This window comes from Streptomyces sp. NPDC005402 (assembly GCF_040606575.1).
In the GTDB taxonomy this organism is placed as follows: Bacteria; Actinomycetota; Actinomycetes; order Streptomycetales; family Streptomycetaceae; genus Streptomyces.
This window is the reverse complement of the sequence record NZ_JBEXFB010000012.1, coordinates 227,088-281,661: the sequence shown is the minus strand read 5'-3', so window position 1 is coordinate 281,661 and position 54,574 is coordinate 227,088. Positions and strand designations below refer to the sequence as shown.

Genomic DNA, 54,574 nt, shown 5'->3' with positions numbered 1-54,574 from the left:
ACGTGGGTGAAGCCCGGGGCGATCTCCTCGACGTGGTGGGTCACCATGAGCATCGAGGGGGCGATCGGGTCGCGGGCGAGGCGGCCGAGACGGCGGACCAGGTCCTCGCGGCCGCCGAGGTCGAGGCCGGCGGCGGGCTCGTCGAGGAGGAGGAGCTCGGGGTCGGTCATCAGGGCACGGGCGATGAGGGTGCGCTTGCGCTCGCCCTCCGAGAGGGTGCCGAACTTCCGGTCCAGGTAGTCGCTCATGCCGAGGCGGTCGAGGAAGGCGCGGGCGCGCTGCTCGTCGATCTCCTCGTACTCCTCCTGCCAGCCCGCGGTCATGCCGTACGCCGCCGTCAGCACGGTCTCCAGGACGGTCTGGCGCTTGGGGAGCTTGTCGGCCATCGCGATGCCGGCCATGCCGATGCGCGGGCGCAGTTCGAAGACGTCGGTGCCGGGCTTGCCGAGGGTCTCACCGAGGATGGTGGCGGTGCCCTTGCTGGGGTAGAGGTAGCTGGAGGCGAGGTTCAGGAGCGTGGTCTTGCCGGCGCCGTTGGGGCCGAGGATGACCCAGCGCTCGCCCTCCTTGACCGACCAGGAGACCTGGTCCACCAGAGCCCGGTCCTCACGGACCACGGATACGTCCTGAAGCTCCAGAACATCGCTCATGAGCGCGTTGTCTCCCCTTGCAGTGTGACCGGTGTCGGCGTCTCGGCTGGCGCGTGCGCGCTTGTGGGCGCAGCCCTCGGTGAAATCTACGCCACCGGTCGGCAGCTCCGGTCCAGCGGTCCGGTCCTTAGGCTGGGGGCATGCTCTCGGAACCGCGCTCTGGACGCCTTGCCGCTTGGGGAAACAGCCTTTTGGCCGGACTTGTCTCGCCGGACGACGCCGTGCTGGCGATCGTCGGTGACGATGCCGTGCACCGGGTCGAGGGGCTGCCGGGTGAGACGGCGGCCGTCGGTCTGACGCTGGCGCTGGGGCGGCTGCGTTCGCTCGGCGTGACGGGACTGCGGGTCGCGATGCCCGCGCCCGGGCATCCGCTGGGGCTGAGCGGGCCGCCGGAGTTCAACGCGCGGGCCTTGGAGGCGGAGGAGGCGGTGGTCTGTCACGGCGCCGCGCTGGGCCTGGTGCCGGAGGTGTACGAGGCAGGGCCCACGGGTGATGTGCATGTCGAGGCGGTGTGGCAGGTGCTGCCGGTGCGGGAGGCTCCGCCGGCGGACGTTCCCTCGCTGGGCGAGGCCGAGCGGGAGCTCGCGGAGGCCCTGCGGGAGGCGACGGAGGTGTTGTCTCGGCTGGACGTGGCCGCGTCGGGGCCGGTGGCGGAGGCGGCGCTCGGGGCGTACCGGGCTCGGGCCGAACGGGGGCGGGAGGTCCTGGCGCCGGGGTATCCGCCTCGGGCGGTGCGGGTGCTGGAGCTTGCCCAGCGGGTGGGGCTGTTGGTGTCGCTGGCCTATGAGAACGGGCACGGGGGTGCGGTGAGTTCCGCCGAGATGCGGGCTCGGGGGGAGGCGCTGCGGCCGGTGGAGCGGACGGGGCGGCGGGCGCAGGTGGCTGCTTACAACGCGTACGTGGAGGAGTTGGAGCGAGGGGCGCGGTGACCGGCGTGGGCCCGGCGGCGGTGGGTGCGCGGCCCCGGGCCAGGGCGCTGGGGCGTCGAGGGCTTCCCGAGTCGGCTCCCGGCGGCTTGACGATTCGGATCGTTCGCACGACAAACGGACCGGCCTCCCGGGTGCGTGACGCACCCGGGAGGCCGAAGTCACTGCCCGCTCGGCGAGGAAAGTCAGCTGTTGAGGCCGAGGTTGCCGAAGGCGGGGTTCAGCACGCCGATGACGTTGACGCTGTTGCCGACCGCGTTCACCGGGACGTGCACCGGGGCCTGGACGAGGTTGCCCGAGACGACGCCGGGCGAGCCCACGGCCTTGCCGTCGGCGTGCGACCCGTCGGTGGCGGAGGCCATACCGGCACCAGCGGCGATCAGCCCGCCGGCCACCATCGTCACGGCCGCTGCCTTCTTCAGGTTCTTCACTTCTAAGCCCTCCTAGCGATTGCCGCGGCAGTCGCCGCAGCACGCACTGGAGAACGGCGGACGCCCACGAAGGATGCGCCATTCGGGGGACATTCCCACGACGGTATGAATCTCACTCCGGAGCGGAACCCTCCGTATTGCCGTGCGTCGCGTGGATCAACCGGCCATTCCGTGACGAACCGCCCACAGCGCCGCCTGTGTCCGGTCCGCCAGGTCGAGTTTCATCAGGATGTTCGAGACGTGCGTCTTGACGGTCTTCTCGGAGAGGACCAGCGCGCGGGCGATCTCCCGGTTGGAGCGGCCGTCCGCGATCAGCCCGAGCACCTCGCGCTCCCGCTCGGTGAGCGAACCGCCTCTGCCGTGGCCGGAGTTGTTCTCCTCCTGGGACAACAGGGCGTCCGCGACCTCCGGCTGGAGCAGGATGTGCCCGGCGTGGACCGAGCGGATGGCGCCGGCGAGGGCGTCGGGGTCGACGTCCTTGTAGACGTAACCGGCGGCGCCCGCGCGCAGGGCCGGGACCACTGTGCGCTGTTCGGTGAAGCTGGTGACGATCAGCACGCGCGCGGGGTTGTTCAGCTCGCGGAGCTTGCGCAGGGCGTCGATGCCGTCCATGCCCGGCATCTTGACGTCCATGAGGACGATGTCGGGTTTCAGTTCCTCCGCGCGCGCGACGCCCTCGGCGCCGTCGGCGGCCTCGCCCACGACCTCTATGTCGTCCTGCACTTCGAGAAAGGTGCGCAGCCCCCGGCGGACGACCTGGTGGTCGTCGACGAGCAGGACCTTGATCGCGTCAGCCACCGGGGACCTCCATCTCGATCGTGGTGCCCTTGCCGGGCGCCGATTCGACGGTCAGCGTGCCGCCGACCCCGTTGGTGCGGTCCCGCATGGAGACCAGGCCGAGGTGGCGTCCCGCGCGGCGGATCGCCTTCGGTTCGAAGCCGCTGCCGTCGTCCGTGACGCGCAGGACCGCTCCGCTGCCGCGCCGGTCCAGGGTCACGTCCACGTGCTCGGCTCCCGAGTGCCGCAGCGCGTTGTGCAGGGCCTCCTGGGCGACGCGGAGCATGGCCTCCTCCTGGGCGGCGGGCAGCGCGCGGAAGCTGCGGGCGGCGAAGGTCACGCGCGCGGTGTGGGCGCGGTCCAGGACCTGGATGTGGGTGCGCAGGGTGGCGGTCAGACCGTCCTCGTCCAGGGCGGCGGGGCGCAACTCGACCACGGCGGCACGCAGTTCGTCGGCGGCCTCGGCGGCGAGCACGGCCACCTGGTGCAGTTCGCCCTTGGCGCGGGAGGGGTCGCGGTCGACGAGGGCGGCGGCGGCCTGGGCGGTCAGGCGCAGGGAGAAGAGCTTCTGGCTGACCGCGTCGTGCAGTTCGTGGGCCAGGCGGGAGCGCTCCTCGGCGATCGTGAGCTCGCGGCTGCGTTCGTAGAGGCGGGCGTTGGTGAGGGCGATCGCGGCGTGCTGGGCGAGGATCGAGAGGAGTTCCTCGTCGTCCTGCGTGAAGCCGCAGCTTCCTTCTGGTTTGGAACAGTTCTTGTTGGCGAGGAACAAGGCGCCGATGACCTCGTCGCCGTCGCGGATCGGCAGGCCCAGGAAGTCGACCAGGTCGGGGTGGGCGGACGGCCAGCCCTCGAAGCGGGGGTCCTTGCGGACGTCGGCGAGGCGCTCGGGCGTGGCCTCGTGGAGCATCGCGGCGAGGATGCCGTGCTGGCGCGGGAGGGGTCCGATGGCCTTCCACTGCGCGTCGCTGACTCCGTCGACCACGAACTGGGCGAAGCCGCCGTGGTCGTCGGGGACGCCGAGGGCGGCGTACTGCGCGTCGAGCAGCTCGCGGGCCGAGGCGACGATCGTCTTGAGGACGTCGCGCACCTCGAGGTGCCTGCTCATGGCCAGCAGCGCGGAACTCACCGCGGCGAGGCCGGACCGGGGGCCTTGACTCATGACCTCAGAGTACGGGCGGGGTGTGACAGCGCGGATCGGACCTGTGACCGCCCCCGACTAGGGCGGACGACCTAGGGCGAAGGGCCTCGCCGCTCTGCGGCCGGCGTCCGAGGCGGCCGTGAGCACCCCGTTCCTACGGTGGGAGCACGCCGATCAGGAGGCGTGGAGGACGAGGGGACGGGTGTCATGCCGATAGCGATCATCACGGGGGCCTCGAAGGGGCTGGGGCGGGCGCTCGCCGAGGCTCTGGCCGCGCGGGGCTGGGACCTGGTGCTCGACGCGCGGACGGTGGAGGTTCTGAAGGAGACGGCGACCGCGCTCGCCGGGCACGGAACCCGGGTGACGGCCGTGCCCGGGGACGTCACGGATCCGGCGCACCGCTCCGAGCTGGTGGCTGCGGCCTGGGGGCTCGGGGGCGTCGATCTGCTGGTGAACAACGCGAGCGCGCTGGGCGCCGAGCCGCTGGCACGGCTCGAAGGGCTGCCCCTGGAGGGGCTGCGCCGCGCGCTGGAGGTGAACGTCGTGGCCGCCCTGGGCCTGGTCCAGGAGGCGCTGCCGCTGTTGCGGGCGTCGGAGTCCGGCGCGGTGATCGCGGTCAGTTCGGACGCCGCCGCCGAGGCGTACGAGACGTGGGGCGGCTACGGGGCGTCGAAGGCCGCCCTGGACCACCTCGCGGCGGTGCTGGGCGAGGAGGAGCCGCGGCTGCGGGTGTGGGCTGTCGATCCCGGGGACATGGCGACGGACCTGTACGCGGCGGCCGTACCGGAGGACACGGACCCGCGGCCGGAGCCGGCGAGTGTGGTGCCGGCGTTCCTGCGGCTGTTGGACGAGCGGCCGGTGAGCGGGCGGTACGGGGCTCCGTCGCTGCTGGAGGGGCGATGACACTCGCCGTGCGGGTACCGGAGGAGCTGTCGGCGCGGGTGCCGGCCGAGCAGCGCGGGCCCGGGCTCGACCGGGACGCCGTACGGCTGCTGGTGTCGCGGGGCACCGAGGTGTCGCACCACTCCTTCCGTGAGCTTTCGCGGCTGCTGCGGGCCGGGGACCTGCTCGTCGTGAACACCTCCCCCACGCTGGCCGCGGCCGTCGACGGCCGGATCGGACCCGCGCGTGTGGTGGTGCACTTCTCCACGCGCGGGGACGACGGCCGGTGGGCGGTCGAGCTGCGGGATCCGGACGGGACGGGCACCACGCGTGCGCGTGCGGGCGGGCCCGCGGGGACGGAGGTGCGGCTGCCCGGGAACGGGCGGCTGGTCCTGGAGGAGGCGGTGAGCGGGCGGCTGTGGTGGGCGCGGGTGCACGGCGGGGAGGTCTCCGGGCTGCTGCGGGAGCACGGGCGGCCCATTCGGTACTCCTATACGGAGCGGGATCAGCCGTTGTCCGTCTACCAGACGGTGTTCGCGCTGCCGTCGCCGGACGGGTCGGGCAGCGCGGAGATGCCGAGCGCGGCCCGGCCCTTCACCGCTCGGCTGGTGGCGGAGCTGGTGAGCCGGGGGGTGCAGTTCGCGCCCGTCACGCTGCACACCGGGGTGGCCTCGGCGGAGGCGCACGAGCCGCCGTATCCCGAGCGGTTCTCGGTGCCGGAGGCCTCCGCGCGGCTGATCAACGCGGTGAAGGCCGGGGACGGCAGGGTCGTCGCCGTCGGGACGACGGCTGTGCGGGCCGTGGAGTCGGCTGTCGGCGCCGACGGGGTCGTACGCGCGCGTGAGGGATGGACGGATCTCGTCGTGACCCCCGAGCGCGGAGTGCGGGCGGTGGACGGGCTGCTGACCGGACTGCACGAGCCGGAGGCCTCACATCTGCTGATGCTGGAGGCGGTCGCGGGGCAGGCGGCGATCGACCGCGGTTACCAGGAGGCGCTGCGCCGGCGGTACCTGTGGCACGAGTTCGGGGACGTGCATCTCCTCCTGCCGAAGCAGGGACCTCACGCAGAGCATTGCGACCGCAACTGCTGGTGAGAACGCTGTGCGGCCGATGTGAGCCCGCACATAGGGCACAGATCACGTACGAAGCGAAATAGGAGACAAAGGGTTCCGCGATGAACGGGAAAGACGTTCTAGTCTGTCCCGATTTGCCCTCCCCCGGTCCACTACCCGGGATCGTACGTCACACCTTTGCCCGGATGTTTTGCGCCAGCTAAGAATGGCCAACGTCGCTCAGCGCCGCGGTTCCCCCCGCGGCGTTTGTGCAGGAAGCACCCGTGTCCCCCACCGGACAGCGAGCGACCTCCGCGCTATTCGAAGAGGTCCATCCCGCATGCCCAAGAACCCTTTCACCCGTGGTCATCGTCGCGCGCTGAGCAAGCGCCACAAGATCGCCGTTGCCGGTGTCGCCACCCTCGGCGCCGCCGCCGTCGCCTTCAGCGCGGTGCCCGGCAACGCGGACACCACCACCTCCGAGGCGGCCACCTACTCGGCCCCCGTGAAGTACTCCTCCGAGCAGCTCAAGGGCCTCCAGGCGGACGTCAGCGAGCAGCTCGCCGCCAAGGCCCTGCAGAGCAAGGCCGCCGAGGCGAAGGCGAAGGCAGAGGCTGCGGCGAAGGCCAAGGCCGCGACCGCCGCGAAGAAGAAGGCCGCCGCGGCCGCAGCCGCCAAGAAGGCCGCGCAGGCGCGCAAGGCCAAGGAGGCCGCGAGCCGGGCCGCGCACCGCGCCAAGCTCAAGGCCGCCGCGCCCAAGAAGAGCTACGCGAACAACCTGGACGGGTGGATCAAGGAGTCCCTGGCCATCATGAGGGCCAAGGGCATCCCGGGCAGCTACAACGGTCTGTACCGCAACATCATTCGGGAGTCCTCGGGCAACCCGAACGCGATCAACAACTGGGACATCAACGCCATCAACGGCATCCCGTCGAAGGGGCTGCTCCAGGTCATCCCGCCGACGTTCCAGGCGTACCACGTCGCGGGCACGTCCTGGAACATCTACGACCCGGTAGCCAACATCACCGCCGCCGCGAACTACGCGGCCGACAGGTACGGCTCGATGGACAACGTGAACAGCGCGTACTGAGGTCGCGCGGACCTCTCGTACGCACAAAGGGCGGCACCCTGTCGGGTGCCGCCCTTCACCGTCGTACGACAGTGATCACTTGCGCATGACCTCGGGCTCGTGGCGGCGCAGGAAGCGGGAGACGAGGAAGCCGCAGACGACGCCGATGGCGATGAGGGCGATCATGTTCAGGCCCCAGGTGCTGACCGCGTGGTCCCACAGCGGGTCGGTCGTGTCGCCCGGTTTGACGGGCGGGTTGACCTGGTTGAAGTCCAGCGTGGCGCCCGCGGCGGCGACCGCCCAGCGCGACGGCATCAGGTACGAGAGCTCGTTGACGCCGAGGGTGCCGTGCAGGGTGAACAGACAGCCGGTGAAGACGACCTGGACGATCGCGAACATGACCAGCAACGGCATGGTCTTCTCGGACGTCTTCACGAGCGCGGAGATGATCAGCCCGAACATCATCGAGGTGAACCCGAGCCCCATGATCGGCAGGCACAGCTCCGCAAGGGTGGCATGGCCGAGGACCAGTCCCTCCTTCGGCAGTCCCCGGCTGGCGAAGCCGATGAGGCCGACCATCAGTCCCTGCAGGATGGTGATCACGCCCAGTACGACCACCTTGGACATGAGGTACGCCGAGCGGGACAGGCCGGTGGCGCGCTCCCGCTCGTAGATCACCCGTTCCTTGATCAGCTCACGGACGGAGTTGGCGGCGCCGGCGAAACAGGCACCGACCGCGAGGATCAGCAGGACGGTGGTGGCCGTGCTGTTCGGCTCGGGCTGCTTGGTCCTGGGGTCGACCGGCTTGGGCAGCAGGTTGTCGCCGAAGTCGATGAGCAGACTCACCGAGCCGAGGACGAGCGGCAGGATCACCGTCAGGGCCAGGAAGCCCTTGTCGGACGCGATGACCGACACATAGCGGCGCACGAGCGTCCCGAACTGGCCCGTCCAGCGCTGTGGCTTCGGCGGCTTCATGCCCTGCATCGGAGGCCTGTGTACGGACTGCGGCGCAACGGCGTCTATGTCCGCGGCGTACATCTGGTAGTGCTGCGAGCCCTTCCAGCGACCGGCCCAGTCGTAGTCGCGGTAGTTCTCGAAGGCCGAGAAGACATCGGCCCAGGTGTCGTAGCCGAAGAAGTTCAGTGCCTCCTCGGGCGGCCCGAAGTAGGCGACCGCGCCGCCCGGGGCCATCACCAGGAGCTTGTCGCACAGGGCGAGCTCGGCCACGGAATGGGTGACCACGAGGACCGTACGGCCGTCGTCGGCGAGGCCGCGCAGCAGTTGCATGACATCGCGGTCCATACCCGGGTCGAGGCCGGAGGTCGGCTCGTCGAGGAAGATCAGGGACGGCTTGGTGAGCAGCTCCAGGGCCACCGAGACGCGCTTGCGCTGGCCGCCGGAGAGGGAGGTGACCTTCTTCTCCTTGTGGATGTCGAGCTTGAGCTCGCGCAGCACCTCGTCTATGCGCGCCTCGCGCTCGGCGCCGGTGGTGTCGGCCGGGAAGCGGAGTTTGGCCGCGTACGTGAGGGCCTTCTTGACGGTCAGCTCCTTGTGCAGGATGTCGTCCTGCGGGACCAGACCGATGCGCTGGCGCAGCTCGGCGAACTGCTTGTAGAGGTTGCGGTTGTCGTAGAGAACGTCGCCCTGGTTGGCGGGCCGGTAGCCGGTGAGTGCCTTGAGCAGGGTCGACTTGCCGGAACCGGACGGTCCGATGACCGCGATCAGGGACTTCTCCGGGACGCCGAAGGAGACGTCCTTGAGGATCTGCCTGCCGCCGTCGACCGTGACGGTCAGGTGGCGGGCGGAGAACGACACCTCACCGGTGTCGACGAACTCCTCGAGCCGGTCGCCGACGATCCGGAACGTGGAGTGGCCGACGCCGACGATGTCGGCCGCGCCGAGCAGGAGCGAGCCGCCCTTGGGGATCGGCTGGCCGTTGACGTACGTGCCGTTGTGCGAGCCGAGGTCGCGGATCTCCATGCGGCCGTCGGGCATCGAGTGGAACTCGGCGTGGTTGCGGGAGACCTGCAGGTCGGAGACGACCAGGTCGTTCTCCAGGGCACGGCCGATGCGCATGATGCGGCCGATGGTGAACTGGTGGAACGTGGTCGGGCTGCGGTCGCCGTAGACGGGTGGCGCGTCCGCGTCCGCGCCGGGGCCCGCGCCGGGGCCTTGCTGCTGCGGGATCTTCTGGGGCGGCTGGTGGGAGTACGGCTGCGCCTGTGACCGCGGCTGTTGCTGGGGCTGGGGCCAGCCGGACTGCGCTGCCTGGGGTGAAGCCTGCTGCGGTGTCTGCTGCGCCCAGCCGGGGTTCGCGCTCTGCGCGGCGTACGACTGCTGCCCCGGCTGAGGCTGTGCGGCCGGGGCCGCCGTGCCCGAGAGGTTCAGCAGCGGGCCGTCGCTCGCGTTGCCGAGGTGGACGGCCGTACCGGGGCCGATCTCCGTCTGGTGGATCCGCCGGCCCTGCACGAACGTGCCGTTGGTGCTGCTGTGGTCCTCGATGACCCAACTGCGCCCGCTCCAGCTGATCGTGGCGTGACGCCAGGACACCCTGGCGTCGTCGAACACGATGTCCCCCTGCGGATCGCGTCCAAGGCTGTACGGCCTGGACGGATCGAGCGTCCAGGTACGTCCGTTCGCTTCCAGTACGAGTTCCGGCACTCCAAGCCCCACTGAGTAGTCCCCCGCATTGCCCCCGTCACAGGGAGTGTAGGGATGTCGAACATCGTCGGGAACTATTTCAGGATCCCCCTCCTGACCGAAAGTCGAGCCCCGAGAACACCACGTTCGCGCGCTTCGGCCGGTTCCGTTGACGGGGTTGAAACCGACCCGGAGAGTGGGTAATCCACGCGAGGGGGACAAGCGCGGTCTCGGCCGCGCCGCGGATCGGGGGGTCTGCCATGAGTGCGTCCATGAGCGCAGGGACCACGCAGCACGGCGTGAGGCTGCCCTGGGGAGACATCCTGCTGTCCGCTGTCGCCGCCGTGAGCTGGGCGTTGATCGGGATGGCGGGTGCGGCCGCGCTCGGTCTGCATCTGCTGGAGGCCGATTCCGCGGCCTCGCTGGGTCCGATGACCGCGGCTGTCGTGGCCCTTGCGGCGGGTGGTTCGGTGACGCCCTCCGGTGACGTGTCCGCGTTCGGGCTGACGGGTGCGGAGGCGACGACGGCCATCGAGATCACGCCACTGGGCGTCAGCCTGGTCGGTGCGGTGCTTTTGTCATGGTTCTTCCTACGGTCCCTGCGGAGTGCCGGAGCAGTGATCGCGCCGTCGGAACTCCTCGCCCGCGCGGGCTCGGTGGTCGCGCTGTTCACGGCGATGATGGGCGGGCTGGCCTGGGCGGGGCACGACGTCATCACGATCGACGGAGGCGCGCTGGGGCTCGACAAGCTGCCCGGCGCGGGCGGGGGCGGCGGTCTCGACATCCCCGGGCTGGGGGACGTCGGGGACATCGGCGGACTGCTGCCCGACCGGATCGGCGGCCTCATCGACGCGAAGGCCGCGGTCGGCTTCACGGTGGACACCGCGCCGACACTGCTCGGCGGACTCGGCTGGTCGGCCGGGATCCTGCTGGTGGCGCTGCTGGCGTCCCGTCGTACCCCGCTGCCGCGCGGTTGGGAGGCGGTGCACCGGGTCGTACGGCCGGCCGTCTCCGCCCTTGTGACGGTGCTGCTGGTCGCGGTGGCCGCGGGGCTCTCGGCGGCGGTGTACGCGGCGATCGGCGACGACCACCCCAAGCGGATCGCGGGAGCCGCGCTGCTCGGGGCGCCGAACGGGGTGTGGCTGGGCATCCCCGTCGGCCTGTTCGTCCCCTTCGACGGCCGGGCGACGGGCGTACTGACGAACTTCCTCCCGGACCCCCTGGACCGGCTGCTCGCCTCGGACTCCGACCAGTCGATGACGCTGGGGCGCCTGGCGGAGCTGGACGGGCGGGTCTGGCTGCTGGGGGTGGCGGCGGCGCTGATGATGCTGCTGGCGGGGGTGCTCACCGCTGCGCGGACGCCGGTGGGGGTGGCCGTCGGGGCAGCCGCGGGCCGGGGTGTGGCCGGCCCGGGTCATGAGGTCGTACGGGATCCGGGGGCCCTTCGTTTCGCGGGGCGGTGTGCGCTGCGGCTGGGGGCCGCGACCGCGTTGGCGTTGCCGTTGCTGGCCTGGCTGACGGAGGTGTCGGTGGACGCCTCCCTGTCGGTGCTGGGGTTCGACGCGTTCGGCGCCGGGGTCGTGTTGCGGGGCCGGCTCGTCATGGCGGTCCTGCTCGGGGCGCTGTGGGGGGCGGGTGCGGGGGCCGCGGGGGCGTTGCTGGCGCGGGCGACGGGGGCGGCGGGGGCGCGGGCGGCGGGGTTGGCACTGCGTGACTCGGCGGGGGGTTTCGGTGCGGAGACGGGGACGGGTTCGGGGGCGGGAACGGGTTCAGCGGCGACGTCGGGAGCGGGTCGGGGGGCGACGTCGGGAGCGGTGGGGGTGCAGGGGGCTGGGCTTGCTGGGGATCAGTTGTATGCGGGTGGGGGCGGGCCGTATGAGCGAGGGGCCGGGCCTTATGGGGGTGGGGCTTATGGAGGTGGGGCTTATGGAGGTGGGGCTTATGGAGGTGGGGCTTATGGGGGCGCAGGTGAGGCCTCCGGGGGCGACCGGGGATACGGGGGCGGGTCCGATTCGTACGGCGAGAGTGCGTCGCGGTCGTACGAAGGCGGGGTGGGGTCGTATGACGGTGGGTCGCAGCCGTATGAGGGTGGGGCGGGGTCGCCTGGTGGTGAGGCGCGGGACTATCCCGGTGAGGCGGGGTGGCCCGGTGGCGAAGCGCGGTCACAGAGCGGTGAGGCCGGGGCCCCTCGCGGTGGAGCCGGTGCGCGCGGCGGTGAGGCGGAGTCGTGGAGCGCCGGGGCCGGAACCAGCCGCGGTGAGGCCGGGCCGTACGTGCCCGGTGCGCCTTATCGGCCGCCCAATCCGGCCACGAACCCGTACCTGCGGGTCCCGGACGAGTTGCGAGAGCCGGAGGATACGCGGCCCGGTGGTGAAGGTGGGCGAGCGCCGGGGGACGAGTGGCGTGGGTCGGGTCGTGAGGGGGGCGGGCGCGGGTCGCGCGGTGAGGATCGTTGGGGGGAGCAGGGGCCGGAGAGCGGCGGACGTGGGGGCCGCCGTGAGAGCCGTGGAGGGGATCCGGGGCCGGAGGGCTCCGGAGCGTCGGGCGGGGGGTGGCGTGGCGAGGGGCCGCCTGGGCAGAGGCCGCGATCGTCCGGCGGGTACGGGCAGGAGGAGGGGCCGGAGGGCAGCGGTCGGCCTCCTGAGGAGAGCGCGCCTGACGGTTCATGGCCGCCCGACAACGACAGCGTCTACGGCGCCCCGACGATGGCCCGCCCGATCGACCAGCCCCCTCGCTCACCGCAACGACCTCCCAGGCAGCGGCCCGGCGCCCGGCGCCCGCCCTCCGGGGACGAGGGGCGGCAATCGCCACCACCGCCTCCTCCTCCCCCGCCTCCCTCGCCACCCCCGCCGCCCGGGAAGCCGAAGGGGCGGCGCTGATCCGGCACGGGACGCAGGGCTCTGCCGGAGGGGCTGAGCCGATGCCGGCGTGGGTTCGAGGAGGACGGATGGTACGGACCGTACGGCGCCGCCGCCGGGCATGCGTGAGCCGATGCGACCCCGCCCCGGGCCCACCGCAGTGCACCCTTGTCCCGCCCGTAAGGATCTCGCCACCCTCTCGACACCGAGTGTTCCGTGTCCGTCAGACGGACCGCGGGAGCGGAAGGCACTGGGTGCCGGATACGGTGGGAACACCATGAGCGCTGAGCAGACCTCGTTCTCCGACGTCCCCACCCTTCTCGTCAAGATCTTCGGGAAGGACAGGCCGGGCATCACGGCCGGCCTCTTCGACACCCTCGCCGCCTACTCCGTCGACGTGGTCGACATCGAGCAGGTCGTCACGCGTGGCCGAATGGTGCTGTGCGCGCTCGTGACCGCGCCGCCGCGCGCGCTGGAGGGCGATCTGCGGGCGACCGTCCACAGCTGGGCCGAGTCGATCAAAATGCAGGCGGAGATCATCTCCGGCCTCGGCGACAACCGGCCGCGAGGACTGGGACGTTCCCTGGTCACCGTGCTCGGTCACCCGCTCACCGCGGAGGCCACCGCCGCGATCGCCGCCAAGATCGCCAAGGCGGGCGGCAACATCGACCGTATCTTCCGGCTGGCCAAGTACCCGGTCACGGCCGTCGAGTTCGCGGTGTCCGGCGTGGAGACGGAGCCACTGCGCACCGCCCTGGTGACGGACGCCGCCAAGCTCGGCGTGGACGTGGCCGTCGTCGCCGCCGGTCTGCATCGCAGGGCCCAGCGGCTCGTCGTCATGGATGTGGACTCCACGCTCATCCAGGACGAGGTGATCGAGCTCTTCGCCGCGCACGCCGGCTGCGAGGACGAGGTCGCCGAGGTGACCGCGGCCGCGATGCGGGGCGAGCTGGACTTCGAGCAGTCGCTGCACGCGCGCGTGGCGCTGCTGGAGGGGCTGGACGCCTCGGTCGTCGACAAGGTGCGTTCCGAAGTACGGCTGACGCCGGGCGCGCGCACCCTCATCCGTACGCTGAAGCGGCTCGGCTTCCAAGTCGGTGTCGTCTCGGGCGGATTCACCCAGGTCACCGATGACCTGCAGGACCGGCTGGGGCTGGACTTCGCCCAGGCGAACACCCTGGAGATCGTCGACGGGAAGCTGACGGGCCGGGTCACCGGGGAGATCGTGGACCGCGCGGGCAAGGCGCGGCTGCTGCGCCGGTTCGCCGCCGAGGCGGGGGTGCCGCTGTCCCAGACGGTGGCGATCGGCGACGGTGCCAACGACCTGGACATGCTGAACGCGGCCGGGCTCGGGGTCGCCTTCAACGCCAAGCCGGTGGTGCGGGAGGCCGCGCACACCGCGGTGAACGTGCCCTTCCTCGACACGGTGCTGTACCTGCTGGGCGTCACCCGCGAAGAGGTCGAGGCGGCGGACGCGCACGAGGAGGACTGACCCCGACGAGGGATCGGCAGGACGACGGCACGGCAGGGGCCCGGCACCACCACGGTGCCGGGCCCCTGCCGTGCCTCAGACACGTGGCGGTCGTCGTCAGTCGGTCGGCGCCCAGTAGTCGACGAGGGTGGCCACCCCGGGCTCCAGGGCCTTCCAGGGGCCGCTGAACGTCAGGACGGCGAAGGCTGCGGCGGGGAAGCCGCGGCCGCTCATCCGCTGGCGTGCGTCCCCTTCGGCGGCGCCCGCGAGGACGTCGGCGAGGCCCTGCACTCCTGGGTTGTGACCGATCAGGACGGCGTTGTGCACGTCGTCCGGTGTCTCGTTCAGCACCGCGATCAGCTCGCCGGGAGAGGCCTCATAGATCCTCTCCTCGTAGACCGTTTTCGGCCGGTGCGGGAACTCCTGCACGGCGAGCTTCCAGGTCTCACGGGTCCGGGTCGCGGTGGAGCAGAGGGCCAGGTCGAAGGGGATACCGGAGTCGACCAGCCGTAGCCCGGCTTCCGCCGCCTCTTTTCGGCCCCGGTCGGCGAGCGGCCGCTCATGGTCGGTCACCTGTGGCCAGTCGGCTTTCGCATGCCGGAAAAGGACAATCCTGCGGGGATCTGCGACGCTCATGGGATCCAGCTTCGCATGAAACAGGCCATGGGGCGCAGGGAGTTGGCGGGCGGCTTCGCGGGTCCTCAGCGCGTGATGAGTTGCTGCACGCGCTCCAGGAACTGGGTGACCACAGGGTCGCCGGAGGCCGCGTGCGCGTCGGAGGGGTTGAGGATGAGCGCCAGGAGGACGACGAAGGCGAGCGTCGGCAGTGCGAGCGCCCACCAGGGCAGCCTGATGTCGACGCCGCCCCGGGACGCCGGGTGGGGCGGGGTGTGCGTAGGGGCCGACATGAATGCCTCCGCGGGTCCTCGAGTCCTGCGTGCTCCGCTTCTCGCGGTCACATCTCGAAGTTACGGAACCGGGGGCCCTCAACCCATCCGGTGATCCACCCAGTTGACCCTGACACTCGCCCCCTAGGGGACAGGGGGTTAACCCCACCGTCGCACCGGGGAGCGGGTGGCCGGGTCAGGGCGAGGCGATCGTCGCGATGATCGCGATGATGACGAAGATGGCGAAGAACGAGCCGAAGACCAGCAGCATCTTCTTCTGGCCGTTCTGGGGGTTCGGGTCGAGCACTGGCATACGGCCAGTCTCGCACCCCGGCCTCTTACCAAGCCTGCCGGGGTGACGTCAGCGGGCCGCCTCTTCCTCCACCGTACGGTCGCGGCCCGCGAGCACACCGACCGCCATCTGCGGGATCATCAGGCCGATCATGAGGGCGATCGGCAGGCCCCAGCCGCCGCTGTGCTGGTAGAGCACGCCCACCAGGAGCGGTCCGGGGATGGAGATCAGATAGCCGGTGCTCTGCGCGAACGCGGACAGCTGGGCGACGCCCGCCCCGGTCCTGGCGCGCATCCCGACCATGGTGAGGGCCAGCGGGAAGGCGCAGTTGGAGATGCCCAGCAGGACGGCCCAGGCCCAGGCGCCGGCGGCGGGGGCGAGGTACAAGCCGGCGTATCCGGCGAGTCCGCAGACACCGAGCGCGATCACGATCGGGCCCTGGTGCGGCAGCCGGGTCGCCATGCGCGGGATGACGAAGGCCAGCGGGACGCCCATCACCATGGTGACGGCCAACAGCAGCCCGGCCGTGCTCGCGGGCACGCCCGCGTCCCGGAAGATCTGCGCCATCCAGCCCATGGTGATGTAGGCGGCGGTGGCCTGGAGCCCGAAGAAGACCGCGAGCGCCCACGCGGTCCGGCTCCGGGTGATCCGCAGCACGGGCGGCTCCACGCGTGCGTGCACGTGCCGGACGGGTCCAGCGCCCTCCACACGCGTGCGTACGCTCGACTCCGCCTTCGGCTGCGTCGACGCGGGCTCCCGGTCCCGTACGAGCGGAATCCACGGCAGTACGGCCGCCGCGGCCAGGCCCGCCCACACCGCGAGCCCGGACTGCCAGTTCCCGCCCAGCGCCTCGGTCACCGGAACGGTCACGGCGGCCGCCGACGCGGTGCCGAGGGCCAGGGCCATCGAGTACAGGCCGGTCATGGAGCCGACCCGGTCCGGGAACCAGCGCTTGACGATGACCGGCATCAGGACGTTGCTGACGGCGATGCCCATGAGGGTGAGGGCGCTGGCGGCCAGGAAGCCCGCGGTGGAGCCGGTGTACGGCCGTATGAGCAGGCCCGCGGTGATGGCGACCATGCCCGCGCACACCACCGCGCCCGCGCCGAAGCGGCGGGCCAGGCGGGGGGCCGTGACGCCGAAGACGGCGAAGCACAGCGGGGGTACCGAGGTGAGCAGGCCGGCCATGCTGCCGCTCATGCCGAGTCCGTCGCGCACCTCTTCGAGGAGGGCGCCGAGGCTGGTGATGGCGGGGCGGAGGTTGAGGGCGGACAGCACGATGCCGACGACGACCAGGCGCACCGCCCACGCGCGCGTGGCCGGCACCAGGGGTCCTTCTCCGGACGGGGTCGCGGAACCGCGTGCGCTCGGTGACTTCACTGTCCGGGTTTCCTCGCTCGCCATGCCCCCCATCATAGAATCATGGGATGATTGGTTGTCCATCCCCGGGTCGTCCGCTGCCGTCCCGCCCGTGCGAAGGTGTGCCATGCCCCTGAGCCATCCGCGTCGCTCGGCGCTGTCCGAGCAGGTCATCGCCGCGCTGCGTACCCAGATCACCTCGGGCGAGTGGCCGGTCGGCTCCCGGATCCCGACGGAGCCCGAGCTGGTCGAGCAGCTGGGGGTCGCCCGCAACACCGTCCGCGAGGCCGTCCGGGCGCTCGCGCACAACGGTCTGCTGGCCATCCGCCAGGGCTCCGGGACGTACGTCGTGGCGACCAGTGAGCTGGCGGGCGTGATGCACCGCAGGTTCGCCGACGCGGACCCCCGGCACATCGCCGAGCTGCGCTCCACGCTGGAGTCGTCCGCTGCGCGGCTGGCCGCCGAGCGGCGCACCGAGAAGGACCTCAAGCAGCTCGACGCGCTCCTGGTGCGGCGCGAGGAGGCCTGGGAGTCGGGCGACGCGGAGGCCTTCGTGACGGCGGACACCACCTTCCACCTGGCCGTGGTGGCCGCCTCGCACAACGACGTGATGACCGAGATGTACGCGGATCTCGGCGAGGTGCTGCGGGACTGGCTGCGCGAGGACGTCGGCGAGGAGCTGACCCCGGAGACGTACATGGACCACACCCGGCTCGTCGACGCGATCCGCGCCGGTGACGCGGCGACGGCCGGCGAGGAGGCGGCCGGCTACCCCTTCCTGTGCCGTCCGGGACGGTTCAGCGCGCCAGCTTCCGGTGGCTGACCCACACCGAGCGGACCTCTTTCCAGCACCGGCCGGTCAGCCGCACGGTCTGCGCGGGCCCCACCTCGACCTCGGCACCGTCGGTGTCGAGGTCCCACCAGCGGTCGCACTCGATGTGCAGGCGGACGCCGTCGGTGCGCGGATAGGGGTTGTGGCAGTAGGTGGTCACACGGGAGCCGGTGACCCGACTGCGGCAGGAGGCTCCGAACAGCTCCGAAGCCTTGGCTCCGGGCGCTTCCACGCGTGGGTGCGACATCGCTTCGTACGACAGGGACATCACGAGACAGACGGCTGCGGTCACTGAGGCCAGACTGCGGGACAGGCGCACAAGGGGACCTCCTCGGCCGTGCTGGGGAGGAATCGCGGGTAACGCGTAATCCAGGGTGCCCAGTTGTGGCTGGTGCGCGCCCGGCCTGGTGGGCCGAACGGGTGAGGGCCCGCACCTGTGACAGGTGCGGGCCCTCAGCAGAAGTGCCGCAGCGTTTTGTCAGGCGCCGATCGCGTGCAGGCCGCCGTCCACGTGGATGATCTCGCCCGTGGTCTTCGGGAACCAGTCGCTCAGCAGCGCGACGATGCCCTTGCCGGCCGGCTCCGGGTCCTTGAGGTCCCACTCCAGCGGGGAGCGGTTGTCCCACACGGCGGCCAGGTCGCTGAAGCCCGGGATGGACTTGGCGGCCATGGAGGCGAGCGGGCCGGCGGAGATGAGGTTGCAGCGGATGTTCTGCTTGCCCAGGTCACGGGCGACGTAGCGGCTGGTGGCCTCCAGGGCGGCCTTGGCCGGGCCCATCCAGTCGTACTGCGGCCAGGCGTACTGCGCGTCGAAGGTGAGGCCGACGACCGAGCCGCCGTTCTGCATCAGCGGCAGACAGGCCATGGTGAGCGACTTCAGGGAGTACGCCGAGACGTGCATGGCGGTGGCCACGGACTCGAACGGCGTGTTCAGGAAGTTGCCGCCGAGCGCGTCCTGGGGCGCGAAGCCGATGGAGTGCACGACGCCGTCGAGGCCGCCGAGCTCCTCGCCGACCAGGTCGGCCAGTCGGCCGAGGTGCTCGTCGTTGGTGACGTCGAGCTCGATGACCTTGGTGGGCTTGGGGAGCTTCCTGGCGATGCGCTCGGTCAGCGTGGGCCGCGGGAACGCGGTCAGGATGATCTCGGCGCCCTGCTCCTGGGCCAGCTTGGCGGCGTGGAAGGCGATGGAGGACTCCATCAGCACACCGGTGATCAGGACGCGCTTGCCCTCGAGAATTCCGCTCATGGTGTTCAGTGACCCATTCCCAGTCCGCCGTCAACGGGGATGACGGCTCCAGTGATGTACGAGGCGTCGTCCGAGGCCAGGAACCGCACCGTCGCGGCGACCTCCTCGGGCTGCGCGTAACGACCGAGCGGCACCTGCTTCACGATGCCCTCACGCTGCTCGTCGGTGAGCACCTTGGTCATGTCGGTGTCGACGAAGCCGGGCGCGACGACGTTGAAGGTGATGTTGCGCGAGCCCAGCTCACGGGCGAGCGAGCGCGCGAAGCCGACCAGGGCGGCCTTGGAGGCGGCGTAGTTGGACTGGCCGGGGCCGCCGTAGAGGCCGACGACCGAGGAGATCAGGACGACCCGGCCCTTCTTGGCGCGCAGCATGCCGCGGTTGGCGCGCTTGACCACGCGGAAGGTGCCGGTGAGGTTGGTGTCGACGACCGAGGTGAAGTCCTCCTCGGACATCCGCATCAGCAGCTGGTCCTTGGTGATGCCGGCGTTGGCGATCAGCACCTCGACCGGGCCGTGCTGGGCCTCGATCTCCTTGTAGGCCTGCTCCACCTGCTCGGTGTCGGTGATGTCGCACTTGACGGCCAGGCAGCCCAATTCCGTCAGGGCGGCCGGCGGCTCGCCCGAGCGGTACGTGATGGCGACCTTGTCGCCGGCGTCGGCGAACGCGCGGGCGATGGCGAGGCCGATGCCCCGGTTGCCTCCGGTGACGAGAACCGAGCGGCTCAACGGATCACCCTTTCCATAGGGGTCTGACACACCCGCCCGAACACCCTGGATGGCAGGCGGCTTCTCCGAAAACCTATCGGGCCGCTCCCGCCGGAGGACATTCGGGCACCGACAGTGGCTTACGGGACTCGCTGTCGGGTCCCTACAGAAAGATGCCGGCAGCGGTCCCAAACGTGTGGTCCGCGCACCGGTCGCCGCGACATGATCGGAGCAGCCGTCGCTCACGTCACCCGACAGGAAGAGACCCAGGTGCCTCATACGATCGACGAAGCCTTCACAGCGCTTCCCCTACGTGCCCTCGCCGACGCCGCGCTGGCACGCGCGCGTGCGCTCGGCGCCGAGCACGCGGACTTCCGGTTCGAGCGGGTGCGCAGCGCGTCCTGGCGGCTGCGGGACGCCAAGCCCTCCGGGTCCTCGGACACCACCGACCTCGGGTACGCGGTGCGGGTCGTGCACGGCGGCACCTGGGGCTTCGCGTCGGGCGTGGACCTGACGCTGGACGCGGCCGCCAAGGTCGCCTCGCAGGCCGTCGCCATGGCGAAGCTGTCCGCCCAGGTGATCCGGGCGGCCGGGTCCGACGAGCGCGTCGAGCTGGCCGACGAGCCCGTGCACGCCGACCGCACCTGGATCTCGTCGTACGAGATCGATCCGTTCACCGTGCCCGACGAGGAGAAGACGGCGCTGCTCGCGGACTGGAGCGCGCGGCTGCTGGGGGCGAGCGGGGTCAACCACGTCGACGCCTCGCTGCTCACCGTGCACGAGAACAAGTTCTACGCCGACACCGAGGGCACGGTGACCACGCAGCAGCGGGTCCGGCTGCACCCGCAGCTGACCGCCGTCTCGGTGGACGAGTCCAGCGGTGAGTTCGACTCCATGCGGACCATCGCGCCGCCGGTCGGACGCGGCTGGGAGTACCTCACGGGCACCGGCTGGGACTGGGAGAGCGAGCTGGAGCAGATCCCGGAGCTGCTCGCCGAGAAGATGCGGGCGCCCAGCGTCGAGTCGGGCCTGTACGACCTCGTCGTCGACCCGTCCAACCTCTGGCTGACCATCCACGAGTCCATCGGCCACGCCACCGAGCTGGACCGCGCGCTCGGCTATGAGGCCGCCTACGCCGGGACCTCCTTCGCCACCTTCGACCAGCTCGGCAAGCTGCGCTACGGCTCCGAGCTGATGAACGTCACCGGTGACCGCACCGCCGAGCACGGCCTCGCGACCATCGGCTACGACGACGAGGGCGTCGAGGGCCAGTCCTGGAACCTGGTGAAGGACGGCACCCTCGTCGGCTACCAGCTGGACCGGCGGATCGCGAAGCTGACCGGGTTCGAGCGGTCCAACGGGTGCGCCTACGCCGACTCCCCCGGGCATGTGCCGGTGCAGCGCATGGCCAACGTGTCGTTGCAGCCGGATCCGGCCGGGATGTCGACGGAGGACCTGATCGGCAGCGTGGACCGCGGCATCTACGTCGTCGGCGACCGGTCCTGGTCGATCGACATGCAGCGCTACAACTTCCAGTTCACCGGCCAGCGGTTCTTCAGGATCGAGAACGGGCGGATCACCGGGCAGCTGCGGGACGTCGCCTACCAGGCGACCACCACCGACTTCTGGGGCTCGATGGCCGCGGTGGGCGGCCCGGGGACCTATGTCCTCGGCGGCGCCTTCAACTGCGGCAAGGCCCAGCCGGGCCAGGTCGCGGCCGTGTCGCACGGCTGCCCGTCGGCCCTCTTCAAGGGCGTCAACATTCTGAACACCACGCAGGAGGCCGGTCGATGAGCCCGCGTACCAACAAGCCGCACGAGATCGTCGAGCAGGCGCTCGCGCTGTCGCGGGCCGACGGCTGTGTCGTGATCGCCGACGAGCAGTCGACGGCCAACCTGCGTTGGGCGGGCAACGCGCTCACCACGAACGGCGTCACGCGCGGGCGCACGCTCACGGTCGTCGCGACCGTCGACGGCAAGGAGGGCACCGCCTCCGGTGTGGTCTCCCGGTCCGCGGTGACCGCGGACGAGCTGGAGCCGCTGGTGCGGGCCGCCGAGGCCGCCGCGCGCGGTGCCGGGCCCGCCGAGGACGCCCAGCCGCTGGTCACGGGCGTACCGGAGTCCCCGGACTTCACGGACGCGCCCGCCGAGACCTCCTCGGCGGTCTTCGCCGACTTCGCTCCGGCACTCGGCGAGTCCTTCGCCCGCGCGCGTGCGGGCGGCCGCGAGCTGTACGGCTTCGCCAACCACGAGCTCGTCTCGACGTACCTGGGCACCTCCACCGGGCTGCGGCTGCGCCACGACCAGCCCAACGGCACGCTGGAGCTCAACGCCAAGTCGCCGGACCGGACCCGCTCGGCCTGGGCCGGACGCTCCACGCGGGACTTCAAGGACGTCGACCCGGCGGCGCTGGACGCGGAGCTCGCCGTACGCCTCGGATGGGCCGAGCGGCGCATCGCGCTGCCCGCGGGGCGGTACGAGACGCTGCTGCCGCCGACCGCGGTCGCCGACCTGCTGATCTACCAGCTGTGGTCGGCTTCGGGCCGGGACGCGGCCGAGGGGCGGACGGTGTTCTCCAAGCCCGGGGGCGGCACCCGGGTCGGCGAGCGGCTGACCGAGCTGCCGCTGACCCTGCGCAGCGACCCGAACGAGCCCGGCCTGGAATCCGCGCCCTTCGTGATCGCGCACTCCTCCGGGGGCGACCAGTCGGTGTTCGACAACGGTCTGCCGGTCGCGGCCACCGACTGGATCCGCGAGGGCGAGCTGGCGCATCTGATGACCACCCGGCACGGCGCGGGCCTGACCGGGCTGCCCGTCGCCCCGGCGGCCGGCAACCTCGTCCTCGACGGCGGCTCGGACTCCTCCCTGGAGGAGATGGTCGCGAACACCACGCGCGGACTGCTGCTGACCTGCCTCTGGTACATCCGCGAGGTCGACCCGGCCACGCTGCTGCTGACCGGGCTGACCCGGGACGGTGTGTACCTCGTCGAGAACGGCGAGGTGACCGGCGAGGTCAACAACTTCCGGTTCAACGAGTCGCCGGTCGGCCTGCTGGGGCGGGCGACGCAGGCGGGGCGGACGGAGAAGACGCTGCCGAGGGAGTGGAGCGACTACTTCACCAGGGCCGCGATGCCGGCGCTGCGGGTGCCGGATTTCAATATGAGTTCTGTCAGTCAGGGCGTATAACCTCGTAGCCGGTAGTCACTCGACTGCCCGAGGACCTTTCGAGGAGATACGAGAACCGTGACGGACATCGTCGACGAGCTGAAGTGGCGGGGCCTGTGGGCCCTGTCCACTGACGAGGACGCTTTGCGCAAGGCGCTCGCGGACGGTCCCGTCACCTTCTATTGCGGTTTCGACCCCACGGCGGCCAGCCTGCACGTCGGTCACCTGGTGCAGGTCCTCACCATGCGCCGGCTCCAGCAGGCCGGTCTGCGCCCGCTGGCGCTGGTGGGCGGGGCGACCGGCCAGATCGGCGACCCGCGCCCCACGGCGGAGCGCACGCTGAACGACCCGGAGACGGTCGCGAACTGGGTGACCCGGCTGCGCGCCCAGATCGAGCCGTTCCTGTCCTTCGAGGGCGAGAACGCCGCGGTCATGGTGAACAACCTGGACTGGACGGCCGGGATGTCGGCCATCGAGTTCCTGCGGGACATCGGCAAGCACTTCCGCGTCAACAAGATGCTCACCAAGGACTCGGTCGCGCGCCGGCTGGAGTCCCAGGAAGGCATCAGTTACACCGAGTTCAGCTACCAGCTGCTCCAGGGCATGGACTTCCTGGAGCTGTACCGGCGGCACGGCTGCACGCTCCAGCAGGGCGGCAGCGACCAGTGGGGCAACCTCACGGCGGGGCTCGACCTGATCCACCGGCTGGAGCCCGACGCCTCGGTGCACTGTCTGGCGACGCCGTTGATGGTCAAGGCGGACGGCACCAAGTTCGGCAAGACCGAGGGCGGCGCCGTCTGGCTCGACCCGGAGATGACGACGCCGTACGCGTTCTACCAGTTCTGGCTGAACGTGGACGACCGGGACATCTCGACGTACCTGCGCATCCTGTCCTTCAGGTCCCGCGAGGAGCTCGAGGAGCTGGAGAAGCAGACCGAGGAGCGGCCGCAGGCCCGGGCCGCGCAGCGGGCGCTGGCCGAGGAGCTGACGACGCTGGTGCACGGCGCCGACCAGACGGAGGCCGTGATCGCCGCGAGCCGTGCTCTGTTCGGGCAGGGCGAGCTGACGGGTCTCGACGAGCGGACGCTGACCGCCGCGCTCTCGGAGGTGCCGCACATCCAGGTCTCCGAGCTCGGTGCCGTGGTGGATCTGTTCGCCGAGGTCGGACTCGTGGCCAGCAAGTCGGCCGCGCGGCGGACGGTGAAGGAGGGCGGCGCCTACGTGAACAACGTCAAGGTCGCGGCCGAGGACGCCGTTCCCGCCAAGGAGGACCTGCTGCACGGTCGCTGGCTGGTGCTGCGCCGGGGCAAGAAGAACCTGGCCGCGGTCGAGGTCACGTCCGCGTAGGTCTCGGCACGACGAAGGGGGCGCCGCTCCTCGCGGAGGGCGCCCCCTTCGTCGTACGGCTCTCAGACCCGATGTTTCCGCTTGCCCAGCGTCGCCATGTAGAGCATGTCGCCGACGGCGACGATGATGATCGCGGCGATGAGCTGGAAGGCGTGGCGGCTCCAGTCGATGCCGGGCGTCTCGTCCACGCCGAACCCGCGCGCCATGGCGTTGCCGGCGATGGCGCCGAGCATGCCGAAGATGGTGGTCAGCCAGAGGGGACTGTGCTGTTTGCCGGGGATGATCGCCTTCGCGATCAGGCCGAGCACGAATCCCACGATGATGGCCCACAACCAGCCCATGGCTGCCTCCTCGTACGGCTCTACGTGAGCATTACCGCCAGTGTCGGTCCGTTCGCACTACGCCGCATGTCGGATACGGCCGTACGTGCCGGGGATGAGGCCGTCCGCCCGGGCGGGAGGTGCCCCGGTCTCGTAGGCGGCGCAGGCGCGGCGTACCGTGGAAGCTGTCCGGGCCCGGTACCTCCACCGGGTACGGAACCGATGCGGAGCCGGGAGCAGTCCGATGCGGGCGGATGGTGGAATGTGATGCGGAAGCAGCATGGCGGCGGCAGCGCCCAGGTGTTCCGGATCACCGGGGCCCGGACGAGCCTGCAGGAGGACGTGCGCGGACGTCAGCGCCGGTACGTCATCTCGATGACGGTCCGTACGGTGTCGGTGGTGCTCGCGGCCACCCTCTGGAACGTCGAACGGCACGTCGCGATCGTGGCGCTGGTGCTGGGGGCGGTTCTGCCCTATATCGCCGTCGTCATCGCCAACGCGGGGCGGGAGAACGCGCCTTCGCTGCCGTCGACCTTCGTGACCGTGCCGACCCGGCCGATGATCATGCCGCCGCGCGCCGAGGACGACTTCGCGGAACCCGCGCCGGAAGGCGGTACGGGCGGAGCGACGGCAGGTCCCCGGGGTGAACCACGCGAGCGGACGTGACAAGTCTGCTCGGCACCAAGCTCAAGAAAAGCTCAGATCAATCATGTTGTTCCGGTGCCGGGCCAAGGGTTACCCGTGACATACTTCGTACGCGCTCCGCATCCCCCGTCGGAGCGACAGACCGACGCCGGGCAGCTCCCCCCGTGGCTGCTCGGCGTCGCCTTTTCCCCTCGCTTGTGAGACGAAATCCGTGAGTGACGAGACCCCGATCTGCTCCGCGAAGGGCTGCCGTGCCGACGCCGTGTGGGTGCTCGCGTGGAACAACCCGAAGATCCACACGCCGGAGCGGCGGAAGACGTGGCTGGCCTGTGAGGAGCACCGGGAGCAGCTGTCGCAGTTCCTCGGGGTGCGAGGCTTCCTCAAGGACGTCGTGAAGTTCGAGGACTGGCGGGCCCCCGAAGGGGCCTAGCCGCCGATCGCGGACATCGGCCGGTCCGGCTGGACGAACGTCGGGTCGTCCAGGCCCGCGCCGGCCTTCTTGCCCCACATCGCCTCGCGCCAGATACGGGCGATCTCGTCGTCGCCGGCGTCGGAGCGCAGTGCTGCTCGAAGGTCGGTCTCCTCGCGGGCGAACAGGCAGGTGCGTATCTGGCCGTCGGCGGTGAGGCGGGTGCGGTCGCAGGCCGCGCAGAACGGACGGGTGACCGAGGCGATGACGCCGACGACATGCGGGCCGCCGTCGACCAGCCAGCGCTCCGCGGGGGCCGAGCCGCGCTTCTCCGCCCCCTCCTCGGTGAGGTCGAAGCGGGTGCGCAGGGAGGTCAGGATGTCCCCGGCGGTGATCATGCCGTCGCGCTTCCAGCCGTGCTGGGCGTCGAGCGGCATCTGCTCGATGAAGCGCAGTTCGTAGTCGTGCTCCACGGCCCAGGCCAGCAGGTCGGGGGCCTCGTCCTCGTTGAGCCCCGGCATCAGGACGGAGTTCACCTTGACGGGGGTCAGGCCCGCCTCGCGGGCGGCGTCCAGGCCCTCCAGGACGTCCTTGTGACGGTCGCGGCGGGTGAGGGTCTTGAAGACGTCCGGACGGAGGGTGTCGAGGGAGACGTTGACCCGGTCCAGGCCCGCCGCCTTGAGAGCGGCGGCGGTGCGCTTGAGGCCGATGCCGTTCGTCGTCAGGGACATCTGGGGGCGCGGTTCCAGGGCCGCCACCCGCTCCACGATGCCGACCAGGCCCGGGCGCAGCAGGGGCTCACCGCCGGTGAAACGGACCTCCTCGATACCGAGGGAGGTGACGGCGATGTCGATCAGGCGGACGATCTCGTCGTCGGTGAGCAGGTCCGGCTTGGCCAGCCACTGCAGGCCCTCTTCCGGCATGCAGTAGGTGCATCGCAGATTGCACCGGTCGGTCAGCGAGACGCGCAGGTCGGTGGCCACCCGGCCAAAGGTGTCGATGAGCACGTGGGCCCCCTCCCTCGTCGCGGATCAGTGCGGGATCCATCGTTTCCGTCACTTGCGAGCCTACGTGACGTCACTGACATCGACAGGGCCCGATCCCACGACGTACGAAGCGGCCGCCTCGTAGAGATCTACGAGGCGGCCGCGGCAGTGGTGTGTCAGTGGGCGCCGGTGCCGGTCAGCGACCGGACCTCCAGCTCCGCGTACTTGCCCTTGTCCGGCTCCTCCTTGGAGAGGTAGGTGCCGAGGATGCCGAGCAGGAAGCCGACCGGGATCGAGATGATGCCCGGGTTCTCCAGCGGGAACCAGTGGAAGTCGACGTCCGGGAACATCGAGCTGGGCTTGCCGGAGACGACCGGTGAGAACAGCACCAGGCCGACGGCTGTGACGAGGCCGCCGTAGATCGACCACAGGGCGCCGCTGGTGGTGAACCGCTTCCAGAAGAGGCTGTAGATGATCGTCGGCAGGTTCGCGGAGGCGGCGACCGCGAAGGCGAGGGCGACGAGGCCGGCGACGTTGAGGTCGCGAGCCAGGGCGCCCAGCAGGATGGAGACCGCGCCGATGCCGACGGTCGCCCAGCGGGCCGCGCTCATCTCCTGCTTCTCGGTGGCCTGCCCCCGCTTGATGACGTTCGCGTAGATGTCGTGCGCGAAGGACGAGGACGAGGCCAGGGTCAGTCCGGCGACGACCGCGAGGATGGTGGCGAAGGCGACCGCCGAGATGGTGGCCAGCAGGATGGCGCCCCAGTTGGAGTCGACGCCGCCGAGGTGCAGGGCCAGCAGTGGTGCCGCCGTGTTGCCCGCCTTGTTGGAGGCGATGATCTCGTCCGGCTTGATGAGGGCCGCGGCGCCGAAGCCGAGGGCGAGGGTCATCAGGTAGAAGGCGCCGATGAGGCCGATGGCCCAGATGACCGACTTACGGGCGGCCTTGGCGGTGGGCACCGTGTAGAAGCGGATCAGGATGTGCGGCAGGCCGGCGGTACCGAGGACCAGGGCGATGCCGAGCGAGATGAAGTCCAGCTTGGTGGTGCCGGTGGCGCCGTACTTCAGGCCCGGCTCCAGGAAGGCCGCGCCCTTGCCGCTGTTGTCGGCGGCGGAGCCCAGCAGGTCGGAGATGTTGAAGTCGAACTTCAGCAGGACCAGGAAGGTCAGCAGCAGAGCGCCCGCGATCAGGAGGACGGCCTTGACCATCTGGACCCAGGTGGTGCCCTTCATGCCGCCGATGGTGACGTACACGATCATGAGGACGCCGACCAGGGCGACGACGCCGATCTTGCCCGCGTCGCTGGTGATGCCGAGGAGCAGGGAGACCAGGACACCCGCGCCCGCCATCTGGGCCAGCAGGTAGAAGATCGAGACCACGATGGTGGAGGTGCCGGCCGCTGTACGGACCGGTCGTTGGCGCATCCGGTACGCGAGGACGTCGCCCATCGTGTAGCGGCCGGAGTTGCGCAGCGGTTCGGCGACCAGGAGCAGGGCGACGAGCCAGGCGACCAGGAAGCCGACGGAGTACAGGAAGCCGTCGTAGCCGAAGAGGGCGATGGCGCCCGCGATGCCGAGGAAGGAGGCGGCGGACATGTAGTCGCCGGAGACGGCGAGGCCGTTCTGGAAACCGGTGAACTGCCGTCCGCCCGCGTAGAAGTCGGAGGCGTCCTTGGTCTGCCGTCCGGCCCAGACCGTGATGACGAGGGTCGCGAGGACGAAGACCGCGAACAGGCTGATGATCAGCGGGCGGTGCTCGCTGGCCTCGCCGGCCGCCAGGGTGATCGCGGGGCTCATGCGCCGCCCTCCATCCGGGACTTGATCGCGTCGGCCTTGGGGTCGAAGCGGGCGGCAGCGGTCCGCGCGTACCACCAGGCGATGAGGAACGTGGTGAGGAACTGACCGAGGCCCAGGACCAGAGCGACGTTGATGTTGCCGACGACCTTGGTGCCCATGAAGTCGCCCGCGTAGTTGGACAACAGGACGTACAGCAGGTACCAGGCGATGAAGCCGACGGTCAGCGGAAAGGCGAAGGAGCGGTAGGAGCGGCGCAGTTCACCGAACTCCGCGCTCTCCTGCACCTCGGTGAACTCCTCGGTGGTGGGGAGTTTGTGCGTCTCTTTCGAGGGTGGCGGTGCGTCGGTGGCCACGGAGTCTCCTCGCGTTGCGGTGCGGTTGTGACGGGGATCGGGGGCGAGTGTCCTCGCGTTCCCTGTTCAAGGTCACGGCGCCGCGCTGGCACCGGTTCAACTCGCTTTGCTTCTTTCCGAACTCGTCTTGGGGAAGTCATTGCTGGCCAGCGACTTCGGGAGATAGCTTCGGCCTGCAGCACCCGTCATGTACCTGCCCGAGCGACACCTGTGTCTCGGGCCGGTTTCGTTTCCGGATGATGTGGAGACCCCATGTCCCAGCCGCGTTCCGGACGTGCGAGACGTTCGAGACGTTCGATACGTTCAAAACACAGCGTCGCGCTCGCCGTGCCCGTCGTGCTGTCCCTCACGGCCTCGCTCGGCTTCCTGCCCTCGGCCGCCTCGGCCGCGCCCTCCGTGCAGGCCACGGCTCGGGCCGCGGACGCGACGAACCTGTCGTACGTCGTCAACACCAAGGTGGACCACCGCACGATCGCGTCGGTGAAGAAGGCGATAGCGGCGGCCGGCGGCACTGTCGTGATCGCGTACGAGAAGATCGGCGTGATCGTCGTCCACTCCTCCGCGCCGGACTTCGCCCAGAAGATCCGCACGATGCGCGGGGTGCAGTCGGCCGGCGCCACCCGCACCTCGGCGTTGACACCGGCGGCCACGACGGACGAGGGCGCGGTCCAACTCCTGTCGGACGCGCAGGCCGCGAAGGTCGCGAAGGCCTCGGCCGCCGCGCCGGAGAGCGAGCCGCTCGAGGCCGACCAGTGGGACCTGCGCGCGATAGGCGCCGACAAGGCCGCCAAGATCAACCCCGGCAGCCGCAAGGTGACCGTCGCCGTGATCGACACCGGCGTCGACGACACCCACCCCGACATCGCGCCGAACTTCTCCGCCTCCCAGTCCGCCAACTGCGACGGCGGTGTCCCGGACACCAGCCCGGGCGCCTGGCGGCCGTACACCGCGGACGACTACCACGGCACGCATGTCGCCGGTGAGATAGCCGCGGCCCGCAACGGCATCGGCGTGGCCGGGGTCGCGCCCGGCGTGAAGGTGTCGGCCATCAACGTGACCGACCGCAGCAACGGCCTCTTCTACCCGGAGAGCGTCGTGTGCGCGTTCGTGTTCGCCGCCGACCACGGCGTCGAGATCACGAACAACAGCTACTACGTTGATCCGTGGCTGTACAACTGCATGGACGACCCCGATCAGCGGGCCATTGTTGATTCGGTCAACAGGGCGCAGTTGTACGCCCAGAGGAAGGGCACGCTCAGCCTGGCGTCGGCGGGCAACTCCAACCACGACCTGGACTCCGACGCGATCGTCGACGCCTCCAGCCCCGACGACTCCACCGCGGTGGAGCGCACCGTCGACCCGCACGAGTGCTTCGACGTACCGACACAGCTGCCGGGTGTCGTCACGGTCAGCGCGACGGGCGTCAAGAACCTCAAGTCGTACTACTCCTCGTACGGCAAGGGCGTCATCGATGTCGCGGCGCCCGGTGGCGACCGGCTCTACCAGATCCCGGACACGCCGTCGCAGAACGGCCGCATCCTGTCCACCCTGCCGAACGGCGAGTACGGCTTCCTGCAGGGCACCTCGATGGCCTCGCCGCACGCCGCGGGCGTCGCCGCGCTGCTGAAATCGACGCACCCGAAGGCGAGCCCGGCCCAGCTGCAGGCGCTGCTGAAGGCGCAGGCGGACGCCACGAGCTGCCCGGCCTCGTACGACCAGGACGGCGACGGCACGCAGGACGCGGTGTGCGAGGGCGGCACCCGGGCCAACGGGTTCTACGGCTTCGGCATCGTCAACGCGCTGCGCGCGGTCAAGTGACGCACCCGGCAAGAGACTTCGCCCGACCCGGCACCACCCGCACGGACCACCTGTACCGAGAACGAACTGGAGAGATTCTCATCATGACTGGGCCCCACCCGCGCTATCGGCGCACGCTCGCGATCCCGCTCGGTATGGCCATCGCGACGGCCATGGCGTTCCTGCCGGGCGCCACGGCGTCCGCGACCGACCTGTCCGGCACCGCCGCCGGTGCCACCGGTGCCGTCAGTGACGTCCTCGCCGCCGCCGCGGACGGGACGGCGCTCAGCTACGTCGTCAACGTCCGTCCCGGGCACGGTCCTTCCGCCCAGGTGAAGAAGGCCATCGCGAAGGCCGGCGGCACGATCGTGACGTCGTACGACCGGATCGGCGTGATCGTCGTCCACTCGTCGAACCCCGACTTCGCCAGGACGATCCGCAAGGTCCGCGGGGTCGAGTCGGCGGGCAACACGCGCAACGCGCCGCTGCCCGCGCAGTCGACGACCGACGAGGGGACGCCCAAGGCGCTCAGTTCGGCGCAGATGGCCGCCGCGCGGTCCGCCGCCGACGCGGGCCAGGACCCGTTGGAGTCGTTGCAGTGGGACCTGCCCGCCATCAAGGCGGACAAGGCGCACGAGAAGTCGCTCGGCAGCAGCAAGGTGACCGTCGCCGTGATCGACACCGGCGTGGACGACACCCACCCGGACCTCGCGCCCAACTTCGACCGGGCCGCCTCGGTCAACTGCGTGACGGGCAAGCCGGACACCACCGACGGGGCGTGGCGGCCGAGCGCCGAGGAGAGCCCGCACGGCACCCACGTGGCCGGTGAGATCGCGGCCGCCAAGAACGGCGTCGGCATGACGGGCGTGGCGCCCGGGGTGAAGGTGGCGGGCATCAAGGTGTCGACCACCGCCGGCTACTTCTACACGGAGGCCGTGGTCTGCGGCTTCATGTGGGCGGCCACGCACGGCGTCGACGTCACCAACAACAGCTATTACACCGACCCGTGGTACTTCAACTGCACCGACGACCCGGACCAGAAGGCCCTGGTGGAAGCGGTCACCCGGGCCTCGCGGTACGCGGAGAAGCGGGGCGTGGTCAACGTCGCCGCGGCCGGCAACGAGAACTACGACCTCGCGGCCGACGAGATCACCGACCCGGTCTCGCCGAACGACGGGACGCCCTCGGACCGGGTGATCGACCCGTCGGAGTGCTTCGACATACCGACCCAGCTGCCGGGTGTCGTGACGGTCGCGTCGACCGGCGCCAAGGGCATCAAGTCGTCGTTCTCCAACTACGGCCTGGGCACCATCGACGTCGCCGCGCCCGGCGGTGACTCGACGGCCTACCAGACGCCCGCGCCGCCCGCGACCAGCGGTCTGATCCTGGGCACGTTGCCCGGCGGCAAGTGGGGCTACATGGCCGGTACGTCGATGGCCTCGCCGCACGCCGCTGCCGTGGCGGCCCTGATCAAGTCGACGCACCCGTACGCCCCGCCGGCCCTGGTGAAGGCGCTGCTGTACGCCGAGGCCGACGCCACGCCGTGCACGGACCCGTACGACATCAACGGCGACGGCAAGGTCGACGCGGTGTGCGAGGGGGCCAAGAACCGCAACGGCTTCTACGGCTGGGGCACCGTGGACGCTCTCGACGCGGTGACGAAGTAGCGGTGCGGGACGATCAAGGCTCCGCCATATATTGATTGAGTCAATACTGCATAGTGCAGTCATGACTGGAATCAAGTTTGTGGTGCGGGAGGGCGCTCTCCAGGGGCGCCTTCCCGTGCAGAGGCTGGCGCGGGCCTGTGTGGCCGAGTGCGCGCCGGCCGCCGCCGGACTCGCGGCGCGGCGGGCGGGACTCGCCGAGGTGCCGACGGCACGGGTGGACGACGGGGCGGTCGCCACCGCTTTCCTGAGCGAGCGCCACCTGTTGATCAATGGTCGCGCACCGGTCAACTTCGCACCGCTGTCCCGGTTCTGGCGGACGGCGGACGGGTGGGTGCGGACGCACGCGAACTACCCGCACCACCGGGCGCGGCTGCTCGACGCGCTGGGGGTACCGGAGGACGCGGCGGCCGTCGAAGCGGCCCTCGCCGAGCGGTCCGCCCTGGACGTCGAGGAAGCGGTGTACGCGGCCGGAGGTCTCGCCGTCGCCCTGCGTTCGCCCGCCAAGTGGGCGGCACATCCGCAGGCGGCCGAGGTGGCAAAGCGACCACTGGTCGAGCGGGAGCGACTGGACACGGCACGCGTGCGTGCCTTCGCGCCGATCGGCACCTCTCCCCTGCTGCCGGCCGCAGGACTGCGCGTCCTGGATCTCACACGGGTGCTCGCGGGCCCGGTCGCCACCCGCACCCTCGCCCTGCTCGGCGCGGACGTCCTGCGCCTGGACGCGCCCTGGCTTCCCGAACTGCCGGACCAGCACGCCGACACCGGCCTCGGGAAACGGTCGGCCACGCTGGACCTGACCACCGACCGGCAGACCTTCGAGGAGCTGCTCGCGGCGGCGGACGTGGTCGTCACCGGGTACCGGCCGGGCGCGCTGGACCGGTTCGGGCTGTCCGCCGAGGCGCTGGCGGAGCGGCGGCCCGGGGTGGTCGTCGCGCAGTTGTCGGCGTGGGGCGCGTACGGGCCCTGGCGGGAGCGGCGGGGCTTCGACAGCCTCGTACAGGCGGCCACCGGGATCGCGGTGCTGGAGGGTTCGGCGGAGCGGCCGGGCGCGCTGCCCGCGCAGGCCCTCGACCACGGCACGGGCTATCTGCTGGCGGCAGCCGTGTTGCGGGCGCTGACCGAGCAGTCATACGAGGGCGGCAGCCGGTTCGTGCGGCTGGCACTCGCGCGGACGGCCCTGTGGCTGACGGACGGCGTGGACGGTACGGACGACATGGCCACGGAGGATGCCGGGAGCGGCTCCTACGACGGTCCCGGGCCCTGGTTGTCGGAGACGGACAGCGCTCTCGGACGGCTGCGGTACGCGCTGTCGCCGGTCGCCTTCGAGGGCGGCCCGGTGGACTGGGGCCGGCCGCCGGTGCCATGGGGCACGGATACCGCGCGCTGGCACTGAGCGGGCCTGAACCGACAGCGGCACCGGAAACGAACGTATGAGTGGAATGCCGCACCCCCACTTGTTTCCGTGCAGTTGCCCGGTTCTGTCCGTTGTGGTCAGGATCGTACGGTGACCTTGACAAGACCCACCTCCGAGGTGACCGGCGCGAGCGGCCCCCCGCGGCGTCCCGGCACCGGTCGGGCGGTCGCCGTCCTCGTCCTGGCGGTACTGGCCCTGGCGATACCGTTGTTCGGGCCGTCCGCCGCGCTGCACGGCACCGGGGAGGCCGCCGCGCCCGGGGCCGGCGGGGTGGCCCTGCTACGGACGGTGCTCTTCGCAGCCTTGTGTGTGCCGCTGGGCGAGCTGTTCGTGCGCCGACTGGCCCGCTCGGTGCCCGGCGCTCCCCAGGACGCACCGCGCTCCTGGGCTCCCTACGCGGCCGGCGCCGGTTTCGTCGCCGCGCTGGGCCTGGCGTCGGTCGTGGCGACGGGCGATCTGGTGCCCCACGGCCTCTCCGAGATCGACGTCGGCGGCCTGTACGCGTCACGCGACGGCCAGTCGGCCCTGTTGGAGGTCAACGCGTTCCTGGTGGCCGCTCTGTGCGCCCGTTCGGGCCGCCCGGCCGTCCAGGTGTGGCCCCTGTCCGCCGTGGTGGTGGCGGAGGCCCTGCGCGCGCATCCCGCGACCGAGCACAGTCCACTGGTCGGCTCCGGGCTCACGGTGGTTCACCTGACGTGCGCGGCGCTGTGGGCGGGCGGGCTCCTGCAGGTGCTGCGGACGCTGCGCCGCTGGGGCTCAGCGGAGCCTGGCGCGGCGCTGCTCGGGCGCTACGCGCGCGTGGCGGCCGTTCTGCTCGCCGCCGTCTCCGCGACCGGTGTGTGGAGTTCGCTGCGCCGGATGCCGCCCGGCACGATCCTGGAGCAGCTGACGGACACGGCGTACGGGCGCACCCTGCTCGCCAAGGTGCTCCTCGTGGCGGTCGTCGCCGCGCTCGCCCTGTGGGCCCGGACCCGGCTGCGCCGCGCCCCCGACCCGCTGACCGCCTGTGCCCCCGCGCGCGTGGAGGTCGTCGCCCTGGGGCTGGTGGTCGGGGTGTCGGGGCTGCTGACGGCGCTGCCGCTGCCGATCCGCTGGTGAAAGCCGCTCGGTGCGCGTCAGTTGGTGACGAGGACCTTGAGCGCGGTGCGCTCGTCCATCGCCTTGTAGCCGTCGGGGACGCCCTCCAGGCCGACGGTCATGTCGAAGACGGGTGAGGCGTCGACGGTGCCGTCCAGGACGTCGGGGAGCAGTTCGGGGATGTAGGCGCGGACCGGCGCGACCCCGCCGCGCAGCGCGATGTTGCGGTCGAACAGGACGCCGAGGTCGACGCCCGTGCCGCTGCCGTGCGGCACGCCGACGAAGCCGATGGCGCCGCCGTCGCGGGTGATACCGACAGCCGTACGCATGGACTGTTCGGTGCCGACGGCCTCGACGACGGCGTGTGCGCCCTGACCGCAGGTGAGTTCGCGGACGGCCTCGACGGCCGCGTCCCCGCGCTCGGCGACGACGTCCGTGGCACCGAAGCGGCGCGCGATGTCGGTGCGGACCTGGTGGCGGCCCAGGGCGATGATCCGCTCGGCCCCGAGCCGCTTGGCGGCGAGCACCGCGCACAGGCCGACGGCCCCGTCACCGACGACGGCGACCGTGGCACCCGGGCGGGCTCCGGCGCCGAGGGCCGCGTGGTGTCCGGTGCCCAGGACGTCGGAGAGGGTCAACAGGGAGGACAGCAGCCGGTCGTCGGAGGCCGCCTCCTTGGGCAGCCGTACGAGGGTGCCGTCGGCGAAGGGGACGCGGACGGCTTCGCCCTGGCCGCCGTCGTAGCCGACGGAACCCCAGAACCCACCGTGCTCGCAGGAGGTGGTCAGGCCCTCGCGGCAGTAGTCGCAGACGCCGTCGGACCACATGAAGGGCGCGACGACGAGGTCACCCCGCCTGAGGGTGGCGACCTCGGAGCCGGTCTCCTCCACGACGCCGAGGAACTCGTGGCCGATCCGTTGCCCCGCCTGCCGGGCCGCCTCGCCGCGGTAGGCCCACAGGTCGCTGCCGCAGATGCAGGCGCGCAGCACCCGGAGCACGGCGTCGGTGGGCAGCTGCACCACGGGCTCGGGCACGTCCTCCACCCGCATGTCGTAGGGGGCGTGGATGGTGGTGGCGCGCATGGCGAGGGTCCTTCTCGTGCGAGGTCGTGGCGGCGCTCAGGGGGTGGTCGAGCGCATCTCACCGTACGTCGCCATCGGTCCCGGGCGCGCTTCGAGGGCTCGGAGTGTGCCACCGGCCAGCAGGAACTGCGCGGCGACATACGTGAGCATGATCCAGAAATCGGGTCGCGGGAGTGGGGGCCGGTCGGCGACGCCGGTCGCGATGAGGGTGTCCGAGAGGAGGAAGAGCGCGCCGCCGACTCCGGTGAGCGCCCCGAACCGCACGGCCGACGCGCACGCCATCGCCGTGAGCAGCACGCTGTAGCCGGCGACGGGCACGCGCAGTCCGGCGGGCAGGTGCGGCCACAGGGCGACGACGGTGACGACGAGGGCGGTGGCGTAGGCGGGCGCGAGGAGTCCGACCCGCGCGCGGGGGCTGCCGTACGTCTGGAAGAGCGCGAGGTAGCAGACGTGGCCGGCCGCGAAGGAGGCCATGCCGGCGAGAAAGGCGGGGTCGGCGTCGGACAGCAGCAGGACGTCACCGGCCCAGCCGCACAGAAGGGCGCCGAGCAGGAGCCGGGGCGCCCCGGACACGACGCAGTACGCGGCGAGGAGGGGCATCAGGAGGGGTTTGGCGACGCTGTGGCCCGGGGTGAAGCCGGTGGCCAGGGAGGTGAGGTCGACGGCGGCGACAAGGACGAACACCGCGAGGACTGCGCGGGGGATGCGGCGGTTGCCGTACGCGCTCGGAATTCTCACGCGGGCACGGTCTCCTCGGCCGTCTCCGGTAGCGGTGCCGGTGCCCAGCCGGGCCCCCTGAAGACCCGTCCCGCCCGCTCGCGCCAACTCCGTGCCTTCTTGACGTCCTTGATGATCGCTACGTACTCATGGGTGGCCACCTTGACCGGGTTGAACGTGTTGATGTTCTTGGTCAACCCGTAGACGGGTCGTTCGGTCTCGGCGACGAACGAGCCGAAGAGCCGGTCCCAGACGATGAGGATCCCGCCGAAGTTGCGGTCCAGGTAGCCGCCCTGGGACGCGTGGTGGACGCGGTGGTGGGAGGGGGTGTTGAACACGAACTCGAACCAGCGGGGCATCTTGTCGATGCGTTCGGTGTGGATCCAGAACTGGTACACGAGGTTCGCGGAGGAGCAGAAGGCGAGCGCGGCCGGGTGGACGCCGGCGGCGACGAGGGGGACGTAGAACGGCCAGACGGTCAGGGTCGTCCAGGGCTGGCGCAGCGCGGTGGTGAGGTTGAACTTCCGGCTGGAGTGGTGGACGACGTGGCAGGCCCACAGGATGCGGATGACGTGGTGACCGCGGTGGGACCAGTAGTAGAAGAAGTCCTGCCCGAGCAACATCAGGGGGATGGTCCACCACAGGACGGGGACGCGGAGCGGCGTGAGTTCGTGGATCGCCGTGTAGGTCGCGACGATCGGGATCTTCCAGAGGAAGTCGAAGACGAGGCTGCCGAGTCCCATGCCGATGCTGGTGGCGGCGTCCTTCGTCTCGTAGCCGGCCGCGTCCTCATCGGGATGGATGCGGACGCTGATGATTTCGATGACGGTGAGCAGCACGAAGGCGGGGATGGACCAGACCACGACGTCGGGGAGGTTCGGCATGCGAGCACCGTAGAACCGCCGGTGAGGCACGGCTAGACGTTGTTACCCACAAGTATTAACGGTGGTACGCGCTTGCTTCTTGGCGATCTCCGCCAACGGGTGCCGGCGGCGGGAGGAACGGGTGCAGTTGCTGTGCCGGGGCGTCAACCGACCCCCGCCGCCCCCAACAACACCCCCACCCCGTACGTGACGCCCATCGCCAAGACCCCGCCCCCCACATTGCGCATCACCGCCCGCCCGGCGTCCGCCGCCCCCAGTCGTGCGCTGCTCCACCCCGTCAGCATCAGGGCCGCCACCACCGACACCACGGTCACCGGCACCCGCCATCCCGGCGGGGGCAGCACGATGGCGAGCAGCGGCAGCAGTGCTCCCGCCGTGAACGCCAGGAAGCTCGCCCAGGCCGCGTGCCAGGGGTTCGTCAGTTCGTCCGGGTCGATGCCGAGCTCCACGCGTGCGTGCGCCCGGAGCGCGTCACGTTCCGTCAGTTGTTCCGCCGCCTCACGGGCCACGTCACGGGACAGGCCGCGTTCCTGGAGAAGCTCCGTCAACTCCTCGAGCTCCGCCTCGGGCTGTTCGCGAAGTTCCCGCTTCTCCACAGCCAACGCGGCCATCTCGGAGTCGCGCTGGGTCGACACGGACACGTACTCCCCGGCCGCCATGGACATCGAGCCGGCCAGCAGCCCCGCCAGACCCGCCGTCAGCAACGCCGCGCGGTCGCTCGTCGCGCCGGCCACGCCGACGACGAGACCCGCCGTCGAGACGATGCCGTCGTTCGCGCCGAGTACGGCCGCGCGCAGCCAGTTGAGGCGGGTGCCGAGCCCACCGCCGTGCGCCTCGCCGTGCGCCGGTCCGCTCACACCCTCTTCGGTCATCCCCGGAGGATCGCACCCCGGTCGTCTCGAGCCCGGTACCGACGCCGTCGTGAGGGACTGTCAGTCGCGGCCCGTATCCTCATGAACCATGCTCGAAGACCAGACGACCGCAGCGTCCTCCCCCACAGCGTGGCCGGCCGCGTATCCGCAGGGATACGCGGTCGTCGACGTGGAGACCACCGGCCTGGCCCGCGACGACCGCATAATCTCCGCGGCCGTCTACCGGCTGGACGCCCGTGGTGAGGTCGAGGACCACTGGTACACGCTGGTCAATCCGGAGCGCGACCCGGGCCCCGTCTGGATCCACGGGCTGACGAGTGAGGCACTCGAAGGCGCCCCTCTCTTCCAGGACATCGCCGACGAGTTCTCGGCGCGCCTGGACGGTCGCGTGCTCGTCGCGCACAACGCCGTCTTCGACTGGCAGATGATCGCCCGCGAGTACGCGCGCGCGGGCCGGGTGGCGCCGGTGAGTCAACGGCTGTGCACCATCGTCCTGTCGAAGGAACTCGGCCTGCCGCTGCCCAACCACAAGCTGGAGTCGCTGGCGGCCCACTTCGGCGTCGTACAGCAGCGGGCGCACCACGCCCTCGACGACGCGCGCGTGCTCGCGGAGGCGTTCCGGCCGAGCCTGCGGGACGCCGCCGCGCGAAGCGTGCGGTTGCCGCTGCACGAGTGCCGGCCGCTGACCGAGTGGACGGACCGGGCGGTGCCCCGGCAGTCGACGGGCTACAGCAGCTATCGGCCGACCAGTTGGCGGCCCACGCGCAAGCGGCCCGCGTGCCCCTACCCCAACCCGGGGCGGTACGAGGACGGCAAACCGCTCAAACAGGGCATGCGGATCGCCTTCTCCGGGGACACCTCGACCGAACGCGACCTCCTGGAGGACCGGGCGATCGAGGCCGGGCTGCATGTCGCCACCAGCATCTCCCGGCTGACCAGTCTGCTCGTCACCAACGACCCGGACTCGGGCACGTCCAAGGTGGTCAAGGCCCGGCAGTTCGGCACACCGGTCGTCGACGAGGCGGCCTTCGGGCAGCTGCTCCGGGATGTGGAGCCGGCGTCGGAGGGGTGATCGTACGGTCCTTTCGGAATCCGTGAGAGTCCCTGCGACACCCGCGGGCGTCGGCTACACAGCGGAGCCGATCTTGTCCACGATGCCGGTCCTGCCCTCCGCGCGGGCACAATGCGCGCCGCAGAACCAGTGACCGTCCACCTCGACACCCTGGCCGATGATCTGCACCCGGCAGTGCTCGCAGATGGGGGCCATGCGGTGGATCGCGCAGGCGAACGAATCGAAGACGTGGCGGGCCCCGTCCCGGGTCTCGACGGTGAACGCCAGCTCGTAGTCGTTCCCACACACTTCGCAACGTGTCATAAGCCGAATCGTCAGGGGCGGGGCCGGCATCCGCAAGCCGACAGCGCCCCATCGGGTGGGCGTCGTCGACCGGGTCCGACCACACCCCTGTGCGTACACCCCACGGTCCGAGTTGTACGGTCGTGGGGTGTACCGCTTCCTGTTGTCCCGGCAGTGGGTGATCCTCACGCTGGTCGCCCTCCTCCTCATCCCCACGATGATCAGGCTGGGCATCTGGCAGATGCACCGCTACGAGGAGCGCACCGCCCGCAACCAGCTGGTCTCGGACGCCATGTCCGCGAAGCCGGTGCCCGTGGAGCGGATGACCTCGCCCGGACACGCGGTCACCACCCACGACCGGTATCGCAGCGTGACCGCGAAGGGGCACTTCGACACCGACGGCGAGGTCGTCGTCCGGCGCCGCACCAACTCCGACGACGAGGTCGGCTACCACGTCCTTACCCCCTTCGTCCTCGACGACGGCAAGGTGCTGCTGGTCAACCGGGGCTGGATTCCCGCGAACGGTCCGAGCCAGACGGCGTTCCCGAAGGTCCCCGCTCCCCCGAAGGGGGAGATCACCGTCACCGGGCGGCTGATGCCCGACGAGACGACCGCGGCGAGCGGCATCAAGAACCTCAAGGGGCTGCCGGACCGGCAGGTCATGCTGATCAACAGCGAGCAGGAGGCCGAGCGGTTGGGAGCCACGGTGCTCGGCGGCTACATCGCCCAGACGGCACCCGAGCCGAAGGGTGACAGCCCGGAACTGATCGGCGGTGATCCCGGCAAGGAGGACGCCGCGCTGAACTACGCCTACGCCATCCAGTGGTGGCTGTTCTCCGTCGGCGTTCCGATCGGATGGGTCGTCCTGGTGCGGCGCGAGCTCCGCGACCGCCGGGAGAAGGCGGAGCGGGAAGGCGCGACGGAGGCCGAGCCGGCCACGGTGTGACCCACCGGCCCGGCCGCGCCGCACAAACAAGGCGACGCGTCCCTTCGACCATGTGGTCCCGGCCCCGAAGCACCCTCCGCCTCACCGCCCCGGACGGTCCCGCCAATCGAGAAACGTGCGCTCCGGCTCCGGCAGCAGCTCCCACGGGTGCGGAGTCATATGGCGACCGAGCCGCCGGAACACGGATGCCACGTCGGTCGGACGGTGGGCGCGGACGAGTGCGAACGCCAGGATGTTGAGGTCGGCGACGGCCTCGGCGTGCGGTGCCGCGGCGGTGTGGAACCAGTCGGTGAGGGCCGACTCGATCTCGGCGCCGGCCCGGGTTTCGTTCCAGTGGCTGTCGGCCCCGAGGGACATCTGCCGCTGCCGGTGGGCGACGAGTTCGACGCGGGCCGCCACGGGCAGCAGGGCGAGCGGTGAGCCGTGCGGGGCTCGGGCGGCGCCCTGCCCGGCGAAGTCCATCATGTCGGCGACCGAGCCGTGTCCGCGCGGGGACAGATAGTTCAGCAGCCGGTGGTAGGCGCCCCGGTGCCACGGGGCACGGGTGACGGCCTCGGTCCAGACGGGCACGGCGTCCCGGAGCGGCACGGCGAGGGAGTGCAGCAGCCCCAGGAGGGCCAGCCAGGGCGTCGGATCCTCCGGGCAGGCCTCGGCGGCACGCAGACACGCCCGTTCGGCGTCCTGGACGGCGGCCCACCCTTCGGCGGGGGCCCGACGCACGCACCGTACGCAGGCCCGCAACACCAGCGCGTCCCCGTCACCGGGCCGTTCGGTGATCCACCGCTCGCACACCGATACCGGCAAGAGGTGCGCGAGTACGGACATCCGGTGCCACCGGCGGTCCCAGTCCCTCCCCGTGTCCCGCAGCAACTCGGCGACCGGCTGCCAGAGCGGGCGGCTGGACCCCGCGCCGAGACCGTGCGACTGAAGCGTGGGCCGCAGCTCGGTCAGAGCCGCGTGCAGCGCGTCGTCGTCCAGCGCGGGGTGGACCAACAGGGCGGTACGGCGTCTGAACATCTCGATCCCAAAGGTGAGTGGGGCCTGCGGGGTGGGCCGTACGCCCACCCCGCCATCCGCGACAGCGGCCTCAACAGCACCGCCCCTGCGGATGAGCCTCCCGATGCCGAGTGCGCAGCACCTCGTACTCCCGCCGGTTCGGTACCGGCGCGAGCGGATGGTGGCGCAGATGCCGCTCGCGGTAACGGTCGTACTCCGCCTCCCCGGTCAGCTCCCGCAGGTACCAGCGGACGGCCCCCGCCCATCGCCGTACCGCCACCGCCACCGCCACCGCCACTGTCCCTGTCACTGTCACTGTCACTGTCACTGTCACGAGCGCACTCCCGCGAGCTCCTCACCGGCCCGCTCGGGCACGTCGATCCGCGACTCGACGTACGGCGCCTCGGTGGTCTTCGACGCCCCCGGCGCCCGGACGGCCCGTGCGCACACCACCCCCGCGTTGACGATCACGATCGCGACCAGCAGCAGGAATACGGTGATCAGCACCCCGTCGACCGTGGAGTTGGTGACCACGGTGTGCATGTCATCGAGGGTCTTGGCGGGGGCCAGCACCTGGCCCGCGTCGATGCCGTCCGCGTACTTGGCCCGCTGGGCGAAGAACCCGACGCGCGGATCGCCGGAGAAGATCTTCTGCCAGCCCGCGGTGAAGGTGATCGCGACCACCCAGGCCAGCGGGATCCCGGTGACCCACGCCCAGCGCAGTTTCCCGGACTTGACGAGGACCGTGGTGCACACGGCCAGGGCGATGGCGGCCAGCAGCTGGTTCGCGATACCGAAGAGCGGGAAGAGCTGGTTGATTCCGCCGAGCGGGTCGGTCGCGCCGGTGTACAGGAAGTAGCCCCAGGCCGCGACCACCAGAGCACTGCACAGCCAGATGCCCGGCTTCCAGTTGACCCGGCCGGCCGGCTTCCACACGTTGCCGAGCAGGTCCTGGAGCATGAAGCGGCCGACCCGGGTGCCCGCGTCCACCGTCGTCAGGATGAACAGCGCCTCGAACATGATCGCGAAGTGGTACCAGAAGGCCTTCATGGCCGTACCGCCGAACACCCCGGAGAAGATCTCCGACATGCCGACCGCGAGGGTCGGGGCGCCGCCGGAGCGGGCGATCAACGACTGTTCCTCGACCGCCCTGGCCGCGTGGGTCAACTGGTCGGGCGTGATGGTGAAGCCGAGACCGGCGACCGCGTGCGACGCCGACTCGGCCGTCGTGCCCAGCAGTCCCGCCGGGGCGTTCATCGCGTAGTACAGGCCGGGCTCCAGGGTCGCCGCGGCGATCAGCGCCATGATCGCGACGAACGACTCCATCAGCATGGCGCCGTAACCGATGAGGCGGACCTGTGACTCCTTCCGGATCAGCTTCGGTGTCGTGCCGGAGGAGACCAGGGCGTGGAAGCCGGACAGCGCGCCGCAGGCGATGGTGATGAACAGGAAGGGGAACAGGGAGCCCGCGAACACCGGCCCGGCGCCCGAGGTGGCGAAGTCGCTCACCGCGTCCGCGCGCAGCACCGGGGCGGCGACCACGACCCCCACCGCGAGCAGTCCGATCGTGCCGATCTTCATGAAGGTGGAGAGGTAGTCGCGCGGGGCGAGGAGCATCCAGACCGGGAGGACGGAGGCGACGAAGCCGTAGCCGATCAGGCAGAAGACCAGGGTCGTGGGGCTGAGCGTGAAGGCCGGCGCGAGCGAGGAGTTCTGCACCCAGCTGCCGCCGACGATCGCGAGCAGCAGCAACGCCACGCCGATGAAGCTGGTCTCCACGACCCGGCCGGGGCGGATGCGGTGCAGCCAGAAGCCCATGAACAGGGCGATCGGGATGGTCATCGCGACGGAGAAGGTGCCCCACGGGGAGTGGGCGAGGGCGTTGACCACGACCAGGGCCAGCACACCCAGGAGGATGATCATGATGACGAGGACGGCGATCAGCGCGGCCGCGCCGCCCACCCGCCCGATCTCGTCACGGGCCATCTGCCCGAGCGACTTTCCGTCCCGGCGCATGGACAGGAACAGCACGACCATGTCCTGTACGGCCCCCGCGAAGATCACTCCGGCGACGATCCACAGGGTGCCGGGCAGGTATCCCATCTGGGCCGCGAGGACCGGGCCGACCAGCGGTCCGGCGCCCGCGATCGCGGCGAAATGGTGGCCGAGCAGGACCCGCTTGTCGGTGGGGTGGAAGTCGACGCCGTCCTCGAGCCGTTCGGCCGGGGTGGCGCGGCGGTCGTCCGGTTGCAGGACGCGGCGGGCGATGAAGCGGGAGTAGAAGCGGTAGGCGATCGCATACGAGCCGAGCGCGGCGACGACCAGCCAGACCGCGGAGATCTTCTCGCCCCGGGCCAGTGCGAGCACGCCCCAGGCGACCGCGCCGAGCAGCGCGACGACGGCCCACAGCAGCATCGACCGGGGCGACATACGCGACTTTTCAGGCGCCTCAAGGGCAGGCTGAAGGACGGTTTCGGGCATGGCGGCTCCTCACCAGGAGTGGTGCGAGATCAGTAGGGCTCAGCGGCGACGTCGGTCCGACAGTGCATACGCGGCGAGCAGGCACAGGCCGCACCCCGGCACCCAGGCGAGCTGGTACCAGTAGAAGAACGGCGTGCCCGCCAGGCGCGGCTCCGCACCGGCGTACATCGGGACCCACAGCAGTCCCGCGGCGGGTGCGAGGAGCAGTACGGCGATCGCGACGCGCCGTAGCCGGTGCTGACCGGTTCGTGCCATGACCTGCGCTCCTCTCCCCATCGCTGTCGGTCTGTGCAAGAGTTGCCCACCTCCCGCGGACGGTTGACAGCGAATTCCGGGGAGATTTCCCGCCGGTGTCCGTCATCCGAACCGGCGGCCCGCGCAACTTAAGCGCGAGGGCACAGAGACACCTTCGGGTACACCCGGGGCACACCAAGGACGGTGACCATGGCCGACAGCGCCATGACCGCGACGTTCCTCGCCGTGATCGGCGGAGCGTCGCTGCTCGCCGTGACCGCGCGCCGGCTGCGCCCCCATGACCGGCTGCCGTCCCTGGAGGGCTGGGCGCTGGCCGACCGCAGCCTCGGCCCGGTATGGACCTGGCTGCTGCTCGGCGGCACGATCTTCACCGCGTACACCTTCACCGCGGTACCGGGCCTGGCGTACGGCAACGGCGGGGCCGCGTTCTTCGCGGTGCCGTACACGGTGATCGTCTGCCCGATCGCCTTCGTGCTGCTCAGCCGCCTGGGCGAGGTGGCCCGGCGGCACGGCTACATCACCGCCGCCGACTTCGTGCGCGGCCGCTACGGTTCGCCGGCGCTGGCCCTGGTGGTCGCGCTGACCGGGATCCTGGCGACGATGCCGTATCTGGCGCTGCAACTGCTCGGGATACGGGCGGTGCTGACCGCCGGGGGCGTGTATCCGCGGGGCGCGACCGGTGATTTGGTGATGGTGGCGCTGTTCGCGGGGCTCGCGGTGGCCACCTACCGGCACGGGCTGCGGGCACCCACCGTGATCTCCGCGCTGAAGGCGGTCGCGGTCTTCGTCTCGCTCACCGCCGTGACCTGGCTGGTCCTGGAGCGGCTCGGCGGACCGGGCGCGGTGTTCGACGGGGCGGCCGAGCGCCTGGGCGCACCGGCGCTCCTGCTCTCCCCCGGACAGCAGCCCGCCTACGCCACCCTCGCCCTCGGTTCCGCGCTCGCCCTGCTGATGTACCCGCACGTCCTGACCGCCGGCTTCGCCGCCGACAGCTCCCGCACCCTGCGCAAGGTCGCCGTGGCCCTGCCCGCCTGGACGGGGCTGCTCGCACTCTTCGGGTTCCTGGGCATCGCGGCGCTCGCGGCGGGCGTACAGGCACCGCGGGGCGGCGCCGAGACCGCCGTACCGATGCTGGTGGACCGGCTGATGCCGGCGCCGCTGGCCGGGCTGGTGTTCGGCGCGATCACCGTGGGGGCGCTGGTCCCGGCCGCGGTGATGTCGATCGCGGCGGCCACCAGCTTCGTCCGCAACGTGTACGTCGAGTACGTGCACCCCACCGCCACGCCCAAGCGGCAGGTGCGGATCGCCAAGGCGGTGTCACTGACGGCGAAGGCGGGCGCGGTGGCCTTCGTGTTCGGGCTGCGCGACCAGGACGCCGTCAACCTCCAGCTCCTCGGCGGGGTCTGGATCCTGCAGATCTTCCCGGCCGTCGCCGTGGGGCTGTTCACCGGGCGGCTGCATCCGCGCGCGCTGCTCGCCGGGTGGGCCGCGGGCATGCTGACCGGCACCTTCCTCGTCGTCCGCGAGGGCTTCTCCTCACTCGGCAGCGGGCCCTTCCGGATCTACGCCGGGCTCGTCGCCCTCCTGCTCAACCTGACCGTCGCCCTGGCCGGGACCGCGGCCCTCGAACGGCTCGGCGTCCCACGCGGCGCCGACCTGACCGACCTACCGTCGCGCCTGACCGTCAGGCGGCGCCCCGAGACGGGAGCGAACAACCCGTGAGACAGCACCTGAGACACGGCACCGCCGTGCCCGTCCCGCTCGCCCCCGCCGCGGCCGACCCGGCCGAGCTGGAGCGCGAGGCGGGTGTGGCCCGCCTTTTCGAGCTGCACTACGCCTCGATGCTCCGCCTCGCCGTGCTGCTCGGCGCCGACGACCCGGAGAACGTGGTCGCCGAGGCCTACTACCAGATCTACCGGAAGTGGCGGCGGCTGCGGGACACCGAGGCCGCGGAGGCCTATCTGCGCTCCACGGTCTGCAATCTGACCCGGATGCGGATACGGCACCTGCAGGTCGCCCGCAAGCACGTCGAGAACCCCCCGGCAGGAACGGACGAGCTCGTCGCCTCCGCCGAGAGCACCGCGCTCCTCCACGACGACCAGCGCGTCCTCATCGACGCGCTCCAGCAGCTGCCCGCCCGGCAGCGCGAGGCGCTGGTGCTCAGGCACTGGCTCGGGCTGAAGGAGAGCGAGATCGCCTCGGCGATGGGCATCTCCTGCGGCTCGGTGAAGACCCATACGGCGCGCGGCCTGGCCGCCCTGACCCAGGCGATGGAGGCCCGGCGATGATGAACGACGCGAGTCCGGACCGTACCGAACGGGAACTCCAGGAGGCCCTCGCCGCACTGGCGGGCGGGGTGCACGCGGCTCCCGACGCCTATCGCACGGCACGTGGCGAGTGGCTGCGCCGCGAGCGCCGCCGCCGGCTCGTCCTGACCGTGCTCATCGCCGTCGTGTTCGCGCTGGCGACCCTGATCGGACTGTGGGTGCTGAACCAGAGTCCGGCGCACTCGGGAGTGATCTTCTCCGGCACGGCGGCGTCACTCCCCCGGCCGCACCCCTGATTGCCCGCCCGGCCTGCCGGGAAACCGCACTCCGTGCACCCCCGTATCGAGGACTACGCCCTCATCGGCGACGAGCAGACCGCCGCCCTGGTCGGCATGGACGGCTCCGTGGACTGGCTGTGCCTGCCCCGCTTCGACTCGGCGGCCTGCTTCGCCAGGCTGCTCGGGGACGAGGAGAACGGCCACTGGCGGATCGCTCCGAAGAACGCCGACCGGTGCACGAGGCGCGGCTACCGCCCCGGCACCCTCGTCCTGGACACCGAGTGGGAGACCGACGAGGGCGCGGTGCGCGTCACCGACCTGATGCCGCAGCGTGACGTCGCCCCCGACGTCGTACGCGTCGTGGAGGGGCTCAGCGGCCGGGTCACCGTGCGCAGCACGCTGCGGCTGCGCTTCGAGTACGGCTCGATCGTGCCGTGGATGCGCAGGGCGGACGGGCAACGGGTGGCCGTCGCGGGACCCGACGCGACGTGGCTGCGCAGCGAGCCCCCGGTACGCACCTGGGGCGAGCACTTCGGGACGCACTCGGAGTTCACCGTCGAGCCCGGCGAGAAGGTCGCGTTCGTCCTCACCTGGCACCCCTCGCACGAGCCGCGTCCCCCGCTGACCGACCCCTTCGAGACGCTGGAGAGCAGCGTGGCCGACTGGCAGGCGTGGTCGGCGCGCTGCCGCTACGACGGTCCGCACCGGGACGCCGTGGTCCGCTCCCTGATCACTCTGAAGGCGCTCACCTACCGGCCGACCGGCGGCATCGTGGCCGCGGCCACCACCTCGCTGCCGGAGGAGATGGGCGGGGTGCGCAACTGGGACTACCGGTACTGCTGGCTGCGCGACTCCACCCTCACCCTGGCGGCGCTGGTGCAGTGCGGCTACCTGGAGGAGGCCGAGGCCTGGCGCAACTGGCTGCTGCGCGCGGTCGCCGGCGACCCGGCCGACCTCCAGATCATGTACGGCGTCGCGGGCGAGCGCCGGCTGCCCGAGTTCGAGCTGCCCTGGCTGTCCGGTTTCGGCGGCTCCAGGCCCGTCCGCATCGGCAACGAGGCCGTGAAACAGCTCCAGCTGGACGTGTACGGCGAGGTCATGGACTCGCTGTCGCTGGCCCGGCGGGCGGGCCTGCCCGCCATTCCGCACATGTGGTCCCTGCAGAGCGTCCTGCTGGACTTCCTGCGGTCCTCCTGGCGGCAGCCGGACGAGGGGATCTGGGAAGTGCGTGGCGGCCGCCGCGACTTCGTCCACTCGAAGGTCATGGTGTGGGTCGCCGCCGACCGTGCCGTGCGCGCCCTGGAGACCTACCCGGATCTGCGGGGCGACCTGGACGGCTGGCGCGCGCTGCGCGAGGAGGTGCACCGCGAGGTCTGCGAGAGGGGCTACGACCCCGAACGCAACACCTTCACCCAGTACTACGGCTCGCGCGAACTCGACGCGTCCCTGCTGCTGATCCCGCGCACCGGCTTCCTGCCGCCCGACGATCCCCGGGTCGTCGGCACCATCGACGCGATCCGCGCGGAGCTGGACCACGACGGACTGGTACGGCGGTACAGCGTCGAGGAGACCCCCGTCGACGGGCTGCCCGGCGGCGAGGGCACCTTCCTGGTGTGCTCGTTCTGGCTCGCCGACGCCCTCCACATGACCGGCCGTACGAAGGAGGCGCGGGACCTCTTCGAACGCCTGCTGGGGCTGGCCAACGACGTGGGGCTGCTGTCCGAGGAGTACGACCCCGTGGCCGACGCCCAGCTCGGCAACTTCCCGCAGGCGTTCAGCCACATCGGTCTGGTGACCACCGCCCTCACCTTGTTCGGGGGCGAGGAGGCAGGATAGGGGCCATGGATCTTGGACTGAGGGACCGTGTGTACGTCGTCACCGGCGCGACCCGTGGGCTCGGCAACGCGGCCGCGCGTTCGCTGGTCGCGGACGGGGCGAAGGTGGTGGTGACCGGGCGGGAGGAGAAGCGGGCGCTCGCCGCGGCCGCGGAGTTGGGGCCGAACGCCGTGGGCGTGGCCGTCGACAACGCCGATCCGTCAGCGCCCGAGCGGCTGATCGCCGCCGCGCGTGAGCACTTCGGCGGCTTCGACGGAGTGCTCATCAGTGTCGGTGGGCCCGCGCCCGGTTTTGTCGCCGACAACACGGACGAGCAGTGGCAGGCCGCGTTCGAGTCCGTGTTCCTCGGCGCGGTTCGGTTGGCCCGGGCGGCCGCGGCGGAGTTGGAGGACGGGGGTGTGATCGGGTTCGTGCTGTCGGCGTCGGTGCACGAGCCGCTTCCGGGGCTGACCATCTCGAACGGGCTGCGGCCCGGTCTCGCCGGGTTCGCGAAGTCTCTCGCCGATGAGCTGGGGCCGCGAGGAATTCGCGTCGTGGGACTCCTGCCGTCCCGTATCGACACGGACCGCGTGCGCGAGCTGGACGGGATGTCGGCTGATCCCGAAGCCACGCGGGTCGCCAACGAGTCCCGGATTCCCTTGCGTCGGTATGGGACGCCCGAGGAGTTCGGGCGGGCGTCGGCGTTCTTGCTGTCGCCGGCTGCTTCCTATCTGACCGGGGTCATGTTGCCGGTCGACGGGGGCATGCGGCACGGTTTCTGACCGTCAACTGACCCTTTCCGCCTTGTGCTTGACGCCGGTCATGCGGACCTCGGCCGGCAGTGAGTCGAGGCCCGCCGAAGTGCGGGCGTGGGTCAGGGCCTCGGTCGTCAGGTGGTGCAGGGCGGTTCCCGGATCCACGTGCGGTTCCAGGTGGAGGCGTACGTGGGTCTCGGGGGCCTCCGGGCGGCCTTTCAGGCCCACCTGGGCTCGTTGTACGCCGTCCAATTGGCCCGCGTCGCTCGCCAGTACGGTCTCCAACGCCCGGCCCCGCAACAGCGCGCCCTCGCCGTCGCCGGTGTTGACGCGTACCTCCGTGAGCCGGCGCCTGCGCAGTACCGTTGTCAGCCACCACAGGGTCAGGAGCACCACGAGTGCCAGTGCGGCGATGACCGTCGGCCACCACCAGCCCTCGCCGTCCCAGCGGGTGCGCTCCGCGTCGCTCAGCAGGACGTCCTTCTTGCCGTCGTGGATCCACCACGAGGGCGGGTCGAGGCCGAGGCCCACGGCGAGCACCGAGCCGCCGACGACGAGCAGTACCAGGCCCATCAGGCCGATCAGTACGCGGTTGACGGTCCTGAGCATCTGGCCTCAGCCCTTCTTCCCGGTCGTCGTCCGCGCCACATGCACCGACAGGGCGGGGGGCCGGGCCAGGCCCAGTCCCCTGATCGCCTCGGTGAGGGTCACGTCCAGGTCGGCGCGTACGTCGTCCAGTTCACGGAAGTGGGAGACCGCGCGGACGTCGGCCTTCGTCCGCCTCATCCGTACGCGTGCGGACTGGACGCCGGCCACCTCCATGGCCCGGTCGCGCAGCACCATGGCGGCCGCGTCCCGGTGGAGGCCGGCGCGGACGTCGGGGTGGATGCGGCGCATCGGGAGGACGCCGCGCAGACCCGGTGTGACGGCCAGGACGAGCAGCCACAGGCCCAGCGCCGCGGCGACGCCGGCGCCGACCAGAACCCAGATGTCGTCCAGGGGGCGTTCGGCGAGTTGCACCGAGAGTTCGCGGCGCCAGTGCATGGCCGGCCGGTGCGCCCGGACGGCCGCGATGTCGTACAGGAAGATGCCCGCGACGAGCAGGAGCAGCACGGCGACGATGCCGGCCGGGATCCTGCGCGCCGACCAGAAACGGCGTGCGCCGCCGCCCGCCCCGTCCTCCAAAACGGGTGGTGGTCCGTACGCGGTCGCCGACGCGGACTGGTCGCGCCGGTCCGGTTCCGCCGCCCGTTCGATGACCGGCAGTCGTTGTGTGGTGCCTTCGGAGCCCTGGGGCTCGCTCATCGCGTCCTCCCCTTTGCCGCGCCGTGCGCCTGTGCCGGATGCAGCCGTTCCACCTGGACGCTGACCTCCGACACCTCCATGCCCACCAACGCGACTACCCGCTCGCCCACTTGCTGACGCACCTCTCGGCAACGCGTGCCGATGTCGCAGGGGTAGTCGAGTTCGAGGTGCACGCGGACGCGGACCACTGCGGTGGGGGTCCCCCCGTTCGAGCGAACCCGAGAGTGGGGCAGGACGACGACGGTGGCGTAGGGGGGCTCGGCCTCGGCGGGGAGTTTTCCGAGCGCCTCGCGGGCCGCCTGTCCCGCGACCTTCGCGACCACCCGGTCGGCGATCCTCGTCGCCCCTCGGTCCGCGGGCGGGACGGCGGTCGCGGTCAGGGGTCCGCGGAGCTCGTCCGCCGTGCCGTTCTCACTGCTCACGGACGTCATGGCCGCCGGTCACGTCGGTCGTCACGGGTACGGAAGAAGTCGCCGATCTCCAGGTCCCCCTCCAGGAACCGGCCGACGACGAAGCCGATGGCGCCCAGCGCCGCCACCAGCAGGAAGGCGCCGAACCCGCCGAAATATCCTGCGAAGCCCAGCGCCATGCCGGCGATCATGCCGACCACGGCCATGCTCATCGTGCGCTCCCTCAAGGTCCTTCACGTGTGGTGCGGCTACTGAAGACGGGACTCCGGCTCCTCGTCCTCCTCGTCGGGCAGCTTCACATCGCTCACCGCGACATTGACCTCGACGACCTCCAGGCCGGTCATCCGCTCCACGGCGGCGATGACGTTCTCCCGCACGGCCTTGGCCACGTCGGAGATCGAGACGCCGTAGTCGACGACGATCTCCAGGTCGAGCGCGGTCTGCACCTCGCCGACCTCCACCTTGACCCCGCGGGTGGCGGACTTCGAACCGCCGGGCACCCGGTCCCGTACGGCCCCGAAGGTGCGGCTCAGGCCGCTGCCCATGGCGTGGACGCCGAGGACGTCCCGTGCCGCGAGGCCGGCGATCTTCTCCACGACACCGTCGGCGATGGTGGTACGCCCACGGGTCGCGGGGTCTCCGCCGCCGCGCTTGGTGGTCTTCCGCAGCTGCGCCTGCGGCTCCACCTCGGTGCTCTGCGTCATGTCGGTCATCGCGTCACCCCTTTCGCTCGTCCTCCTTCGACCACCGTAAGCGCGGTTGCGCGATCGCGCGCCGGAGATGCGGCAGGCTGGAGTAATGACGGCGGAGCAGTGGGCACGGACGGTGCGGCATCAGCTGGGGCTGGGCAGGCTGCTGCCCCTGGGCGGGCCGCGCGACGGCGCGTGGATCTCCGAGGAGGCGGCCCGGACGGTGCTGCGGGCCGTCGCGGAGGACCTTCACGGCGTACGGCTGGGCACGGTGCGCATCGCGCTCGCCGATCCGGAGGACACGCACGAGCCCGCCGTACCGCCGCCTCCGGGCGCGCTGCCGCCCGGCCCGCTGCGGCTCACGGCGGAGTTCGGGGCCACGCCCGCGGAGCCGCTGCCGGTGACGGCCGAGCGGCTGCGCACGGCACTCGCCGGGGTGGCGGCCGGGCTGCTGGGGCTGGAGCTCGCCGAGGTGGATCTGCGGGTGACGGCCCTGCTGGACGAGGACGCGGACCCCTCCCCCGTACCGGCGCCCGAGCCGCCGCGTCCCGCGGAGGCGGAGCCCGGCGACGAGACCCTCGCGGCCGTCGCCGCGCTGGCGGTGCCCGGGGTGGGCCGGCTGACCGGTCTGCTGGGGCGGCCGGTGCACATCCGGGACCGGGAGACCGGGGACGGCTCCCTCCCGCGCCGCCATGTCCGCGTCGAACTGGCGGTGGACGCGGACCGCCGGGCCCTGGACGTGGCCCGGGAGGTCCGCGCCGCCGTGGGAGCTGTGCTGCCGGATCGTCCGACGGTGGCCGTGCTGGTGACGGCCGTGCTGACCTAGTCGCCGACTCCGGCGAGGTCCCGCAGCCGTCGGGTCTGGGCGGCGCGCTCGGCGCCGCGCTGCTCGTCGTAGGTGCGGTCCTGGGCGCCGCGCAGCAGCGCCTTGGTCTCGACGACCGCGTCGCGGGGGGCGGACAGAAGGGCGGCCGCCAGGTCCCGCACGGCGCCGTCGAGCTGGTCGAGCGGTACGGCGATGTTGGCGAGGCCGGTGCTCACGGCCTCCTCGGCCGTGACGGAGCGCCCGGTGGCGCAGATCTCCAGCGCCCGGGCGTAGCCGACGAGGCCCACCAGGGGGTGGGTGCCGGCGAGGTCGGGAACCAGGCCCAGGCTGGTCTCGCGCATGGCGAACTGCACGTCGTCGGCGACGACGCGCAGGTCACAGGCGAGGGCCAGCTGGAAGCCCGCTCCGATGGCGTGCCCCTGCACGGCGGCGATGGACACGACGTCACTGCGCCGCCACCAGGTGAAGCCCTCCTGGAACTCCGCGATGGCGGCGTCGAGTTCGGCGTCACCACTGCGGGCGAGGTCGATGAACGACGGCTCGCCCTCGATCCCCTCGGGCGTGAACATCTGCCGGTCGAGCCCGGCGGAGAAGGACTTGCCCTCGCCGCGCAGCACCACGACCCGGACGGAGCCCGGCACCAGCCGGCCCGCCTCGGCGAGCGCCCGCCACAGAGCGGGGCTCTGCGCGTTGCGCTTGGCCGGGTTGGTCAGCGTCACCGTGGCGAGGGTGTCCTCGACGGTGAGCCGTACGCCGTCCTTGTCGAGCAGGGGAACTGATTCCTGGCCGTCCTGGCTGGACATAGCCATGGGGCGCCTCCGATGCGTGCGGTCAGCAGAGCGATGCTAAGTGACTGCACAGTAACCACCCGGTCAGTCGGCCGACCGACCGGGTGGCCACCATCGAAGCCGATGGGCCGCCCGGTTCAGGACGATGCGGCCTTCTTGCCCCGCGTCGCTCCGCCACGCCCACGAAGCGTGACGCCCGATTCGCTGAGCATCCGGTGCACGAAGCCATACGAGCGGCCGGTTTCCTCGGCCAGTGCCCGAATGCTCGCACCGGAGTCGTACTTTTTCTTCAGGTCTGCCGCGAGCTTGTCGCGCGCGGCGCCGGTTACCCGGCTGCCCTTCTTCAGAGTCTCGGCCACCCGGTCCTCCTCATGGGAAGTGCGCTCTGGTCCTCTCATGATCACCCCTCCGGGCGTTCATGGCCACCCATTCGGCAAGGTCCGTGCGACACGGTTCTGACGACAGGAGCGCGTCCCCACATACGGAATCTGTGATTCCACCGGGGCGCGTTCGTACCGCCGAACGGGTTCCTTTGTGAAAGGCCAGGTCAGAGACGTACGACGGCCGAGCCCTTGTCGATAAAGGACTCGGCCGTGAAATCGATGTAGGACACACCTCGGTACGAGGAGATCTCACACAGATGATGGATCACCGGTGGGCCGAATGATCCATACGCCGTTGATCACCATTCGATCAAGCGGCACCGACGGTCAGGCGAGGGCGACCAGATCCGCGTAGTCCGCGCCCCACAGGTCCTCGACGCCGTCCGGCAGCAGGATGATCCGCTCCGGCTGGAGCGCCTCGACGGCGCCCTCGTCGTGGGTGACCAGGACGACCGCGCCCTTGTAGGTGCGCAGGGCGCCGAGGATCTCCTCGCGGCTGGCCGGGTCGAGGTTGTTGGTGGGCTCGTCGAGGAGCAGGACGTTCGCCGAGGACACGACCAGGGTGGCGAGCGCCAGCCGGGTCTTCTCGCCGCCGGACAGGACGCCGGCCGGCTTGTCGACGTCGTCGCCGGAGAACAGGAACGAGCCGAGCGTCTTGCGCACCTCGACGAGGTCGAGGTCGGGAGCCGCCGAGCGCATGTTCTCCAGGACCGTGCGCTCGGGGTCGAGGGTCTCGTGCTCCTGGGCGTAGTAGCCGAGCTTGAGGCCGTGGCCGGGCACGACCGCGCCGGTGTCCGGCTGCTCGGTGCCGGCCAGCAGGCGCAGCAGGGTGGTCTTGCCCGCGCCGTTGAGGCCCAGGATGACCACGCGGGAGCCCTTGTCGATGGCCAGGTCGACGTCGGTGAAGATCTCCAGCGAGCCGTACGACTTCGACAGGCCCTCCGCCATCAGCGGGGTCTTGCCGCAGGGCGCGGGCTCGGGGAAGCGCAGCTTGGCGACCTTGTCCTGCTGGCGCACCGCGTCGAGCCCGGCGAGCAGCCGGTCGGCACGCTTGGCCATGTTCTGCGCGGCGACCGTCTTGGTGGCCTTGGCACGCATCTTGTCGGCCTGCGAGTGCAGGGCCGCGGCCTTCTTCTCGGCGTTCTGCCGCTCGCGCTTCCTGCGCTTCTCGTCCGCCTCGCGCTGCTGCTGGTAGAGCTTCCAGCCCATGTTGTAGACGTCGATCTGGGCGCGGTTGGCGTCCAGGTAGAACACCTTGTTGACGACCGTCTCGACCAGGTCG

General features: G+C 71.1%; 56 protein-coding genes and 1 pseudogene (2 of these 57 only partly in view). 24 read left to right on the top strand and 33 right to left on the bottom strand.

Features of this window, described 5'->3' with window-relative positions; translation table 11 throughout:
• On the bottom strand, window positions 1-650 hold the 5' portion of the coding sequence (locus tag ABZT02_RS24705) for an ABC transporter ATP-binding protein (RefSeq protein ID WP_356020700.1). The gene continues 148 nt to the left of window position 1, outside the view; only the first 650 of its 798 coding nucleotides appear in the window; it begins with the start codon at window positions 648-650; its stop codon lies off the left edge, out of view.
• A 140-nt stretch (window positions 651-790) separates the two neighbouring features.
• On the opposite strand from ABZT02_RS24705, the gene ABZT02_RS24700 reads away from it, so the two are divergent.
• Window positions 791-1,579, top strand: a complete 789-nt coding sequence (locus ABZT02_RS24700; RefSeq protein ID WP_356020698.1) for a hypothetical protein — start codon at window positions 791-793, stop codon at window positions 1,577-1,579.
• 182 nt (window positions 1,580-1,761) lie between these two features.
• Here ABZT02_RS24700 and chpE read toward each other — a convergent pair whose 3' ends face one another.
• The 3 genes from chpE to ABZT02_RS24685 form a co-directional block, all read right to left on the bottom strand.
• Entirely contained in the window at window positions 1,762-2,007 is a 246-nt protein-coding gene (gene chpE, locus ABZT02_RS24695; protein ID WP_356020695.1) for a chaplin ChpE, read from the bottom strand.
• A gap of 156 nt (window positions 2,008-2,163) precedes the next feature.
• A complete protein-coding gene (locus ABZT02_RS24690; protein ID WP_356020692.1) occupies window positions 2,164-2,805 on the bottom strand; it encodes a response regulator transcription factor in 642 nt (213 codons plus the stop codon).
• Window positions 2,798-3,943 carry a GAF domain-containing sensor histidine kinase gene (locus ABZT02_RS24685; protein ID WP_356020690.1) on the bottom strand — a complete coding sequence of 382 codons (1,146 nt, stop codon included), beginning with the start codon at window positions 3,941-3,943 and terminating at the stop codon, window positions 2,798-2,800. The genes ABZT02_RS24690 and ABZT02_RS24685 overlap by 8 nt, the downstream gene beginning before the upstream one ends.
• A 186-nt stretch (window positions 3,944-4,129) precedes the next feature.
• Between ABZT02_RS24685 and ABZT02_RS24680 the strand changes: the two genes are divergently transcribed.
• From ABZT02_RS24680 to ABZT02_RS24670, 3 genes are all read left to right on the top strand, one after another.
• Window positions 4,130-4,825, top strand: coding sequence for an SDR family NAD(P)-dependent oxidoreductase (locus ABZT02_RS24680; protein WP_356020687.1), 696 nt, complete (start codon window positions 4,130-4,132; stop codon window positions 4,823-4,825).
• A complete protein-coding gene (locus tag ABZT02_RS24675) occupies window positions 4,822-5,898 on the top strand; it encodes an S-adenosylmethionine:tRNA ribosyltransferase-isomerase (RefSeq protein WP_356020685.1) in 1,077 nt (358 codons plus the stop codon). Before ABZT02_RS24680 ends, ABZT02_RS24675 begins: the two co-directional genes overlap by 4 nt.
• 298 nt (window positions 5,899-6,196) lie before the next feature.
• Window positions 6,197-6,946, top strand: a complete 750-nt coding sequence (locus tag ABZT02_RS24670; RefSeq protein ID WP_356020683.1) for a transglycosylase SLT domain-containing protein — start codon at window positions 6,197-6,199, stop codon at window positions 6,944-6,946.
• Between the two features lie 75 nt (window positions 6,947-7,021).
• On the opposite strand, the gene ABZT02_RS24665 is transcribed toward ABZT02_RS24670, so the two are convergent.
• Window positions 7,022-9,586: an FHA domain-containing protein gene (locus ABZT02_RS24665; RefSeq protein ID WP_356020680.1), complete on the bottom strand. Its 2,565-nt coding sequence runs from the start codon at window positions 9,584-9,586 to the stop codon at window positions 7,022-7,024.
• A gap of 157 nt (window positions 9,587-9,743) precedes the next feature.
• On the opposite strand from ABZT02_RS24665, the pseudogene ABZT02_RS24660 reads away from it, so the two are divergent.
• Together ABZT02_RS24660 and serB are read left to right on the top strand one after the other, a co-directional pair.
• A pseudogene (locus ABZT02_RS24660) lies at window positions 9,744-11,274 on the top strand (streptophobe family protein); the annotation flags it as partial.
• A 1,426-nt stretch (window positions 11,275-12,700) separates the two neighbouring features.
• On the top strand, window positions 12,701-13,915 hold the full coding sequence (serB, locus tag ABZT02_RS24655; protein ID WP_356020678.1) for a phosphoserine phosphatase SerB: 1,215 nt from the start codon (window positions 12,701-12,703) through the stop codon (window positions 13,913-13,915).
• Between the two features lie 96 nt (window positions 13,916-14,011).
• On the opposite strand, the gene ABZT02_RS24650 is transcribed toward serB, so the two are convergent.
• The 4 genes from ABZT02_RS24650 to ABZT02_RS24635 form a co-directional block, all read right to left on the bottom strand.
• Window positions 14,012-14,530 carry a histidine phosphatase family protein gene (locus tag ABZT02_RS24650; protein WP_356020676.1) on the bottom strand — a complete coding sequence of 173 codons (519 nt, stop codon included), beginning with the start codon at window positions 14,528-14,530 and terminating at the stop codon, window positions 14,012-14,014.
• A gap of 65 nt (window positions 14,531-14,595) precedes the next feature.
• A complete protein-coding gene (locus ABZT02_RS24645) occupies window positions 14,596-14,802 on the bottom strand; it encodes a hypothetical protein (protein WP_355735620.1) in 207 nt (68 codons plus the stop codon).
• Between the two features lie 175 nt (window positions 14,803-14,977).
• Window positions 14,978-15,094, bottom strand: coding sequence for an SGM_5486 family transporter-associated protein (locus tag ABZT02_RS24640; protein ID WP_086023195.1), 117 nt, complete (start codon window positions 15,092-15,094; stop codon window positions 14,978-14,980).
• 48 nt (window positions 15,095-15,142) lie between these two features.
• Window positions 15,143-16,489, bottom strand: a complete 1,347-nt coding sequence (locus ABZT02_RS24635; RefSeq protein WP_356020674.1) for a CynX/NimT family MFS transporter — start codon at window positions 16,487-16,489, stop codon at window positions 15,143-15,145.
• 70 nt (window positions 16,490-16,559) lie between these two features.
• Between ABZT02_RS24635 and ABZT02_RS24630 the strand changes: the two genes are divergently transcribed.
• The gene (locus ABZT02_RS24630) at window positions 16,560-17,255 is read left to right on the top strand and encodes a FadR/GntR family transcriptional regulator (protein ID WP_356020672.1); all 696 of its coding nucleotides are present in this window, start codon (window positions 16,560-16,562) and stop codon (window positions 17,253-17,255) included.
• On the opposite strand, the gene ABZT02_RS24625 is transcribed toward ABZT02_RS24630, so the two are convergent.
• The 3 genes from ABZT02_RS24625 to fabG all read right to left on the bottom strand — a co-directional run bounded on the left by ABZT02_RS24625 (window position 17,230) and on the right by fabG (window position 19,235).
• Entirely contained in the window at window positions 17,230-17,583 is a 354-nt protein-coding gene (locus ABZT02_RS24625; RefSeq protein ID WP_356020670.1) for a hypothetical protein, read from the bottom strand. The two genes, ABZT02_RS24630 and ABZT02_RS24625, sit on opposite strands and share 26 nt — an antisense overlap.
• Before the next feature lie 159 nt (window positions 17,584-17,742).
• Window positions 17,743-18,510 carry an enoyl-ACP reductase FabI gene (gene fabI, locus ABZT02_RS24620; RefSeq protein ID WP_352390410.1) on the bottom strand — a complete coding sequence of 256 codons (768 nt, stop codon included), beginning with the start codon at window positions 18,508-18,510 and terminating at the stop codon, window positions 17,743-17,745.
• 5 nt (window positions 18,511-18,515) lie between these two features.
• On the bottom strand, window positions 18,516-19,235 hold the full coding sequence (fabG, locus tag ABZT02_RS24615; protein ID WP_356020666.1) for a 3-oxoacyl-[acyl-carrier-protein] reductase: 720 nt from the start codon (window positions 19,233-19,235) through the stop codon (window positions 18,516-18,518).
• Between the two features lie 249 nt (window positions 19,236-19,484).
• On the opposite strand from fabG, the gene ABZT02_RS24610 reads away from it, so the two are divergent.
• Genes ABZT02_RS24610 through tyrS form a run of 3 tightly spaced genes read left to right on the top strand, consistent with a single transcriptional unit; the run spans window position 19,485 to window position 23,725 of the window.
• A complete protein-coding gene (locus ABZT02_RS24610) occupies window positions 19,485-21,008 on the top strand; it encodes a TldD/PmbA family protein (RefSeq protein ID WP_356020664.1) in 1,524 nt (507 codons plus the stop codon).
• Entirely contained in the window at window positions 21,005-22,399 is a 1,395-nt protein-coding gene (locus ABZT02_RS24605) for a metallopeptidase TldD-related protein (RefSeq protein ID WP_356020662.1), read from the top strand. The genes ABZT02_RS24610 and ABZT02_RS24605 overlap by 4 nt, the downstream gene beginning before the upstream one ends.
• Before the next feature lie 57 nt (window positions 22,400-22,456).
• On the top strand, window positions 22,457-23,725 hold the full coding sequence (tyrS, locus tag ABZT02_RS24600) for a tyrosine--tRNA ligase (protein WP_356020659.1): 1,269 nt from the start codon (window positions 22,457-22,459) through the stop codon (window positions 23,723-23,725).
• Between the two features lie 62 nt (window positions 23,726-23,787).
• Here tyrS and ABZT02_RS24595 read toward each other — a convergent pair whose 3' ends face one another.
• Window positions 23,788-24,066 (bottom strand): GlsB/YeaQ/YmgE family stress response membrane protein, encoded by a 279-nt coding sequence (locus ABZT02_RS24595; protein ID WP_356020657.1) that lies wholly within the window; start codon window positions 24,064-24,066, stop codon window positions 23,788-23,790.
• 246 nt (window positions 24,067-24,312) lie between these two features.
• Between ABZT02_RS24595 and ABZT02_RS24590 the strand changes: the two genes are divergently transcribed.
• Both ABZT02_RS24590 and ABZT02_RS24585 read left to right on the top strand, forming a co-directional pair.
• Window positions 24,313-24,711, top strand: coding sequence for a DUF3099 domain-containing protein (locus tag ABZT02_RS24590; RefSeq protein WP_356020655.1), 399 nt, complete (start codon window positions 24,313-24,315; stop codon window positions 24,709-24,711).
• Between the two features lie 190 nt (window positions 24,712-24,901).
• Complete coding sequence (locus tag ABZT02_RS24585) at window positions 24,902-25,120, top strand: hypothetical protein (protein ID WP_356020653.1); 219 nt, start codon at window positions 24,902-24,904, stop codon at window positions 25,118-25,120.
• Here the strand turns inward: ABZT02_RS24585 and moaA are convergent.
• From moaA to ABZT02_RS24570, 3 genes are all read right to left on the bottom strand, one after another.
• Window positions 25,117-26,106 (bottom strand): GTP 3',8-cyclase MoaA, encoded by a 990-nt coding sequence (gene moaA, locus ABZT02_RS24580; protein ID WP_356020651.1) that lies wholly within the window; start codon window positions 26,104-26,106, stop codon window positions 25,117-25,119. The two genes, ABZT02_RS24585 and moaA, sit on opposite strands and share 4 nt — an antisense overlap.
• 155 nt (window positions 26,107-26,261) lie before the next feature.
• The gene (locus ABZT02_RS24575; RefSeq protein ID WP_356020649.1) at window positions 26,262-27,881 is read right to left on the bottom strand and encodes a cation acetate symporter; all 1,620 of its coding nucleotides are present in this window, start codon (window positions 27,879-27,881) and stop codon (window positions 26,262-26,264) included.
• On the bottom strand, window positions 27,878-28,234 hold the full coding sequence (locus ABZT02_RS24570) for a DUF485 domain-containing protein (RefSeq protein WP_356020646.1): 357 nt from the start codon (window positions 28,232-28,234) through the stop codon (window positions 27,878-27,880). The genes ABZT02_RS24575 and ABZT02_RS24570 overlap by 4 nt, the downstream gene beginning before the upstream one ends.
• A 252-nt stretch (window positions 28,235-28,486) precedes the next feature.
• Here ABZT02_RS24570 and ABZT02_RS24565 point away from each other — a divergent pair, with 252 nt between their 5' ends.
• The 4 genes from ABZT02_RS24565 (at window position 28,487) to ABZT02_RS24550 (ending at window position 34,210) form a co-directional block, all read left to right on the top strand.
• The gene (locus ABZT02_RS24565; RefSeq protein ID WP_356020644.1) at window positions 28,487-30,052 is read left to right on the top strand and encodes a S8 family serine peptidase; all 1,566 of its coding nucleotides are present in this window, start codon (window positions 28,487-28,489) and stop codon (window positions 30,050-30,052) included.
• Between the two features lie 83 nt (window positions 30,053-30,135).
• Window positions 30,136-31,698, top strand: a complete 1,563-nt coding sequence (locus ABZT02_RS24560) for a S8 family serine peptidase (RefSeq protein ID WP_356020642.1) — start codon at window positions 30,136-30,138, stop codon at window positions 31,696-31,698.
• Window positions 31,699-31,759: 61 nt separating this feature from the next.
• Entirely contained in the window at window positions 31,760-33,091 is a 1,332-nt protein-coding gene (locus ABZT02_RS24555; RefSeq protein ID WP_356020640.1) for a CoA transferase, read from the top strand.
• Window positions 33,092-33,202: 111 nt separating this feature from the next.
• Window positions 33,203-34,210, top strand: coding sequence for a CopD family protein (locus tag ABZT02_RS24550; RefSeq protein WP_356020638.1), 1,008 nt, complete (start codon window positions 33,203-33,205; stop codon window positions 34,208-34,210).
• 17 nt (window positions 34,211-34,227) lie between these two features.
• Here ABZT02_RS24550 and ABZT02_RS24545 read toward each other — a convergent pair whose 3' ends face one another.
• The 4 genes from ABZT02_RS24545 to ABZT02_RS24530 all read right to left on the bottom strand — a co-directional run bounded on the left by ABZT02_RS24545 (window position 34,228) and on the right by ABZT02_RS24530 (window position 37,744).
• Window positions 34,228-35,271 (bottom strand): zinc-dependent alcohol dehydrogenase family protein, encoded by a 1,044-nt coding sequence (locus tag ABZT02_RS24545; protein WP_356020636.1) that lies wholly within the window; start codon window positions 35,269-35,271, stop codon window positions 34,228-34,230.
• Window positions 35,272-35,307: 36 nt separating this feature from the next.
• Entirely contained in the window at window positions 35,308-36,009 is a 702-nt protein-coding gene (locus tag ABZT02_RS24540; RefSeq protein WP_356020634.1) for a lysoplasmalogenase, read from the bottom strand.
• Window positions 36,006-36,872 carry a sterol desaturase family protein gene (locus ABZT02_RS24535; RefSeq protein WP_356020633.1) on the bottom strand — a complete coding sequence of 289 codons (867 nt, stop codon included), beginning with the start codon at window positions 36,870-36,872 and terminating at the stop codon, window positions 36,006-36,008. Before ABZT02_RS24535 ends, ABZT02_RS24540 begins: the two co-directional genes overlap by 4 nt.
• A gap of 143 nt (window positions 36,873-37,015) precedes the next feature.
• Complete coding sequence (locus ABZT02_RS24530; RefSeq protein ID WP_356020631.1) at window positions 37,016-37,744, bottom strand: VIT family protein; 729 nt, start codon at window positions 37,742-37,744, stop codon at window positions 37,016-37,018.
• Between the two features lie 88 nt (window positions 37,745-37,832).
• Between ABZT02_RS24530 and ABZT02_RS24525 the strand changes: the two genes are divergently transcribed.
• Window positions 37,833-38,816, top strand: a complete 984-nt coding sequence (locus ABZT02_RS24525) for a DEDDh family exonuclease (protein ID WP_356020630.1) — start codon at window positions 37,833-37,835, stop codon at window positions 38,814-38,816.
• A gap of 54 nt (window positions 38,817-38,870) precedes the next feature.
• Here the strand turns inward: ABZT02_RS24525 and ABZT02_RS24520 are convergent, their stop codons facing one another.
• On the bottom strand, window positions 38,871-39,119 hold the full coding sequence (locus ABZT02_RS24520) for a hypothetical protein (protein ID WP_356020629.1): 249 nt from the start codon (window positions 39,117-39,119) through the stop codon (window positions 38,871-38,873).
• Window positions 39,120-39,246: 127 nt separating this feature from the next.
• On the opposite strand from ABZT02_RS24520, the gene ABZT02_RS24515 reads away from it, so the two are divergent.
• The gene (locus ABZT02_RS24515; protein WP_356020628.1) at window positions 39,247-40,044 is read left to right on the top strand and encodes an SURF1 family protein; all 798 of its coding nucleotides are present in this window, start codon (window positions 39,247-39,249) and stop codon (window positions 40,042-40,044) included.
• Between the two features lie 81 nt (window positions 40,045-40,125).
• Here ABZT02_RS24515 and ABZT02_RS24510 read toward each other — a convergent pair whose 3' ends face one another.
• From ABZT02_RS24510 to ABZT02_RS24495, 4 genes are all read right to left on the bottom strand, one after another.
• Window positions 40,126-41,061, bottom strand: coding sequence for a hypothetical protein (locus ABZT02_RS24510; RefSeq protein WP_356020626.1), 936 nt, complete (start codon window positions 41,059-41,061; stop codon window positions 40,126-40,128).
• Window positions 41,062-41,131: 70 nt separating this feature from the next.
• On the bottom strand, window positions 41,132-41,326 hold the full coding sequence (locus ABZT02_RS24505; protein WP_356020737.1) for a YbdD/YjiX family protein: 195 nt from the start codon (window positions 41,324-41,326) through the stop codon (window positions 41,132-41,134).
• Window positions 41,327-41,370: 44 nt separating this feature from the next.
• Entirely contained in the window at window positions 41,371-43,521 is a 2,151-nt protein-coding gene (locus ABZT02_RS24500) for a carbon starvation CstA family protein (RefSeq protein ID WP_356020623.1), read from the bottom strand.
• A 39-nt stretch (window positions 43,522-43,560) separates the two neighbouring features.
• A complete protein-coding gene (locus ABZT02_RS24495) occupies window positions 43,561-43,776 on the bottom strand; it encodes a DUF3311 domain-containing protein (RefSeq protein ID WP_356020621.1) in 216 nt (71 codons plus the stop codon).
• Window positions 43,777-43,965: 189 nt separating this feature from the next.
• Here ABZT02_RS24495 and ABZT02_RS24490 point away from each other — a divergent pair, with 189 nt between their 5' ends.
• From ABZT02_RS24490 to ABZT02_RS24470, 5 genes are read left to right on the top strand one after another with little or no spacing between them, the layout of a single operon-like run.
• Window positions 43,966-45,498: a sodium:solute symporter family protein gene (locus ABZT02_RS24490; protein WP_356020619.1), complete on the top strand. Its 1,533-nt coding sequence runs from the start codon at window positions 43,966-43,968 to the stop codon at window positions 45,496-45,498.
• Window positions 45,495-46,064 (top strand): sigma-70 family RNA polymerase sigma factor, encoded by a 570-nt coding sequence (locus tag ABZT02_RS24485; protein WP_356020616.1) that lies wholly within the window; start codon window positions 45,495-45,497, stop codon window positions 46,062-46,064. Before ABZT02_RS24490 ends, ABZT02_RS24485 begins: the two co-directional genes overlap by 4 nt.
• Entirely contained in the window at window positions 46,064-46,339 is a 276-nt protein-coding gene (locus ABZT02_RS24480) for a hypothetical protein (RefSeq protein ID WP_356020735.1), read from the top strand. The genes ABZT02_RS24485 and ABZT02_RS24480 overlap by 1 nt, the downstream gene beginning before the upstream one ends.
• Window positions 46,340-46,372: 33 nt before the next feature.
• A complete protein-coding gene (locus ABZT02_RS24475; protein WP_356020613.1) occupies window positions 46,373-48,157 on the top strand; it encodes a glycoside hydrolase family 15 protein in 1,785 nt (594 codons plus the stop codon).
• A 5-nt stretch (window positions 48,158-48,162) separates the two neighbouring features.
• Window positions 48,163-48,918, top strand: a complete 756-nt coding sequence (locus ABZT02_RS24470) for an SDR family oxidoreductase (protein WP_356020611.1) — start codon at window positions 48,163-48,165, stop codon at window positions 48,916-48,918.
• A gap of 3 nt (window positions 48,919-48,921) precedes the next feature.
• On the opposite strand, the gene amaP is transcribed toward ABZT02_RS24470, so the two are convergent.
• Genes amaP through ABZT02_RS24445 form a run of 5 tightly spaced genes read right to left on the bottom strand, consistent with a single transcriptional unit; the run spans window position 48,922 to window position 51,319 of the window.
• Window positions 48,922-49,500: an alkaline shock response membrane anchor protein AmaP gene (amaP, locus tag ABZT02_RS24465; protein WP_356020608.1), complete on the bottom strand. Its 579-nt coding sequence runs from the start codon at window positions 49,498-49,500 to the stop codon at window positions 48,922-48,924.
• A 6-nt stretch (window positions 49,501-49,506) separates the two neighbouring features.
• Window positions 49,507-50,196: a DUF6286 domain-containing protein gene (locus tag ABZT02_RS24460; RefSeq protein WP_356020606.1), complete on the bottom strand. Its 690-nt coding sequence runs from the start codon at window positions 50,194-50,196 to the stop codon at window positions 49,507-49,509.
• Window positions 50,193-50,627, bottom strand: coding sequence for an Asp23/Gls24 family envelope stress response protein (locus ABZT02_RS24455; protein WP_356020604.1), 435 nt, complete (start codon window positions 50,625-50,627; stop codon window positions 50,193-50,195). The genes ABZT02_RS24460 and ABZT02_RS24455 overlap by 4 nt, the downstream gene beginning before the upstream one ends.
• Window positions 50,624-50,818: a hypothetical protein gene (locus tag ABZT02_RS24450; protein WP_020121359.1), complete on the bottom strand. Its 195-nt coding sequence runs from the start codon at window positions 50,816-50,818 to the stop codon at window positions 50,624-50,626. The genes ABZT02_RS24455 and ABZT02_RS24450 overlap by 4 nt, the downstream gene beginning before the upstream one ends.
• 36 nt (window positions 50,819-50,854) lie before the next feature.
• Window positions 50,855-51,319 (bottom strand): Asp23/Gls24 family envelope stress response protein, encoded by a 465-nt coding sequence (locus ABZT02_RS24445; protein ID WP_356020601.1) that lies wholly within the window; start codon window positions 51,317-51,319, stop codon window positions 50,855-50,857.
• An 85-nt stretch (window positions 51,320-51,404) separates the two neighbouring features.
• Between ABZT02_RS24445 and ABZT02_RS24440 the strand changes: the two genes are divergently transcribed.
• Window positions 51,405-52,121, top strand: coding sequence for a nucleopolyhedrovirus P10 family protein (locus ABZT02_RS24440; RefSeq protein ID WP_356020599.1), 717 nt, complete (start codon window positions 51,405-51,407; stop codon window positions 52,119-52,121).
• Here the strand turns inward: ABZT02_RS24440 and ABZT02_RS24435 are convergent.
• From ABZT02_RS24435 to ABZT02_RS24425, 3 genes are all read right to left on the bottom strand, one after another.
• Window positions 52,118-52,930, bottom strand: a complete 813-nt coding sequence (locus tag ABZT02_RS24435) for an enoyl-CoA hydratase/isomerase family protein (RefSeq protein ID WP_356020596.1) — start codon at window positions 52,928-52,930, stop codon at window positions 52,118-52,120. The genes ABZT02_RS24440 and ABZT02_RS24435 overlap by 4 nt on opposite strands.
• Window positions 52,931-53,046: 116 nt before the next feature.
• Window positions 53,047-53,268: a helix-turn-helix domain-containing protein gene (locus tag ABZT02_RS24430; protein WP_004002281.1), complete on the bottom strand. Its 222-nt coding sequence runs from the start codon at window positions 53,266-53,268 to the stop codon at window positions 53,047-53,049.
• Between the two features lie 351 nt (window positions 53,269-53,619).
• A protein-coding gene (locus tag ABZT02_RS24425) for an ABC-F family ATP-binding cassette domain-containing protein (protein WP_356020594.1) crosses the window boundary here: on the bottom strand, window positions 53,620-54,574 show its 3' portion. 644 nt of this gene lie beyond the right edge of the window; the window shows 955 of its 1,599 coding nt (coding positions 645-1,599); its start codon lies off the right edge, out of view; the stop codon is at window positions 53,620-53,622.

Coding starts and splice junctions, on each gene's coding strand:
- ABZT02_RS24700 (WP_356020698.1), top strand. CDS start 791: ATGCTCTCGGAACCGCGCTCTGGACGCCTTGCCGCTTGGGGAAACAGC.
- ABZT02_RS24685 (WP_356020690.1), bottom strand. CDS start 3,943: ATGAGTCAAGGCCCCCGGTCCGGCCTCGCCGCGGTGAGTTCCGCGCTG.
- ABZT02_RS24680 (WP_356020687.1), top strand. CDS start 4,130: ATGCCGATAGCGATCATCACGGGGGCCTCGAAGGGGCTGGGGCGGGCG.
- ABZT02_RS24675 (WP_356020685.1), top strand. CDS start 4,822: ATGACACTCGCCGTGCGGGTACCGGAGGAGCTGTCGGCGCGGGTGCCG.
- ABZT02_RS24670 (WP_356020683.1), top strand. CDS start 6,197: ATGCCCAAGAACCCTTTCACCCGTGGTCATCGTCGCGCGCTGAGCAAG.
- serB (WP_356020678.1), top strand. CDS start 12,701: ATGAGCGCTGAGCAGACCTCGTTCTCCGACGTCCCCACCCTTCTCGTC.
- ABZT02_RS24650 (WP_356020676.1), bottom strand. CDS start 14,530: ATGAGCGTCGCAGATCCCCGCAGGATTGTCCTTTTCCGGCATGCGAAA.
- ABZT02_RS24645 (WP_355735620.1), bottom strand. CDS start 14,802: ATGTCGGCCCCTACGCACACCCCGCCCCACCCGGCGTCCCGGGGCGGC.
- ABZT02_RS24640 (WP_086023195.1), bottom strand. CDS start 15,094: ATGCCAGTGCTCGACCCGAACCCCCAGAACGGCCAGAAGAAGATGCTG.
- ABZT02_RS24635 (WP_356020674.1), bottom strand. CDS start 16,489: ATGATGGGGGGCATGGCGAGCGAGGAAACCCGGACAGTGAAGTCACCG.
- ABZT02_RS24630 (WP_356020672.1), top strand. CDS start 16,560: ATGCCCCTGAGCCATCCGCGTCGCTCGGCGCTGTCCGAGCAGGTCATC.
- fabI (WP_352390410.1), bottom strand. CDS start 18,510: ATGAGCGGAATTCTCGAGGGCAAGCGCGTCCTGATCACCGGTGTGCTG.
- ABZT02_RS24605 (WP_356020662.1), top strand. CDS start 21,005: ATGAGCCCGCGTACCAACAAGCCGCACGAGATCGTCGAGCAGGCGCTC.
- ABZT02_RS24595 (WP_356020657.1), bottom strand. CDS start 24,066: ATGGGCTGGTTGTGGGCCATCATCGTGGGATTCGTGCTCGGCCTGATC.
- ABZT02_RS24590 (WP_356020655.1), top strand. CDS start 24,313: ATGCGGAAGCAGCATGGCGGCGGCAGCGCCCAGGTGTTCCGGATCACC.
- ABZT02_RS24575 (WP_356020649.1), bottom strand. CDS start 27,881: ATGAGCCCCGCGATCACCCTGGCGGCCGGCGAGGCCAGCGAGCACCGC.
- ABZT02_RS24565 (WP_356020644.1), top strand. CDS start 28,487: ATGTCCCAGCCGCGTTCCGGACGTGCGAGACGTTCGAGACGTTCGATA.
- ABZT02_RS24560 (WP_356020642.1), top strand. CDS start 30,136: ATGACTGGGCCCCACCCGCGCTATCGGCGCACGCTCGCGATCCCGCTC.
- ABZT02_RS24555 (WP_356020640.1), top strand. CDS start 31,760: ATGACTGGAATCAAGTTTGTGGTGCGGGAGGGCGCTCTCCAGGGGCGC.
- ABZT02_RS24545 (WP_356020636.1), bottom strand. CDS start 35,271: ATGCGCGCCACCACCATCCACGCCCCCTACGACATGCGGGTGGAGGAC.
- ABZT02_RS24535 (WP_356020633.1), bottom strand. CDS start 36,872: ATGCCGAACCTCCCCGACGTCGTGGTCTGGTCCATCCCCGCCTTCGTG.
- ABZT02_RS24530 (WP_356020631.1), bottom strand. CDS start 37,744: ATGACCGAAGAGGGTGTGAGCGGACCGGCGCACGGCGAGGCGCACGGC.
- ABZT02_RS24525 (WP_356020630.1), top strand. CDS start 37,833: ATGCTCGAAGACCAGACGACCGCAGCGTCCTCCCCCACAGCGTGGCCG.
- ABZT02_RS24520 (WP_356020629.1), bottom strand. CDS start 39,119: ATGACACGTTGCGAAGTGTGTGGGAACGACTACGAGCTGGCGTTCACC.
- ABZT02_RS24510 (WP_356020626.1), bottom strand. CDS start 41,061: ATGTTCAGACGCCGTACCGCCCTGTTGGTCCACCCCGCGCTGGACGAC.
- ABZT02_RS24500 (WP_356020623.1), bottom strand. CDS start 43,521: ATGCCCGAAACCGTCCTTCAGCCTGCCCTTGAGGCGCCTGAAAAGTCG.
- ABZT02_RS24495 (WP_356020621.1), bottom strand. CDS start 43,776: ATGGCACGAACCGGTCAGCACCGGCTACGGCGCGTCGCGATCGCCGTA.
- ABZT02_RS24490 (WP_356020619.1), top strand. CDS start 43,966: ATGGCCGACAGCGCCATGACCGCGACGTTCCTCGCCGTGATCGGCGGA.
- ABZT02_RS24480 (WP_356020735.1), top strand. CDS start 46,064: ATGAACGACGCGAGTCCGGACCGTACCGAACGGGAACTCCAGGAGGCC.
- ABZT02_RS24470 (WP_356020611.1), top strand. CDS start 48,163: ATGGATCTTGGACTGAGGGACCGTGTGTACGTCGTCACCGGCGCGACC.
- amaP (WP_356020608.1), bottom strand. CDS start 49,500: ATGCTCAGGACCGTCAACCGCGTACTGATCGGCCTGATGGGCCTGGTA.
- ABZT02_RS24460 (WP_356020606.1), bottom strand. CDS start 50,196: ATGAGCGAGCCCCAGGGCTCCGAAGGCACCACACAACGACTGCCGGTC.
- ABZT02_RS24455 (WP_356020604.1), bottom strand. CDS start 50,627: ATGACGTCCGTGAGCAGTGAGAACGGCACGGCGGACGAGCTCCGCGGA.
- ABZT02_RS24450 (WP_020121359.1), bottom strand. CDS start 50,818: ATGAGCATGGCCGTGGTCGGCATGATCGCCGGCATGGCGCTGGGCTTC.
- ABZT02_RS24445 (WP_356020601.1), bottom strand. CDS start 51,319: ATGACCGACATGACGCAGAGCACCGAGGTGGAGCCGCAGGCGCAGCTG.
- ABZT02_RS24440 (WP_356020599.1), top strand. CDS start 51,405: ATGACGGCGGAGCAGTGGGCACGGACGGTGCGGCATCAGCTGGGGCTG.
- ABZT02_RS24435 (WP_356020596.1), bottom strand. CDS start 52,930: ATGGCTATGTCCAGCCAGGACGGCCAGGAATCAGTTCCCCTGCTCGAC.